The sequence below is a fragment of the Pseudomonas sp. DW-iso17 genome (genome assembly GCF_058725345.1).
Genome location: NZ_JBZXEA010000010.1, coordinates 1 through 57,671, shown reverse-complemented (window position 1 = coordinate 57,671; position 57,671 = coordinate 1). Strand labels below are relative to the sequence as shown.

Genomic DNA, 57,671 nt, shown 5'->3' with positions numbered 1-57,671 from the left:
TCTGGTCGCTGAACCTGACCTCCTCCAGCGCCGCGCCGCTGACCGCCTTGATCGCCTCTTACTCCAGCCCCGAAGGCTTGTTCTGGGCCAAGCTGTCCGCCGTCTCGACCCTCGCCTGCGCGCCGATCCTGATCTTTGGCTGGATCAGCCAGAAGCAGTTGGTACGCGGTTTGTCCTTTGGCGCCGTCAAATAATAATTCCCAGCGGAGGGCCCATCATGGCCAACCTGAAAATCAAGAATCTGCAAAAAGGCTTTGAAGGTTTTTCCATCATCAAGGGCATCGACCTGGAAGTGAACGACAAGGAATTCGTGGTGTTCGTCGGCCCGTCGGGCTGTGGCAAGTCCACCTTACTGCGCCTGATCGCCGGCCTGGAAGAAGTCAGCGACGGCACCATCGAACTCGATGGCCGCGACATTACCGAAGTCACCCCGGCCAAGCGCGACCTGGCCATGGTGTTCCAGACCTATGCGCTGTACCCGCACATGAGCGTGCGCAAGAACATGTCGTTTGCCCTGGACCTGGCGGGTGTCGACAAGCAGTTGGTGGAGAGCAAAGTCGGCGAAGCGGCGCGCATCCTTGAGCTGGGGCCTTTGCTGGAGCGCAAGCCCAAGCAACTTTCGGGTGGCCAGCGCCAGCGCGTGGCGATTGGCCGAGCGATTGTGCGCAACCCGAAGATCTTCCTGTTCGACGAACCGCTGTCCAACCTCGACGCCGCCCTGCGCGTGCAGATGCGCCTGGAGCTGGCGCGCCTGCATAAAGAACTGCAAGCGACCATGATCTACGTGACCCACGACCAGGTCGAAGCCATGACCCTGGCCGACAAGGTGGTGGTGCTCAACAGCGGGCGCATCGAACAGGTCGGTTCGCCGCTGGAGCTGTACCACCAGCCGGCCAACCTGTTTGTGGCAGGCTTTCTCGGCACGCCGAAGATGGGCTTCCTCAAGGGCCAGGTCACCCGCGTCGACAGCCAAGGCTGCGAGGTGCAACTGGACGCCGGCACTCTGATCAGCCTGCCGTTGAGCGGCGCCACCCTGAGCGTGGGCAGCGCGGTGACCCTGGGCATTCGTCCCGAGCACCTGGAAATGGCCACACCCGGGCAAACCACCCTGACCGTCACCGCCGACGTCGGCGAGCGCCTGGGCAGCGACACCTTCTGCCACGTCATCACCCGCAACGGCGAACCGCTGACCATGCGTATCCGTGGCGACATGGCCAGCCAGTACGGCGAGACGCTGCAGCTGCACCTGGACCCGGCGCACTGCCATCTGTTCGACACCGATGGCGTCGCCGTGGCCCGCCCACTGCGCGCTGCCGCCTGATTTCGCGAGTATTTCCAGATGAAATTGAATAAAGTCAACCTGACCCAACTGGCGCCCCAAGTGCAGTTGCCTGCCTATGCGATTGCCGACACCCGCCAGGGCATCGCGCACATTGGCGTCGGCGGTTTCCACCGTGCGCACCAGGCGTTTTACACCGATGCCCTGATGAACACTGGCGAAGGCCTGGACTGGGGCATCTGCGGCGTGGGCCTGCGCAGTGAAGACCGCAAGGCCCGCGACGACCTGGCCGGCCAGGATTACCTGTTCACCCTGTATGAACTGGGCGACACCGACGACACGCAAGTGCGCGTGATCGGCTCGATCAGCGACATGCTGCTGGCCGAAGACGACGCCCAAGCGCTGATCGATAAGCTCGCCAGCCCACAGATCCGCATCGTCTCGCTGACCATCACCGAAGGCGGCTACTGCATCGATGACAGCAACGGCGAGTTCATGGCCCACCTGCCGCAGATCCAGCATGACCTGGCGCACCCGAGAGCGCCGAAAACCGTGTTCGGCTTTATCTGCGCCGCGCTGACCCAGCGCCGCGCCGCTGGCACCCCGGCCTTCACGGTGATGTCCTGCGATAACCTGCCTCACAACGGCGCCGTCACCCGCAAGGCCTTGCTGGCCTTCGCCGCCCTGCACGACGCGGGCCTGCATGACTGGATCAAGGCCAACGTGAGCTTCCCGAACGCCATGGTTGACCGCATCACGCCCATGACCAGCACCGCCCACCGCCTGCAACTGCATGACCAGCACGGGATCGACGATGCCTGGCCGGTGGTGTGCGAGCCGTTTGTGCAGTGGGTGCTGGAAGACAAATTTGTCAACGGCCGCCCGGCCTGGGAAAAGGTCGGCGTGCAGTTCACCGATGACGTCACGCCTTACGAAGAAATGAAGATCGGCCTGCTCAACGGCAGCCACCTGGCCCTCACGTACCTGGGGTTCCTCAAGGGCTACCGATTCGTTCACGAGACCATGAACGACCCTGTGTTCGTGGCGTATATGCGCGCCTACATGGACCTGGACGTCACGCCGAACCTGGCGCCGGTACCTGGTATCGACCTGACCGAATACAAACAGACCCTGGTGGATCGCTTTTCCAACCAGGCGATTGCCGACCAGTTGGAGCGCGTATGCTCCGATGGTTCATCGAAGTTTCCCAAGTTCACCGTGCCGACCATCAACCGCCTGATTGCCGACGGCCGCGAGACGGACCGTGCCGCCCTTGTGGTGGCGGCCTGGGCGCTGTACTTGAAAGGTGTGGATGAAAACGGCGCGCGCTACAGTATCCCGGACCCGCGGGCAGCGTTCTGCCAGGACCTGGTGAGCGATGACGCGCTGATCAGCCAGCGGTTGCTGGGGGTGGAAGAGATTTTTGGCACGGCTATTCCCAAGTCGGCGGCGTTTGTGGCAGCGTTCGAGCGGTGTTATGCAAGCCTGCGCGACAAAGGCGTCACCACCACACTACAAAACCTGCTGAACAAACCGGATTAAACAGGTGGGAGCTGGCTTGCCTGCGATAGCGGTGGTCCAGTAAACCCTGTGATGACTGCCGGACCGCTATCGCAGGCAAGCCAGCTCCCACATCGACCGTATTTTCAACCCAATAATAATGCTGAGCACTCCATCATGACCCAGCAAAACCTGTTCCTCGGAATCGACTGCGGCACCCAAGGCACCAAGGCCATCGTCCTCGACGCCTCCAGCGGCAAGGTGCTGGGCCTGGGCGCCGCCGCGCACACCTTGATCAGCGGCGCCAACGGCCGGCGTGAACAACACACCCAGGAATGGCTGGACGCCTTCACCGAAGCCACCCACCGCGCCCTGCAACAAGCCGGGGTGGACGGCCAGGACATCCTCGGCATCGGCGTATCCGGCCAGCAACATGGCCTGGTGCTGCTGGACGAACAAGGTGAAGTGCTGCGCCCGGCCAAGTTGTGGTGCGACACCGAAACCGCGCCGGAAAACGACCGGCTGCTGCAGCATCTGGGTGGCGAACGCGGGTCCCTGGAGCGCCTGGGCGTGGCCATCGCCCCGGGCTACACCGTGTCCAAGCTGCTCTGGACCCGAGAACAGCACCCCGACGTCTTCGCACGCATTGCCCATATCCTGCTGCCCCACGACTACCTCAACTACTGGCTCACCGGCCGCGCCTGCGCCGAGTACGGCGACGCCTCGGGCACCGGTTACTTTGACGTGCGCAGCCGCACCTGGGATGTGGCGCTGCTCAGGCACATCGACCCCAGCGGCCGCCTGGAGGCAGCGCTCCCGCCGTTGATCGAAGCCGACCAAGCGGTGGGCACGATCCTGCCGGCCATTGCCGAGCGCCTGGGCATCAACCCCAACGCGGTGGTGTCCAGTGGTGGCGGCGACAATATGATGGGCGCCATTGGCACCGGCAATATCGCCCCCGGCGTGATCACCATGAGCCTGGGTTCATCGGGCACCGTGTATGCCTTTGCCGACCAGCCTAACGTCAGCCCCCAGGCCTCGGTGGCGACCTTCTGCTCCTCTAGCGGCGGCTGGCTGCCGCTGATCTGCACCATGAACCTGACCAACGCCACCGGGGTGATTCGCGAGCTGTTCGACCTGGACCTCGATGCCTTCAACGCGCTGGTCGAACAGGCATCCATCGGGGCCGATGGGGTGAGCATGCTGCCGTTCCTCAACGGCGAACGCGTGCCCGCCCTGCCCCACGCCACCGGCAGCCTGCAGGGCCTGACCATGACCAACCTGACCCGTGCCAACCTGTGCCGCGCGGTGGTCGAAGGCACCACCTTCGGCCTGCGTTATGGCCTCGACCTGCTGCGCCAGACCGGCCTGCAAAGCCAGAGCATCCGTCTGATCGGCGGCGGCTCGAAAAGCCCGCTGTGGCGGCAGATGGTCGCCGATATCATGCACACCGAAGTGGTGTGTACCGAACAGAGCGAGGCGGCCGCCCTGGGCGCGGCGATCCAGGCGGCGTGGTGCCAGAGCGGCGAACCGCTGGCCCGCCTGTGCGACAAATGCGTGAGCATTGACCCGGCCAGCCGCACCTTACCCGTGGCTGCCCATGTCAGCGCTTATCAACAGGCGTATGAGCGTTATCAACAGCACGTGGCAACCCTTTGAGAGCGAGCAACTATGTATCTGGTGTGTGGTGAAGCGCTGTTTGATTTCTTCAGCGAGGAGGATGCCAGCGGGCAGGCCGCCAAGCTCAACTACAAGGCGATTGCCGGTGGCTCGCCGTTCAACGTCGCGGTGGGTTTGCGCCGCCTGGGGATCGAGTCGGGGCTCTTCGCCGGCCTGTCCACCGATTACCTTGGACGGCGCTTGCAGCAGGTCCTGAATGACGAAGGTATCAGCGAACGCTTTCTGGTGGCGTTCGACGCGCCGACCACCCTGGCGATGGTGGCCGTGGGCGCCAATGGCTCGCCGCAGTACAGCTTTCGCGGCGAAGGCTGCGCCGACCGGCAATTGCAACTGACGCACCTGCCGCCCCTGGGCGATGAAATTCGCGGGCTGCATGTGGGCTCGTTTTCGCTGGTGGTGCAACCGATTGGAGACACCCTGCTCAACCTGGTCAAGCGTGAAAGCGGCAAGCGTCTGATCAGCCTCGACCCCAACGTGCGCCTTAACCCGCAGCCCGATATCCACCTGTGGCGCGCCCGCGTCGCAGAGCTGGTGCAACACGCCGACCTGATCAAGGTCAGCGACGAAGACCTGCACCTGCTCTACCCCGACCAGACACCGGAAAGCGTGCTGCAAGGCTGGCTGCAACACCGCTGCCAACTGGTGTTCCTCACCCGTGGTGGCGACGGTGCGTCGGTGTTCAGCCGCCAGCATGGCAGCTGGTCGCAGCCTGCGGTCAAGGTGGTGATGGCCGATACGGTGGGCGCTGGTGATACCTTCCAGGCGGCGTTGATTGCGTGGCTGACGGAACAGCAGTTGGATTCGGTTGACGGGCTGCAACGACTGAGCCGCGAGCAGATCGACGCCATGCTGGGCTTCGCGATCCGGGCTGCCGCCCTGACCTGCGGCAAGACCGGCCCAGACCTGCCCTATCGTCAACAACTGGCTTGAGCTGAGCGGGCAAAAACTCAAAGTGCCATCACGCAGGCCACGTATTCCGTGGCCTGCGCGCCATGCATAAAAAATTGCGCTACTGGAAAACTGTGCTAAACCCAAAAACAGGAGCAGTTATTACAACAAACCCAGGACACACCCATGCAAAAGCCCAGTGGTCTCTCGACCCGGGCCGTTTTAGCTGTCGGCCTCATCTCATTGCAGTACATGAACCCTCAACCCTCCCACGCCGCCTGCGTTCTCACCCCGGGAACCGGCAACGATACCTATACGTGTAACAACGGCAGCAGTGCCGGCCTGACCGATCTTTCCGGGGATAACAGCCTGACGCTCTCCACAGGCGGCGCCATCAATGGCGATGTGACCTTTGGCCCTGGAATAGATACGGTGGAAATCCGCGACGGCCGGGTCACCGGGATCGTGCAGCAAGGCGACGGTGTTGATCGTGTCGTCATGATGGGTGGGCGAATAGGCGGCCTGTTCCAGGGCGACGGCCGCGACGTGCTTGAAATGTATGACGGCATAATCGACGAGGCTTTTGAAGACGGCGATGTGGCCTACCAGCGCGGTGGCAAAATTGGCCGGGTCAATATGAAGTTGGACAAGAACTTCTATGAAATGACCGGGGGGAAATCCGGGAGAACCTGGTCACCGGTTTCGACACCGACACCATCATCATTTCCGGCGGCACCATCGGCGGCAATATCAGCACCAGCGGCGGCGATGACAGCATCACCGTCAGCGGCGGCGTGATTAATGGTGAGATCCGTGCCAGCGTCGGCAACGATACGTTCAAATGGCTGGGTGAAGGCAGGATCAACTCCCGGGTATTGATGGGTGATGGCGACGACACGGTCCTGCTGCAAGGCTTGAATGAAAGCAAACTGAACCACACGCCCTTTATCGATGGCGGCCTGGGCAACGATCAGCTGATCTTCGACGCGACAACATCCAGCACCGCGGCCCGCTACATCGGCTTGGAGCGCGTCAGCCTCACCAAAAACTCGCGCCTGGACCTGGCCGGGGATTTTTTCCTCGGTGACAGTGGCAGCAATACCGGCATGTTCAACATCGACGGCAGCAGTACCCTGGCCGTGGCGCAAGGCGGCATCCGCCCCTACACCGCCGGGCAACTGGCGACGCTCAATAACGCCGGCACTGTCGACATGACCACCGACAACAGCGCTACCAGCGTGTTGACGGTGCATGGTAACTACGTGGGCAACAACGGCCAGCTGCACCTGCAAACCGTACTCGGCGACGAAAACTCTGCCACCGACAAGCTGGTAGTGTCCGACGGCAACATCAGCGGTCACACCCAACTGAGTGTCAGCAACCTCGGCGGTATCGGCGGGCTGACCCAGAACAACGGCATCGAAGTGGTCCAGGCACTCAACGGCGCCGTCAGCAGCAACGATGCGTTTGCCTTGAAGGGCTCGGTCTCCGCCGGGGCGTATGAATACCTGCTGTTCAAGGGCGGCACCCTTGCCAATACGAAAAACAGCTGGTTCCTTCGCTCCTCAGTGGTGGCCGTGCAACCGCCGGCGGCCCCACCCGTACCGCCGACACCGGCCGTGGTGGTGCCGGTGCCGCCGATCCCCGCCACTCCCCCTGTAGTGGACTCGGATGAACCTTCCGTGGAACCGCCCACTGCGCAACCGCAACCCCCAATCGAGCCTGCCGCACCACCGCCCAGCCAAGTCGCTGCAGCCACGTCGCCGCAATCAGCGGCGAGTAACCCTGTACTTCCCACCGCCGTGGCGGGTGCCGCGCCGATTCCACTGTATCGCCTGGAAGTTCCGGTCTACTCCGTAGACATCCCCGCTGCGCAACTGATGACGTTGCAGGCGCTGGGCACCTTCCATGAACGCCAGGGCGAGCAAAGCCTGCTGACCGAGACCGGTGCAGTGCCGGCAGGTTGGGGCCGCGCCTATGGCAGTGATTTCAACAAAAGCTGGTCGGGCACCGTGGCGCCGAGTTTTGACGGCACGGTCAAGGGCTATCAGGTTGGCCATGACCTTTACGCCGCCGAAACCAGCTGCGGGCAGACGCAACGCCTTGGCCTCTTTATCGGCCAGAGCCGCCTGCGCGGCGACGTGAAGGGCTTTGCAATGGGCTGGCAGAACCATCGCTCCGGGCGGGTCAAACTCGACGGCGACAACTTCGGCGCCTACTGGACACTCACCGATCCGACCGGCTGGTACGTCGACCTGGTGGCCATGGGTACCCGCCTGGATGGCGACAACAAGTCCGACCGAGGGGTGAAGATGGATACCAAGGGCCACGCCCTGGCGTTATCCGCCGAGGCCGGCTACCCGTTCAGGCTGTCCGAGCATTGGGAGATGGAACCTCAGGCCCAGGTCATCGGCCAGAAGATCGATCTGGATAACCAGCAAGACGGCATTTCCAAGGTCTCATTCGACTCCCAGGAGTATTGGACCGGCCGCATCGGCGCACGGCTCAAGGGTCGCTATCTGATCAGCAACACACCCGTGGAGCCGTACCTACGGGCGAATGTCTGGCACACCTTCGGCGGTAGCGACACGGTGACGTTCGACGGGGTGGACCGGATCAAGAGCGATCACAAGTCCTCCACGGCTGATATGGGCATCGGTGTTGTGGCTCAATTGTCATCCACGGTCAGTGTTTATATGGAGGGTAACTATGGCACCCAACTGGACGACAACAACTTTGAGGGTGTCAGTGGCAATTTCGGCGTAAGAGCGCGCTGGTAAACAGGAAGGACGTCAACATTGGGCCTGGCAACTACCAGGCCCACGGGGTCAACTTATACTCAAGCATCCGCTAGTGATAACCGCGAGCACCGGCTCGTTGCAGTACCGGTGCGTGGCTTTGCTTGAGGTCTTCACGCAACCCGGTGATCAGGTTGCAAATCGCTCGGCTGCTGTCGAGCTTGTCAGGGTGGATACCTTTGACTTCCAAATCCACCCGATCCCGGTCGCGATCGTCGTAGACCCTGATCGTCAACGAGGCATCTTCGGCTTTGGTGCATTCGCACCGTTTAGGCAGGAAACTTCCTTCAATAATGCTGCGAAGCTCTAGTTCTGAAAGCATGGCTAACCTCTCCTTTTTTGAGACTGCCAACGGTTATATGTATCCGACAGGCACTTGCCTGCCACGTCTTGCCAACCCTGGAAGACGCTTTCAATCAGTAAGCCTACTCGGCAAAAACCGGGGTGGTTGTAACCTTTCCTCATAAGCAAACCGCTTGCTCATATTAAAGAAAACGGCTTGTTTGGCATCCTCGTCGAACTACATCGATTAAACGTTTAACCCGCAGCGTGGGGACCGGCGTTTAGGTGGGAATCCTTTTTTCGGCAACCTATCGCAGCCCACCAACCCATCACCGTTCAGCCGAAGAAGGTTTGCGATCGACATACGAACCATATACGATTCGTATATCAATTAAACACAGTGAACCTTATGGGCATCGTCAAGATCACCGATCAGCTGCACGAACAACTGCGCCTGGCCAGCGCCGCCATGGACCGCTCCATCAACGCCCAAGCCGAGTTCTGGATCAAGATCGGCCTGCTCGCCGAACTCAACCCGCACCTGCCCTACAACGAGCTGATCAACAAGCTGTTGCTGGACAAACCCGACCTGATCCGGGGGCGCAGTTGATGATCAAGACTCCCGCACAGTTGGCCGTGATGCGTGAAGCCGGGCGTCTGTTGGCGCAAGTCTTCGACATGCTCGACGGCTTCGTCGCCGCCGGCCGCTCTACCCTGGAGCTGGACAGCGCCGTCGAAGCCTTCATCCGCAATGACCTCAAGGCCCGCCCTGCCAGCCTGGGGCAGTACGACTACCCCTTCTGCATCAACACCTCGATCAACGAAGTGGTGTGCCACGGCATGCCCAGCGCCAAGCAAATACTCAAGGACGGCGACATCATCAACATCGACATCACCCTGGAAAAAGGCGGCTTCATTGCCGACGCCAGCAAGATGTACATGATCGGCAACGTGACGCCCAAGGCCAGGCGCCTGGTGGACATGACCTTCGAGGCGATGTGGGCCGGCATCCGCCAGGTCAAGCCCGGCGCGCGCCTGGGCGATATCGGCCATGCCATCCAGAGCCACGCGCAAGCCAACGGCTACAGCGTGGTGCGCGAATACTGCGGCCACGGCATCGGCCGGCAAATGCACGAAGAACCGCAAATTCTGCACTTCGGCCGGCCTGGCACCGGCCTGGAACTGCGCGAAGGTATGGTGTTTACCATCGAACCGATGCTTAACCAGGGCAGCGCCAAAACCCGCAGCCTGAAAGACGGCTGGACGGTGGTCACCAAGGACAACAGCCTCTCGGCGCAATGGGAACATACCGTGGCGGTGACGGCGGACGGGTTTGAGGTGTTGACCTTACAAGCCACTGCTTGAGTGGCAGCACGCTCTACCACACCTGACCCCGGCGCTTGAGCTCCAGGCGCCGCACGAACTCCTCCAGCACCAGGCCATACAGGTCGTCCTGCAAGTAGGCATCTTCGATCCCAGCATCCAGGTTGGGGTTGTCGTTGACCTCGATCACCACAACCCTGTCGCCGGACTGTTTGAGGTCCACGCCATAAAGCCCATCACCGATCAGGTTGGCGGTTTTCACCGCCAGCTCCACCACCGCCTTGGGTGCCTCATGGACTGCCAGAGTGCGGCATTCGCCATTGATAGCCTGACCGATGGCCTTGTGGTTGTAGATCTGCCAATGGCCCTTGGACATGAAGTACTGGCAGGCAAAAATCGGCTTGCGATTGAGCACGCCGATGCGCCAGTCGTAGTCGGTGTAGAGGAATTCCTGGGCCAACAACAGCACCGAGTGCTCGAACAACTCAGCCGTGGCCTTGAGCAACGCCGCCTGGCTTTCCACCTTGATCACCCCACGGGAGAAACAGCCGTCGGGGATCTTCAACACCAGCGGGAAGCCCAGGCGTTCGCCGATGCGTTCAAAGTCTTGCGGTCGTTCCTTGTAGAGAATCTCGGTGGCCGGCATGCCCAATTGGCGGCTGTTGAGCAGATCGGTGAGGTATACCTTGTTGGTACAGCGCAGGATCGATGCCGGGTCGTCCATCACCACCAATCCTTCGCTTTCGGCTTTCTTGGCAAAGCGATAGGTATGGTTGTCGAGGCTGGTGGTTTCGCGGATCAACAAGGCGTCATATTCGGCCACACGGTCGTAATCCTTGCGTTCGATCAAGTCCACATCAATGCCCAGGCTCTTGCCGACCCGCACGAAATTTTCCAGTGCGCGAGGATTGGAGGGCGGTAATTGTTCGTGAGGATCGTGCAGGATCGCCAAGTCATAACGGGCCAGACGACGCAAGCGTGGCTGACGCCAGATCTTGCGGCTGAAGTTATCGAGGGCGTGGGCGAATTGATCTTCCTGATCGTCGCGCAACTTGTGCAATACACCACACTTGACCCCGCCGATATGCCAGCCGTTATGGTGACGAAACTCAACTAACAAGATCGGACTGGGAAAGGTTTCAAACAACTGCCGAGCCAATTCCTGCAAGAGCTCTATATCCGTTCGACCGAAATAAAGTGTCAGAGTAAAGCCTTCGGTACTGCGATAGAGTTGATGGTTCAGGGCTTTTTCCAGGGTTTTATCCAAGTCATCCAGGGCCAACCCATACAGGGCTTTTTTGGTCAGCTCGCTGATGGTGCGTACCGAGGGAATCACCTTGTGCCCGCGTGCCTCGGCCAGCAAGGAGCAATAGTACCCGTGCCCCAGGTACTTGTAGCTGCGGCACAGGTTGATCACCTGGACACGCTTGCCCGTGTCGCTATCCCGCGTGTGCTCCAAGTACTCCTGGGCGGTGACGATGTGTTCACAGGGAAAGTAAGAGGCCCAATCTTCCTTGCGTTCGACAATAATGACAACGTGGCTCGAACTTTGAGCCGCAGCAGAAAAATAACCGTTGGATGTTATTGTCGCCGCAACGGTTTGCTCGGATACTTGACGCCAATGACTTTGTACCGCCGACATAATAATTGATCCGTTTTAGAGAACTTGACCTTTTCTATTAAGCACGATCATTTAGAGAAGTCCCGTTTCATTACGCAACTTTTACGGCGGTCTTATGGCTCTTTTCTTTCGCGTTGCAACCCTTGACGATATGTCCGACTTGGTGGCGTTGGAGCAGCAATGTTTCAGCAGCGACCGGCTGTCACCGCGCAGTGTGCGCTGGATGATAAGCCGGGCCAACGGCCAATTGTGGGTGGCACAACAGCACGGCCAACTGCTTGGCTACGCGCTGGTGCTATTTCGGCGCGGCACCCGGTTTGCGCGCTTGTATTCCCTGGCCATTGCCGAACACGCCCGCGGCCTTGGCCTGGGCAAACAGTTGCTGGCGCATATCGAAACCCGCGCGCTGGAGAAAGGTTGCGCGTACCTGCGCCTGGAAGTGCGCACCGACAACCCCGGCGCCCTCGCCCTGTATGAGCGCAACGGCTATCGACGCTTTGCCGTAGTCGACGATTACTACCAAGACCACAGTGACGCCCTGCGCCTGGAAAAAACCCTGCCCCCTGTGGGAGCGAGCTTGCTCGCGAAGAATGCCCAGGCACAGCGTTAAACCAGGCTACCCACTTTCTCGTTGAGATTATTTACGCGCAAGCCCACGCCGACATCAGCCTTGGCTTCCAACTCACGCACCAGCGGCAATACACGTTTGCCGAAATACTGCACTTCTTCCTGGAAGTGCAGAAAGCCTGCCAGCACCAAGTCCACACCCACGGCCTTGAGTGCCACGATGCGCTCGGCGATCTGCTGCGGCGTGCCGATCAGGTTGGTCTTGAAGCCATCGTTGTATTGCACCAGGTCCTCAAAGCTGGACTTGGCCCAGTTCCCCTCGCCCTCCGGCGACGCCTTGCCCGCTTGCCTGGCTGCGTCACCAAAGGCGTTGACCGCCTCCGGGTCGGCTTGGTCGATGATCTGCGCCAGCACCGCCCGAGCCTCCTCTTCCGTGTCGCGGGCGATCACAAAGGCGTTCACGCCCACCTTCACCGAATGGTGGTTGGCAGCGGCCTTGGCACGAATATCATCGACCTGGGCCTTGACGCCTTCAGGCGTGTTGCCATTGGTGAAATACCAATCCGACACCCGCGCCGCCATGTCCCGAGCCGCCCGCGAACTGCCGCCCTGGAAGATCTCCGGCTGGCCCAGGGGCTTGGGCTTGAGGGTGTATTGGTTGAAACGATAGAAATCGCCCTTGAAGGTGAAATCGTCCTGGGTCCAGATGCCTTTGAGGGCGCGGATAAACTCTTCGGAACGCCGATAGCGCTCATCATGCTCCAACCAATGCTCGCCAATGGCCTGGAACTCGCCCTTGAACCAACCACTGACGATATTCACCGCGATACGGCCATTGGTCAGTTGGTCGATGGTCGCCAATTGCTTGGCCGCCAACGCCGGTTGCCACGGCCCGGGCAGGATCGCCGCGATGACCTTGAGGGTGGTAGTCGCCGCGAGTAACGCATGGCTGAACGCCACGGACTCATGCTGGTTCTCGGCACCGTAACCTGCGGTGAAGCGAATCTGGGTCAAGCCATACTCAAAACCCGCCGCCTCCGCCAGTTGCGCCAGCTTGCGGTTGTACTCGATGCCCCAGTGGGTGCGTTGTTCAATCTTGCTGACGACCAACCCACCGCTGACGTTGGGGACCCAATAGGCAAATTTCACGGCTTGCTGACTCATCGGACGGTACCTCGCACAGGGGATGTACCAGTGCTTAGGCAGCAAGCGTGCCAGGGGCAGGCAAATGCCCGTAGCCTGGGGGTTGCGGAAAAAAAGGGGGATTGAAGCGATGGCTTGCCAGTGTCTGGGATCGCAGCAGTTTGTGGATCTGCTGTTGCTGGAGCAACAGTTGCGACCAGCACCAAGCGTACCCACGATGCGAAGCGAGTAGCTCTTGATCTTGATCTGCTTTTGATCTTGATCTTAGGCGCCCCGTTAAACCACGCTGGCCGGAATCGACAGGGATGGATATGTACTCGGTATAACGGTGTCGACTGTGAGGCCGCCTTCGCAGGCAAGCCAGCTCCCACATTTGGAACGTGGGGTGTCAGGCCACGTGCTCAGAACGCCAACTTGTACCCCACCGCCATCAACATCACCGCCAGGCACGGCCGCAGTACCCCGTCGGGAATCCTGCCGGTCATATGGCTGCCCATGTAGATCCCCGGCAGCGACCCCATCAGCAAAAAGCCCAGCAGATGCCAGTCCATGTTCCCCATGCTGGCATGGCCCAGGCCCGCCACCAATGTCAGGGGCACGGCATGGGCGATCTCGGTGCCAACCAGGCGCCGCGTGGCCAGGAACGGGTACAGGATAAACAGCGCCACCGTGCCCAGAGCGCCGGCGCCGATCGAGGTCAAGGCCACCATGGTGCCAAGGATCGCACCTGTCACAACAGTGAGCGCATTCAGATTGCGCGGGCGCAGATGGTAGGAATCGCCAGCATGACGCTGGGCAAACGCCAACAGGCTTTTCTTGAACAGGATCGCCAGGGCCGTCAGCAGCAATACCACGCCAAGGGCCTGCTTGATCACCGCGTTCATCGCACTGGGGTCGGTGTGCAAGCTGGCCAGGAACCATAACGTCAGCAACACTGCCGGCACGCTGCCCAGGGTGAGCCAGCCAGTGATGGTCCAGTCGATGTTCTTGTTCTTGCTGTGCACCAGCACGCCACCGGACTTGGTAATGGCAGCGTACAGCAGGTCGGTGCCCACCGCGGTGGCCGGGTTGATGCCAAACCACAGCAGGATCGGGGTCATCAGCGAACCGCCGCCCACCCCCGTCATGCCCACGATAAACCCCACGATCAAGCCGGCAACCACGAAACCAATATTACCTACATCCATTCCAGCTACCCGCGGCCTTATAAATTTCTGGCCGCAGGATAGCGATTTTTCTTATAACCACTTATACCGATGCGATCTGAGTTTATGCCTTTTTGGAAACTCCAATTTTTTTGCACAAAACTGCATCCAATGGTCGGGCCTGGGCCGTAGTCATCAACGTAACCCTGCTGTTCTACCCAATGGAGAAACACCATGAACGCTAAAACACTGCTGTGCCTGTCCAGCTTGCTCCTCGCCGCACCGTCGGCGTTTGCCCAGGCGGGCCTGCCGGACAGCATCAAGGTGCCCGATGGCCACAAGGTAGCGATGCACACCACCGGGGTCGGCGAAATCACCTATGAATGCCGCGACAAGGCCAACGCTGCCGGCCAGACCGAGTGGACCTTCGTCGGCCCTAAAGCCGTGTTGAACGACCGTAATGGCCAGCAGGTCGGCACCTACTTCGGCCCACCCGCCACGTGGCAGGCCAAGGACGGCTCGACCATCACCGGCACGCAATTGGCCGTGGCGCCGTCGAGCCCCGGCAACCTGCCCTATCAACTGGTCAAGGCCAATCCAGCCGAGGGCAAAGGTGCAATGAGTGGCGTGGTGTATATCCAGCGGGTTGCGCTCAAAGGCGGGGTCGCTCCGGCTGCGCCCTGCACCACGGCGAACAAAGGCGCCAAGGAAATGGTGAAATACCAGGCGGACTACCTCTTCTGGGCCGCCAACTGAGCAAACTCAGCTACGCTGGCCAGGTAGGCGCGAGCAACCTCGCGCCTACCACGCGTAGACGTCTCCTCAGTGGCAGGAATTCTGGTTTGGCTGAACTCATCTTTGATTATCAAGTGTGCCTGTTAGCCTGCGCCCGCGGCGATCATCGCGCCCTGCACCAGCTCTATGAGCAGGACAGCAGCCGCTTGCTCGGTGTGGCGCTGCGCATTACCCGCAACAAGGCACTGGCCGAGGACATCGTGCATGACGCCTTTATCAAGATCTGGCACGGCGCACACAGTTTCGACCCCCTGCGAGGCTCCGCACGGGGTTGGGTGTTCAGCGTGACCCGCCACCTGGCCCTGGACGTGGTACGCAGCGCCGGGCGTGACGTGCCATTGGACGATCAGTACGAGCCGCTGGCAGAGCCGGCCCAGTCCATCGAGTTTGCCGCACGCTCCGGGCAGATCCACCAGTGCCTGGAACGGCTCGACCCGACGCGTCGCACCTGCATTCTGCACGCGTATGTGGACGGTTACTCCCACAGCGAAATCGCGCAAAAACTCAGTACCCCGCTGGGCACGGTCAAAGCCTGGATCAAACGCAGCCTCGCCGCCTTGCGCGAGTGCATGGCATGAACGACAGCCTGGATGAACTGGCCAGTGAATACGTGCTGGGGACCCTGCCCGCCGAACAGCGCGCTGAGGTACAACAACGCCTGGCCCATGATGCGGCACTGCGCGCAGCGGTGGATGCCTGGGAGCAGCGTCTGTTGCCTCTGGTGGCGCTGGCGCAACCGGTGCCGCCTTCGGCACAGCTGTGGCGGCGCATTGAACGCCGCATCAAAATCGCCGAAACGGGCGTGGCGTGGTGGAACCTGCTGGCGTTCTGGCGCGGGCTTTCTGCCGTCGGCCTGATGGCAAGCGTGGTGCTGGCGGCTTTATTACTGACGCGCCCGCCCATGACCGCACCCAGCTTCGTGGTGGTGCTGATGGCGCCACAAAGCCAGGCACCGGGCTGGGTGGTGCAGGCCAGTGATAATCGGCAGATCCAGTTGATCCCATTGGGGGTGATGGAGATTCCCGCAGACAAAGCCCTGGAGTTCTGGACCAAGGCCGATGGCTGGCAGGGTCCCGTATCCCTGGGTCTGGTCAAGCCTGGGCAGACCTTGTCGGTGCCCCTGGACAAGCTACCGCCGCTGGCACCGAACCAGTTGTTTGAACTGACGCTGGAAGGGCCCAATGGCTCGCCCACCGGCAAACCCACCGGGCCGATTCACGGGATCGGCCGAGCAGTCAAAGTACTTTGATCACGAAAGGTTAGGCAGCCACACACGAAACCGCGCCCCACCCAGGGGCGACGCCAAGGCCGTCAAGGTGCCGCCCTGGGCCTCCAGGGCGCGCCGGCTGATCGCCAGGCCCAGGCCAAAGCCGCCGGTTGCGCGGTCGCGGCTGCGGTCGAGGCGGTAGAACGGCTCGAAGATGCGCTCGCGCTGGTCAGCCGGTATGCCGATGCCATCGTCGTCCACCCAGATTTCACAGCCTTTGGGGCATACGCGCACGCCCACCTGGATGCGCTTGTCGCAGTAGCGCGTCGCATTGCGCAGCAGGTTCTGCAAGGCTCGGGCAGTCAGACGCGGGTCGAGGCTGAAGCGCTCAACGGCACAATCAAGCGCCACATCGATGACGATCTCGGGGTTTTCCAACTCATCGTCGACGCTGCCCAACACGCTGTCGATAAACTCGTCGAGCGCTACCTCTACCCGCTCGGGCAATTGCGCCGGGTTTTGCAGGCGGCTGTAAGACAGCAATTCCAGCACCAATTCATCCAACTCCCGAATATGCGCCACCAGGCTTTGCAGACGCTCGCGGCTGGCCAGGGGCAAGTCTTCGGAAAGCGCCAGGGCCAGCCCGAAATCCAGGCGGGTAAGCGGCGTGCGCAGTTCATGGGAGACAGCATTGAGCAAGTCGCGCTGCTGGTTCAAGAGATGCTCGATATCGTCGGCCATGGTGTCGAACACCGCCGCCAGGCCGCCGATGCTGGAGCTGGGTGCAAGCCCCGTACGGGCCTCCAAGTGGCCCTTACCCAATAGCGCGGCGGTACTTTTCAGACGTTCCAGGTCACGCCAGTGCGGACGTAGCCACACCAGCAGGCACGCCAACAAGGCGGCGCCGACCAGCACGTTCATCGACCAGTACAGCAGGTTCATGTCCAACGGGTCTGGCGGTACGGTCAGCTTGACCGCGAACTGCTGGTTGATCGGCGAACTGATTTCCTCCATCCAGCCCCACTCGCCCAGGCGGATCACCGGTTTGCCTTGCTCCAGTAACTGTTCTTCCTCAGGGGTGTAGCGGGCGTCCTGGCGCAGCAACAGTTGCACTTTCAACGGTGCAAAATCGCGGCTCAACTGGTCGGTCACCTGGGACCAGCGCTCCACCGGTGCGCGCTGGTACTGCTTGACCATGAGTTTTTGCAGGCCGCGGGACTGTTCGATGTTGTAGTTCATGTAGCGGTGTTCGAACAGCTGGATCACCAGCTTGGGAATCAGGTAAATCGCCGCACTGTAGGTGACGATGGTGATCAGGTAGAGGCGCAGCAGTACGCGAAACATGGTTCAGCATTCCCACTCGGAACGGCTGAACAGATACCCCTTGCCCCACACCGTCTTGATCTTGCGCGCCTCGCCCGCATGGTCGTCGAACTTGCGCCGCAGCTTGGAGATGGCCACGTCCACCGAACGGTCGGTACCGTTGAACTCGATACCGCGCAGGCGTTGCAGGATCTGATCGCGGCTGAGCACTTCGCCGGCATGCCGGGCCAGCACCACCAACAGGTTGTATTCTCCGCTGGACAGCTCCACCGCCTGTTCGCGCCAGGTCACGGTGCGCTCGGACAAGTCGATGCACAGGTTGCCCATGACGATCTGGTCGCTGGCCACCTGGGGTTCGGACAGGCTGCTGCGCCGCAGCAATGTGCGCACCCGGGCCAGCAATACGCGCGGCTCGCAGGGTTTGGTCACGTAGTCGTCGGCGCCCATCTCAAGGCCCAGAACCTGGTCGTGGCTGTCATCGCGGGCGGTCAGCATCAGGATCGGCAGGCCCGCAGAATCGGCGCGCAGCAAGCGGCACACCTGCAGGCCGTCGAGGCCCGGCAGCATCAGGTCGAGGATCACCAGGTCCGGCGGGTTGAGGCGTGCACGTTCGCGTACATGATCGCCACGGCTGAGCACGCTGACGTGGTAGCCATTGCGTTCCAGGTAACTGGCAATCAGCTCGGAGAGTGCGGCGTCGTCTTCCACCAGGAGGATGTTGGGCATGGTGTTTCCAAATAATGCTGTTTGTTGGTGTGTTGCAGGATTGTGCAAGGATATACGCCCCCGACGCCACGTGCGCCGTACCTTACACTTCTTCACAGACCCGCTACACAGCTTCACAGCACCACGGCGCAGGTGCCTCTAGGATGCGCCAGTCAATATTGGGATAAGAGCATGTCGAAGAATCTATTTGCGCCGTTTTGCCTGTTGGCCCTCACACTGGCGCTGAGCGCGTGTGGTCAGTCGGCAGACGAGGCGCCACAAATGCCCCTGGCCAAAGTGCGGATCGAAACCCTGCAGGCCAAGCCCCTCTCTATTACCAGCGAACTGAGCGGGCGCATCGCCGCACCGCGTATCGCCGAAGTACGCGCCCGGGTCGCCGGGGTGGTCATGCAGCGGGTGTTTAACGAAGGCCACGACGTCAAGCAAGGCGACGTATTGTTCCGTATTGACCCGGCGCCGTTCAAGGCCGACCTGGACAGTGCCCTGGCCAACCTGAGCAAGGCCGAGGCCAATGCGCTCCAGGCGCGCCTGCAAGAGCAGCGCTACAGCCAATTGGTCGAAGGCAACGCCATCAGCGGCCAGGAGTACGACAACGCCCGCGCCGCCCTGCGCCAGACCAACGCCGAAGTGGCCGCCAACAAGGCCGCCGTCGAGCGTGCCCGGCTGAACCTGGGCTATGCCACCGTGACCGCACCGATTTCCGGGCGCATTGGTCGCGCCCTGGTGACCGAAGGCGCGCTGGTCGGCCAGAACGAAGCCACGCCGCTGGCGATTATCCAGCAACTGGACCCGATCCACGCCGACCTCACCCAGTCCACCCGTGAGCTGAACGATCTGCGCCGCGCCTTTCGTGCCGGCAGCTTGAAGCAGGTCGGCCAGGACCAGGCCAAGGCCACCTTGATCCAGGACGACGGTAGCCTGTACCCCTTGCCGGGTAAATTGCTCTTCGCCGATATCAGCGTCGATCCGGGCACCGGGCAGATCATCCTGCGCAGCGAGTTCCCCAACCCGGACCTCGACCTGTTGCCCGGCAGCTTTGTGCGGGTGCGCGTGGAACAGGCCGTCGACAAGCAAGGCCTCAGCGTGCCGCAACGCGCCATCACCCGTGACAGCGCCGGTATCCCGATGGTGCTGCTGCTGGACGCCGAGCAGACCGTCAGCCAGCAGCCGGTGGAGTTGGGTGCAGTGGCCGACAATCGCTGGATCGTCACCAGTGGCCTCAAACCCGGCGACCGCATCATCGTCGAGGGCGTGCAACACGCACGCCCCGGTGAAAAAGTTGAAGTGGACGACAGCCCGCTCGTAAAGGAATAACCCGTCATGCCGCAGTTCTTTATTGACCGCCCGATCTTCGCCTGGGTGGTGGCCCTGTTTATCCTGCTGGCGGGCTTCCTGGCGATCCCGCAATTGCCGGTGGCGCAGTACCCCAACGTCGCGCCACCCAAGGTGGAAATCTACGCGGTGTACCCCGGCGCCTCGGCCCAGACCCTGGATGAGAGCGTGGTCAGCCTGATCGAGCAAGAGCTCAACGGCGCCGATCACCTGCTGTATTTCGAATCCCAGAGCAGCCTGGGCTCGGCGACCATTACCGCCACGTTCCAGCCGGGCACCGACCCGGAAATGGCCCAGGTGGATGTGCAGAACCGCCTCAAGGTGGTCGAGCCGCGCCTGCCCCAGGCCGTGACTCAGCAAGGCTTGCAAGTGGAAAAAGTCTCCGCTGGCTTCCTGCTGCTGGTCACATTGACCTCCAATGACGGCAAGCTCGATGACGTCGCGCTCAGTGATTACCTGGCGCGCAACGTGATGAACGAGCTCAAGCGCCTGGACGGGGTCGGCAAGGCCCAGTTGTATGGCGCCGAGCGAGCGATGCGTATCTGGATCGACCCGCAGAAGCTGATCGGTTTCAACCTCACGCCGGCCGACGTCAACGCCGCGATCAGCGCCCAGAACGCCCAGGTCTCAGCGGGCAGCATCGGTGACTTGCCGGGCACCCACACCCAGGAGATCACCGCGGCGGTGCTGGTCAAGGGGCAACTGTCCACCCCGGCGGAGTTTGCCGACATCGTGCTCAAGGCCAGCCCCGACGGCTCCACCGTGCGCATCGGCGATGTGGCACGGGTGGAAGTCGGCAGCCAGGAATACCAGTTCTCCACGCGTCTGAACGGCAAGCCGTCTACCGCCGTCAGCGTGCAACTGTCGCCCGGGGCTAATGCCTTGAGCACCGCAACGCTGGTGCGGGCGAAAATGGACGAGTTGTCACGCTACTTCCCTGCCAATGTGGAATACAAGATTCCCTACGACACCTCGCCCTTTGTCAAAGTCTCGATCACCAAGGTGGTCTACACCTTGCTGGAGGCGATGGCGCTGGTGTTCGCGGTGATGTTTCTGTTCCTGCAGAACGTGCGCTACACCTTGATTCCCACGCTGGTAGTGCCAATTGCGCTGATGGGCACCTTCGCCACCATGTTGCTGCTGGGCTTCTCGATCAACGTATTGACGATGTTCGGCATGGTGCTGGCCATCGGTATCCTGGTGGACGATGCCATCGTGGTGGTGGAAAACGTCGAGCGCATCATGGCCACCGAGGGCCTGTCGCCCAAGGAAGCGACGAAGAAAGCCATGGGCCAGATCACCGGAGCCATCATCGGTATCACCCTGGTGCTGGTGGCGGTGTTTCTGCCGATGGCCTTCATGCCGGGTTCGGTGGGCGTGATCTACCAGCAGTTCTCGCTGTCGATGGCCACCTCGATTCTGTTCTCGGCGTTCCTGGCCCTGACCTTGACCCCGGCGCTGTGCGCCACGCTGCTCAAGCCGATTGCCAAGGGCGAACACCATGCCAAGGTTGGTTTCTTCGGCTGGTTCAACCAGCGCTTTGAGCACCTCACCAACCGTTATGAAGGTTGGGTGGCCTATGCCCTCAAGCGCAGCGGCCGCTATTTGCTGATCTACCTGGTCTTGCTGGTGGGCATGGGGCTGTTGTTCAGCCGCCTGCCCTCCTCGTTCCTGCCGGTGGAAGACCAGGGCTACACCATCACTGATATACAGTTGCCACCGGGCGCCAGCAAAAACCGTACGGTGCAGGTGGCCGAGCAGATCGAGGCGCATAACGCCGGCGAGCCTGGGGTGGGTGATACCACCATGATCATGGGCTTCAGTTTCTCCGGTTCCGGGCAGAACGCGGCGCTGGCGTTTACCACGCTCAAGGATTGGTCAGAGCGTGGCAGTGATGACTCCGCTTCCTCGATTGCCGATCGCGCCAACATGGCCTTCAGCGAACTCAAGGACGCGATTGCCTACGCGGTTCTGCCGCCGCCGGTAGACGGCCTGGGCACTTCCAGCGGTTTTGAGTTCCGTTTGCAGGACCGTGGTGGCGTTGGCCATGCGGGGTTGATGGCTGCGCGTACTGAACTGCTGGACGCTGCAGCGAAAAGCCCGATCCTGGCCAACGTGCGTGAAAGCGCCCTGGCCGAAGCACCGCAAGTGCAGCTGGAAGTGGACCGCAAGCAGGCCAACGCCTTGGGCGTTTCGTTTGCCGACGTGGGCAACGTGCTGTCCTCCGCGATTGGTTCGGCGTATATCAACGACTTCCCCAACCAGGGCCGCATGCAGCGCGTGGTGGTACAGGCCGAAGGCGACCAGCGCAGCCAGGTGGCCGACCTGATGAAGATCCACGTGCGCAACAACGCTGGGAAAATGGTGCCGCTGTCAGCCTTTGTCGAAGCCAAGTGGACCCAGGGCCCAACGCAGTTGACCCGTTACAACGGCTACCCGGCCATCGCCATCAGCGGCGAAGCGGCGCCGGGGCACAGCACGGGCGAGGCCATGAACGAAATCCAGCGCCTGGTCAGCCAGTTGCCTGCCGGGCTGGGCCAAGAATGGACGGGCTTGTCGTTGCAGGAGCGCTTGTCCGGCTCCCAGGCACCGTTGCTGTTGGGCCTGTCGCTGCTGATCGTGTTCCTGTGCCTGGCCGCGCTGTATGAAAGCTGGTCGATCCCCACCTCGGTGTTGCTGGTGGTGCCGCTTGGGGTGCTGGGCGCGGTGTTAGCCGTGTCGCTACGCGGGATGCCTAACGATGTGTTCTTCAAGGTCGGCCTGATCACCATCATCGGCCTGTCGGCGAAGAACGCGATCCTGATCATCGAGTTCGCCAAGGACCTGTATGACCAGGGCGAGGATTTGATCGACGCCACCTTGAAGGCGGCGCGGTTGCGCCTGCGACCGATCATCATGACCTCGATGGCGTTTATCCTCGGCGTGGTGCCATTGGCAATTGCCACCGGGGCCAGTTCGGCCAGCCAGCAGGCGATTGGTACCGGTGTGATTGGCGGGATGATCACAGCGACATTGGCGGTGGTGTTTGTGCCGGTGTTCTTCGTGGTGGTGATGAAGCTGGTGCGCAAGCGCCATAAAGCAAACTGATCAACGCCGCAGCCAAATGTGGGAGCTGGCTTGCCAACTCCCACAGGGTTATTGATTGCATTCATGATCAGGTACACCCGAATAAGCTATGGTGCTCACACATAGTTCTTTGTGAGCCACCATGCCCTTCCTCGCCCGCACCCACCCTCGCCTCTCATCTGCCGCTGTACTGGGCCTTGCCGTGGGCATTCTGGTACCGGCTGACACCCTCGCCAGCAAAGTGCTGATCGGCTGGAACATCGGCGTCTGGACCTATCTCCTTTTGATGCTATGGCTGACCATTCGCGCCAAGGCCGAGGACGTCAAGCGCATCGCCGAAATCGAAGACGAGAACGCCGGCCTGGTGCTGTTCATGGTATGTATCGCCGCCATCGCCAGCTTGGCGACCATTACCTTCGAACTTGTCGGCAGCAAGGACCTGGCCACCTCCGAGCGCCTGCTGCACTACGGTTTCACCGGGCTGACGGTGATCGGCTCCTGGCTATTGATCGGGGTGATTTTCAGCGTGCACTACGCCAGGCTCTATTACACTTGGCCAGGCAAGGAGCCCGCCTTGCGTTTTGCCGAAGGCTTGCTCACGCCCAACTACTGGGATTTCCTGTACTTTTCCTTCACCATCGGCGTAGCGGTACAAACCTCGGATGTGGGCGTCGCCACCCGTGGCCTGCGCAAGGTGGTGCTGGGGCAATCGTTGATCGGGTTTGTATTCAATACCGCGATCCTAGGTTTCTCGATCAACATCGCCGCCGGCTTGTTTGGCTAGACTGCACAAATCTTCTAGACGCCCTCCCCGTTGTCGGCGCCAATTGCACATTATATTCAGCCTCGGTGTTGTATGCGCGCGCACAATTGGATCGACCTGAAGCAGGACGCCGACACCGGCATCGAGACCCTGCGCGCGCATTTCGAGGGCCATGCCTACGACCCCCATTGGCATGACAGCTATCTGGTGGGCGTCACCGAACAAGGCGTACAGCAATTCAACTGCCGGCGCACGCGGCATGACAGCGTGCCGGGCCAGGTGTTTCTGCTGGAGCCTGGTGAGATCCACGATGGCCATGCGCCTACTGTCGATGGCTTCACTTACCGCATGCTCTACCTCGACCCACATTGGCTGGAACGGGAAATCTGCAGCGTATTCGAGGAAGCGCCCGCTCACCATCAGTTGAGCTTCGCCCGCACCCTGACCAACGACCCACGCCTGGCCCAGGCCACCAGCCAGGCATTTCACAGCTTGCACCACGGCGAACTGCGGATCGTACGGCAAAGTGCTCTGGACCAATTGCTGGAACGCCTGACCGGCCAGCTCTACTGGCGCATGCGCTACCGCGACGATCCCCGTTTACCGCGGGTGGCCCACAAGGCACGGGACTACCTGCACGCCCACCTGCATCAGGATATAGGCATGGACGAGTTGGCCCTGGCGTGCGGTGTCGATCGCTTTCGCCTCAGCCGCGCCTTCAAGAGCGCCTTCGGCCTGGCGCCCCACGCTTACCTGGTGCAACTTCGGCTCACACGTGCCCGGCGTTTATTGGCCAAGGGCGAGCAGCCGGCAGCGGTGGCGATGGCCCTGGGCTTCGCCGATCAAAGCCATCTGGGCCGCTGGTTTGTGCGCGCCTACGGCCTGACACCCGCCGCCTACCGAAAGCGCTGCTCAAATCTTCCAGACAGTTAACCGCCAGGCTTGTGAAGATCGACTCCATCGATTGGTCCATCGGAGTCACCCACCATGCTGTCCACGTTCGTGCCGTTCATGCTGTTCGCCTTCGTCGCGTGCATTACCCCTGGCCCGACCAATATCCTGGTTCTGAGCAACAGTGCACGTTACGGTTTCAAGGCGACACTGCCAATTATTCTGGGTGCCTGCGCGGGAGCGGCGGGGATTGTGCTGCTGGTGGGCTGCGGGGTGGGTCAGTCTCTGGTGCAACTGCCCAGGGTGCAAACCGTGATGCAGTGGGTCGGTGTGGCTTGGCTGAGTTACCTGGCGTGGCGGATTTTCAGCGCACCGCCGCATGTCATGGAGGAGCAAACAACCCATAAGCGACTTGGCCTGCTTGGAGCCGCGAGCTTGCAACTGATCAATCCCAAGTCCTGGATGATGGCACTTGCAGTAGTTAGCGTGTTTGTCGGCGACGGTACGGAGCAACAAAAACAAGTGCTGTACTTGTCTCTGATATTTTTCCTGATTTCACTGCCGTGTTTGAGTACTTGGGCATTGTTGGGTGTGGCATCAGGCCGGGCGCTGGCTTCTGCCCGAGTGATAGTAGGTTTCAATAGATGCATGGGAATAGTGCTGCTGGGATCGACCTGGCTAGGCGCCCTCACCTGAACCCGTTCTTTTCTCCGAGAACACTTAGTAAAAAAAGAACTAAAAATAGTATTTTATACAACCTAAAAATCAATTGCATGACAGTCAGCCCCATTGATTCGCGCCACGTTGGCGCACCTACTAAAGCGCGAAACAAACGGTGCTCATTCATGAATTGCGCGCTTCGTATACTGTCAGTTATGACAGTTTACAGCGCGAGTCTTCTGCGATCTCATAACTAAGCCACCGCTTGCGGAGCACCTAGTGCTTTCGCCTAACTGATCACTCATGGAGACACAATCATGTCAGCACACAGTGCAACGTTAACACCCCACCAACAACGGGCCTTGTTTCCAAAATCAAACAGCGCTGAAGGAAGTTTTACAGTTTCCGTAGACTCGAACGCCATCAACGTCCAGACGAAGGAGATCGTGCACGACACCACAAAGCATATTTACGGTATTACTGGCCGGAACGCCGAAGCCGTTAACGATACCGTGAGAGAAATTTATATACAGTTCGCGGACACTACTGCGGCCGGGACGGTTTTTCATCTGGAGGACAGTGAGTTCACTAACACCAGAGTGTGGTTCAGCGTCGATACAGGCCTCAACAAATACGCCGTGCGCGTCATTACAGGCACCCTCGTCATTCAAGAGCTTTCATCTCAAGGAATTCATATTTCACTTGCTTGCACTGGCAGCACCGAAAGAACCCCTTCGGGAAAATCACACGCTATGGTCATCAATGCGGATCTTCACACCGGAACATGGTGAACAAAACGTCAAAAAAAAGCCCGTATCCTGCGATACGGGCTTTTGACAATACGTAAGTTACCAAGTGTAGCGAACCCCCACATTCGCCCCCCAAGGTTGCTCAACTCGACCACCGCTGCTGTGCTCGAGGTCGGCATGCAGTTGCAGGTTCTGCGAGAGTTTTACCGCCATACCGGCGCCAAACTCAGCGCGAGAGCCGGACAAGTCGTTGTTGAATACATTGTTATTCACCGAGACTTTGTTGTTATTGGCAAACTCATGCACCATCGCCGCTCGCAGATAAGGTTGTACAACACTCCCTGTATCGAGCTGGATGTCACGCCCAACGGTTGCGCCAGCCTTGGCCATGATTGAGCGCGTACGTTCGCCCTTGGCTTCCAGGCCGTTATCCAGGTTGTAATTGGCGCCCTGGATCACCACGGTGGACATTTGTGCGTAAGGCTCGATAAAGAACCCGTCATCCAACTTGATGTTACGGCCGAACTCAGCAGATAAACCGCCACCGGTGTTGTTGTACTTGCCCTTGGACGAGGTACCGTCACTCAGGCCGACCTTGGACTCATTCTGGAACCGGTTGACCTTGGCCACCGCATCGAAATAAAGGCCACTTTCCTCGTCCAGCCAAGTCGCGTAAGCACCCAGATAGTAACTTTTCACGTTACCGGAGGTGCCGCGCTTGAGGTTCAGGTCAGAGGTGCTATGGCCGGCCATTACACCCACCAGCCACTGGCTGTCGGCCAAGGGTGTGTCTGCACCGAGCGTAAAGCCCCGCTGGTTCTGGCTGTAGCCAATCCCGGTGCTGTCGGACACTTCGTACTTGTTGCCATAACCGCGTATCCACACGCCAGCCTGTCCAGGCTCGAAACGCAGCTCGCCCATACGCGAACGCAGGGATGTCGCCTCGCCGTACCACACGGTCGGTGCGGTGTTGAACAGCGCCAATACCGAGCGGGTACCTGGGCTGATCACACGGTTGTTCGGGTCGAGGAACCAGTCGGTGCCTTCCTTTTTCAGGCCATAGGAATAAGCGCCGACATCAACTACATCACCCACCAGGGAGAAGTGTGCGTCACCGCCGCCAGTGTGTACGACGCGGATATCTTCCGGCTTGGTCGGCTCCGCACCACTGGCCGCGAGCAACAGCTTGTGATCGCCTTTGGCCTCGCCCTCGACGTTCAAGAAGTCCGTAACGCCACGAGCGAAATCGGTGCCCATGACGAAAGTGCCGTTGCCGTCAAGGCTGTCAACGTCCAACTGGTAGAACGCATCAGTCTCACCGAATTTCACCGTGCCGCCGGCCAGGCTCAGGGCGCCGACCTGGCTGTCGCCGGTCAACTCCCAATAAGACTGATCGCCTATGGCAAGGCTTGTGACATTCTGCATCTGACCCGTCAGCCCGGCACGATTTTGCAAGCTTAGATGCGCGGTGCTGCCGTCCTCGACAATAACGTCGCCACGCAAATCGCTGTTATCGACATTCATAGATGCCATGGCACCGCCGTTCACTTCCAGCAATGTGCCGTTACCGCCTGTCAGGGTCGAGCCGTTGCGCACGTCGATCTCAACGGTCGGAACCCTGCCTGGTCGCCCCTCGACGAGAATAGCGGAGCCTGTACGGCCTTCTACATGTGAGTTGTCCAGTACCAGCTTGCCAACCTCAGCGTTTTTCAACTGGTTGGTCACGACGACACCATTCTTGCCACCGATCAGTGTGCTTTGACTCGCAGTAACTAATGCGCCACTGTCCAATCGAACACCAAAACTGTCTGCACCGGTACCTTCCACCCAGGTGTTTTGCTTGAAATGCAGTTCGCTGTTGCCTTGGGCCGTGGCCCCCCCGGCAACGCCGACGATGTTGCTATTGAATACCTCGGCAATCCCTCCTTGAGGGGAGCCGACACTTTGAAATACTTGCAATCCGAAGTTGGTATGACTGATCAACGTGCTGTCGGTAATCGTCGCAGTGCTGTCATCCAGGCGCAGGGCTGCCCACGTTGGGTTCCGGGATTCCACATGGGCGCCAGTGAGGCTGACGGTTGAACCCTGGGTAGCGCGAATATCATCTACGCGGCTGCCTGGATTTATAATCAAAGCCGAATCATTGACGATGATACGTTGCGCTCTGGCACCGTTAAGCGTCAATTCGGCTTTCCAATCCAGCTGCCAATCATTGGCTGATTCACTCGAATCAATTGTCTTGCCTTCGCCGATTAAATGGCCAGCTTGAGCTGTGCCTGAAACAGCCACCAACATAAACAAGGTTATCGTTGGAACTTTCATCATCGCGCTCAAAGGCTTGAGCTCAAAGTTGGGCAATACGTGCATGGTTGATCACTCTCTGGGGTAGAGCCTTGGAAAACGGCTTGGCTCGTTCCCTCGGAATGGAGCCTTACCTGTACGGCGCAAAGAGTAAGGATCTCCCCCCCCCAACACTGTAGGATTTATCTTATATGGCGAGCAGAATCGGCATCGCTGAGACGCAGAAAACTAAAAGGCGCAATTAAGCGCTGCTGATTTTTCCTTACCTGATAGCAAAAAAAATCCGATGCCAATACAGGCATCGGATTGATTCTTGCGGCCCAAGGTCAAGCACGAGGGCTAACGCTTTGATTGAGTCACTTCACGTCCACTGCGGCTCAGTGTCAGGGGGTTGGCGGTACCGTGCCATCGCAGTAGGTGTGGGCATTCGACATGCCAACGCGCGTATCCGACGGTATTCCACGCCCGGTTACGCCATTACTCAAAACCGTAGAGTAAGTCGCGACGCAGTTGCCCGTTGGCGCCTGATCCAGATAACCCTTGTAGTCGATTTCGAATGTGATTCCGTTGTCTTTGTCGACCTGGGTAATGGCCGGATGTGTAAGCGTTAATGGAAACGGTCCTGGTGGCCGACCTGCGAGTGTATTGGTAAGGGTCAATTCCAACGTCAGCGGCACACCTAACGCCATCCTGGTATCTCCCGGTACGTAGACTTCACCATACAGAACAGGGGGTGGTCCTGGCGATCGGGTTTTCAGCGAGGCGCAGTTCCAACGATTCCCAGAGTTGCGGCCTACATACTCTGGCATCGCTAACATTGTCGTCACTGCATCCTGTACATCGACCTCAGTGGGCGGGGAAAGATTCTCATTGGTGGTGTCCGGGTCGATAACCAGATAGCTGATGGTCTTGAGGTCATTACCATGACGGGCAACCACGTCCCAGTCGATCTCGAAAGAAAAAGTATCACCACCTTCCTCCGTAGTGATAGGGAATGGCCCAACTCGCTCACCCTCCCACAGGAAGATGATCGACAACCCCGGATGAGGGGCCACTGCGACTGTCCATAACACAATATCCACGCGCACGGGTTGGTCGGCATGCTCTGGCAGTAAAACATCCGGCGTTGTCGAACCGGCCCCAAATACGTGGGCTTCATTAAGGTTGATATTAGGTGTGCCAGGCTCTCCTGGGTTGATTGCACCACCGACTGACAAATCGAGCCGGATGGTGGTGTCCAAGGAAGGAAACAACGTGCCGTTTCGCGAAATCCGGTACCGGACAGGCACCAATTGCGGCCCGACCGTAAGCTGTGTGTAGGCAGCCTTGAACTGTGCCTGCATTCCATCGAATACTTGCGGAAACGTATCGAAAACTGGGCCCAGGCCGCTCCAGGGCTGCGTACCTATTTGCACTTCGAGTCGATCAAGCAATGGAGCATGATGGTTATAGGTTCTGACCCATATTTCAGGATCCAGCAGATAATCAGCGATGTTGATCAAGTCATCTGTGCTGCCGCCCTCGGGTGCGGGGGCCAGTGGCAAAAATGGCGCCCGTTGTTCGGGGTCATCGATTAGCCTTACTTCACGTTCTTCGATGAATGAGGGGCGACTGACGTTACCCGCCCTGTCGGTAATCGTGTAAAAGGCCCGATACCTCCCACTCAGATCAATCAGAGCACGAGGCAGGAAAAAAGTATTACCGGTCTGCAGCATCGGGATCCCGCCGGGCGGGCTCACGATGTCCTGGTCGCGGGGAAACATCACCGTGCTCCAGTAAACGGTAATGAAGTCACCCGCCTCCCACTGACCCGGCGGCTGAACAAATGTGTTGTCCGGAACACCGAACTGTACCCCGCCGTTCATCGTCAAATAGGCATCGTCAATAACCGCACCGTCAGGAAGGTTGGCGGGGAATAAGAGGGCAGTGGGTTGATCACGAAAGCCGATATCAGCGTAGGGGGGAATGGTATCGACCGTAAATCGGCCAGGATCGGAAATATCCCCCGCCCCGCCTGGGAAGCCGCCAAAGTCTCGGTACTGAATGCTTCTGAGTTGATAAAAGCCGTGGCGAAACCCGCCAATCGGTGCAGGAATCGAAATGTCAAATTTGACAGGTATTGGAATAGGGGTCGCGCTCAACTGAATCGGCCCTGCTATACGACTCCAAACAGGTGGAAGTGCCTGAAGGTCCTGTAGCTCAACTTCGAACCAGTCATCGAAATCAGACAAATCACCTGTCGTACATTCAGCCGTGATGCCGACGGTCGCAAGATTGGCCGGGATCGTACCGGTTGCATTGTCCAGTGCCTCCGCAATCGTGACGGCTGCCGGGTTAGCTAAAGATGCCGAGGGCATTTTCGGATTGCTGCTCATTTGAAGTTCTCCACTATCGCTTGATATAGGTTCCTTACACACATATTTGTCCGCCAGGTTCACTTCAGCTGCCGGGCGAATGACCACGACCCGATTTCCGGCAACAGCTTTTCCTGCCGCCTGAGCTGCGGCACAACCAAAACACTCAGCACTTGCATTCAAACCCGTTCGCAGCGGCCAACGTTGTTAATGTCAGCGCTCACGCCCCCTGACGAAACCGCCCGTCAGGGTTCCGGGACATTGCCGTCAATCCAGCAATAACGGGGTGGCGGTGCGGAGGGAACGACGCGATCAAATCGCGCGAACCTGGAAAAAGACCGGCCAATGATGACCCCGCCCCTGGACACCATGTAGCTGGCTTCCCCCCCCGCAGTGACTCGGAGTGGCCGAATCAAACGCTCGACATCTCTGATCCAGAACGAGTGGCCGCTGGCATCAGCGACGCCGTCCCAGACATGGGTCTGGATTTCAACGATATCGGGAAGCGGGTCTACATCAGGAGCCTGGCGATACCCCTGAAACCGCATCGTGACGAGATCCCCATCTTGAATAGCTGGAAACGGTGGCGAACCCTGATTGATGCGGATTTCAACGCCCACCCAGATCGGCGGTATACAGGCACACGTCATCCATTTGTTCGGATTGTTTATTGGGTCCGATTCCGTCTGTGGAAACAGCGGCCTGAGGAAAGTCGGGGCGGGAATGGCAACACTCAGGCCGGCTCGCGCCACCTCTGAAAATTGCGGATTGAGGTTACCGGCCCGATCTCTCAGACGGTAAAAGCAAAAGATAAACAAGGCGCCCGGGAAACTTCGAAAAATCGTATCGGGGACGTCGACGAATATTTGGCCCGTAGCACTGACCTGCGGTGGTGAAATGAAGCTGGGCGCCCCCGTAGGCAGAGCGTCCATTGCCGAGAAGTACAAAAGGATTTCGTCACCCTCCTCTCGCCCTCGATAATTACCCGGTATTTCCATCGGAACCAATGGGTTGAGGTCCAGATAATCAAGGGTAATCGGATCGACAGGGAAAATTGCGGGCGCGAGTGTCCCACCGACACCTGGGGCGTCGCGATCGATTCGAAGCGCCGTGAGCTGCGAAGTATCAAAGCTTGGGTTAGACGGCGAATCGACATGTATGCGAAATGACAGGTCTACTCTTGCGCTGTTCAGCAGAAATGCCTGAGGAATCGACGCAGGATAGGGAAAGTCAGCAGCCGTAAGTGGACCATCCAATCTCAACGGCGGAAACACATCAACGGGTGCAGCGCTATGGTCATCCCATACAAATACGACGAAGTGGGTATCGCCGACACCCGGCAGAAACGACCAGGGCATGGGAAGCTCCACGTCCAGATCTCTGAAATAGTACTGCGCAGGCACCAGTCCATCGGCGAGGGCATGCACCACGGTAGGCCCGTCCAGAGCAAGAGTGCCGCCTGAACCAGAAACTGCGGTACTCCCTGGACTGTGCTTTTTTTGCCCACTCATGCTGCCACCCCTGGAATGACCGTTTAACTGTTTATGGCTTGTGCAGCGCCGTTCACTTGGGGCCAATTGAACACGCCATATATCGGTTTGGATACTGTCAGAATTAACAGGTAGGCTGACCACTCATCAGTTTTGCGGATGTGGCGCATGGTCATACCCCCTCAATAAAACTTGACGTAAGCAGCTCGCTGGTGTTTTCTGAAACCGGTTTCAATCCATTACCCATTCCAATAAGAAAGGCTTTACCGTGACTCCTTTTTCAGCCGCCCAGCGCAGCCGCGTGACCATGCTCGACGTCGCCGAGCGCGCTGGCGTGTCCAAGGCCAGCGTCTCGCGCTTTATCGGCGATGACCGCGCCCTGCTCTCCGATGCCATTGCCCTGCGCATCGAACAGGCCATCGACGAACTCGGTTATCGCCCCAACCAGATGGCCCGCGGCCTCAAACGTGGACGCACGCGCCTGATCGGTATGCTGGTGGCCGATATCCGCAACCCCTATTCCATCGCCGTGATGCACGGCGTCGAAACCGCCTGCCGTCAGCACGGCTACAGCCTGGTGGTGTGCAACACCGACCGCGATGACGAGCAGGAGCGCCAACATCTGGCGGCGCTACGCTCGTACAACATTGAAGGGTTGATCGTGAACACCCTGGGCCATCACCTCGACCAACTGCTCGAACTGCAACGGGAAATGCCCCTGGTGCTGGTGGACCGCAAGGTCGAACCACTGCACAGCGACCTGGTCGGCCTGGATAACCCGGCGGCGGTGCGCATGGCGGTGGAACACCTGGAGCAACAGGGTTACCGCGACGTGCTGCTGGTAAGCGAGACCACCGATGGCACCAGTTCACGTTTGGAGCGTCTGGAGAGTTTCAACACCGAGATTGCCAAGCGCCCGGCGTTGAAAGGTGCCGTGGTTGAACTGGACGGTGAACTGGAAAACCGTCTGCAAGCCTTTCTCGCCAAACCCGGCCCCAAGGCATTGTTTTGCGCCAACGGCGTGGCAGCACTGGCCTGCACCCGTGCACTCAAGGCCCTGGGTTGCGAGCTGTTCGGCGACGTGGGCTTGATCGCCCTGGATGACCTGGACTGGTACCCGCTGGTAGGTAGCGGCATCACCGCCCTCGCCCAACCGACGCAAGCAATTGGCGCCAGCGCCTTTGACTGTTTGCTCAAGCGCCTGCGCGGCGATACCGCCCCCACGCGCACCCTGGATTTTTTACCGGAGCTGATTATCCGTGGCTCGACACACTCCCCTGTGAGAGCGGGCTTGCTCGCGAACGCGATAGATCAGCCACTCTTGCGCTGACTGACACACCGCCTTCGCGAGCAAGCCCGCTCCCACATTTTGTTTTGCGTATAAAAATGAAACCGGTTTCAGAGGTAAACAACAATGCATAAATACCCCGTCTCCATCAGCCTTTCCAGCTACGGCGCCGACCTGGTTCGCCAGCAGGGCCAATTGAGTTTTGTCGCGCTGCTGAGCGCCGCTGGTGCCCAGCGCATTGAATGGCGCGAAGAATTGCTCACCACCGAGCAACCGGCCGAGCTGGCCCTGGCCGCTGCAGAACAAGGCCTGGAATCAGTATTTTCCTCGCCCTTGGAGCTGTGGGTCGCCGGCCGTGCCCAGCCCAATGCCGAGCTGGCCGCCACGCTGGACCGCGCCCAGGCCTTTGGCTCGGGCTGGCTGAAGGTCTCGCTCGGTTACTTCACCGACACAAACGACCTGGAAAGCCTGCACGCCCTGCTCAACCGCCACCCGGTCAAGCTGCTGGTGGAAAACGACCAGACCCTGCACGGTGGGCGCATTGAACCGATGCAACGGTTTTTCACTGAAGTCGAACGTCTCGGCCTGCCGGTGAAAATGACCTTCGACATCGGCAACTGGCAGTGGCAAGACCAATCCGCGCTCACCGCCGCGCGGTTGCTGGGTCGGCATGTGGATTACCTGCACTGCAAGGCCGTGGCCCGTCGCGCCGATGGCAGGCTCGTCGCCTTGCCGCCGGGCGCCACCGACGTGCATCTGTGGGAACAACTGCTCAAACACATGACTCAAGGTATTACCCGCGCGGTGGAATTTCCGTTGCAGGGCGATGACCTGATCGAGGTCACCGCACAACAGGTTGCGACCCTGGCCCGCCTTGGCCAACCCCATGTGGAGAACGCCCATGTCTGAGATCGATATCCTCTCGTTTGGCGAAACCATGGCGATGTTTGTCGCCGAACAGACCGGCGACCTGGCCCAGGTCGGGCAGTTTCACAAACGCATTGCCGGCGCCGACAGCAACGTCGCCATCGGCCTGTCGCGCCTGGGGTTCAACGTGGCCTGGCTGAGCCGCGTGGGCAACGATTCCCTCGGACGTTTTGTGGTCGATACCCTGACCAAAGAGGGGCTCGATTGCCGCCATGTGGCCGTCGACCCGCTGCACCCTACCGGCTTTCAACTCAAATCCCGGGAAGAGGCCGGCGCAGATCCTCAAGTGGAGTACTTTCGCAGAGGCTCGGCGGCCAGCCACTTGTCCATCGAGGCCATCCACCCAACGCTGCTGCAAGCCCGCCATCTACACGCCACCGGCATTCCACCAGCACTGTCCGATGCCACTCGCGCACTGTCGTTCGAGCTGATGGCGCAAATGCGCAAGGCCGGGCGCAGTGTGTCGTTCGACCCGAACCTGCGCCCGTCCCTGTGGGCCAGCCAGGCGCAGATGATCCGCGAGATCAATGCGCTTGCCGCTTTGGCCGACTGGGTCCTGCCGGGCCTGGGCGAAGGTCGCCTGCTCACTGGTTTCGACGACCCGCAAGACATCGCCGCGTTCTATCTCGACCAGGGCGCCGAAGCCGTGGCGATCAAACTCGGCTCGGAGGGCGCCTATTACCGCACTCATATGGACCAGGGTTTTGTCGCCGCCGTACCGGTAGCCAAGGTGGTGGATACCGTGGGTGCCGGCGATGGCTTTGCCGTGGGCATGATCAGCGCCCTGCTGGAAAACTCAAGCTTCCCCGAGGCGGTCCAGCGCGCTAACTGGATCGGCAGCCGCGCTGTGCAGAGCCGTGGCGACATGGAGGGTTTGCCGACCCGCGCCGAATTACCCACTCGATCCGTTGCGTGACCCATTACCTGTTGCCACAACTACAACAAGCTCAGGAGCAACCCCATGGAAACCGTGAAACTCGCCACCCGTCGCTGGTGGTACATCATGCCTATCGTGTTTATCACCTACAGCCTGGCCTATCTGGACCGCGCCAACTACGGCTTCGCCGCCGCCTCCGGGATGGCCGAGGACCTGATGATCACGCCGGGCATGTCCTCCCTGCTCGGCGCGCTGTTTTTCCTCGGCTACTTTTTCTTCCAGGTGCCGGGGGCGATCTATGCGCAAAAGCGCAGCGTCAAGAAACTGATCTTCGTCAGCCTGATTCTGTGGGGCGGCCTGGCGACGCTGACCGGCGTGGTGTCCAACGCCTACATGCTGATCGTCATCCGCTTCATGCTCGGGGTGGTCGAGGCGGCCGTGATGCCGGCCATGCTGGTGTACCTGTGCCACTGGTTCACCCGTGCCGAACGCTCGCGGGCCAACACTTTCCTGATCCTTGGCAACCCGGTGACCATGCTGTGGATGTCGGTGGTGTCGGGCTACCTGGTGCAGCATTTCAGCTGGCGCTGGATGTTCATCATCGAGGGCCTGCCGGCGGTGTTGTGGGCGTTTATCTGGTGGAAGTTGGCCGATGAGCGTCCCAAGGATGCCAAGTGGCTGAGCGATGCCGAAAAGCACAGCCTGGAAACCGCCCTCGCCGCCGAGCAGGTGGGGATCAAGGCCGTGAAGAACTACGCCGAGGCGTTCCGTTCGCCCAAGGTGATCATTCTCGCCCTGCAGTTTTTTTGCTGGAGCATTGGCGTGTATGGCTTCGTGTTGTGGCTGCCATCGATCCTCAAGGCCGGCTTGCAGATGGACATGGTCGAAGCCGGCTGGCTCTCGGCCCTGCCCTATCTGGCGGCGGTGATTGGCATGCTCGTGGTGTCCTGGGGTTCGGACAAGCTGCAGAAACGTAAGCGTTTTGTCTGGCCGCCGCTATTGATTGCGTCGATTGCCTTCTACGCGTCCTACGTGCTGGGCGCCGAACACTTCTGGTGGTCCTACACCCTGCTGGTGATCGCCGGGGCCTGCATGTATGCACCCTACGGCCCGTTTTTCGCCATCGTCCCGGAAATCCTGCCGGCCAACGTCGCCGGTGGCGCCATGGCACTGATCAACAGCATGGGCGCCTTGGGCTCGTTCGGTGGCTCGTATCTGGTGGGTTACCTCAACAGCAGCACCGGCTCGCCCGGCGCTTCGTACCTGCTGATGAGCGGCGCGCTGCTGCTTTCGGTGGTGCTGACGATTTTCCTCAAGCCCGGCGCCAGTGACCGCTCGCCGGCGCCAACCCTGGAGTTGAAGGTAAAGACCTCATGAAAAAGTCCGTTGTGTTGTACAAGAAACTGTCCGCGCCGCTGATGGCCCGCCTGCATGAGCAGGCCGAGGTCACGCTGATTGATGCACTGGATGAGACCGGCCTGGCCAAACTGCGCGATGCACTGCCCACTGCCCATGGCCTGTTGGGTGCAAGCCTGCGCCTGGACGCCCGATTGCTCGACCTGGCACCCAAGCTGGAAGCAGTAGCCAGCGTCTCGGTGGGCGTCGACAACTACGATATCGATTACCTGACCCAACGCGGCATCCTGCTCAGCAACACCCCGGATGTGCTCACCGAAACCACCGCCGACACCGGCTTTGCGCTGATCCTGGCTACCGCCCGGCGCGTGGTGGAACTGGCCGACATGGTACGCGCCGGGCAATGGAACAAAAACATCGGCCCGGCGCATTTTGGCAGTGATGTACATGGCAAGACCCTCGGCATCATCGGCATGGGCCGCATCGGCGAAGCCCTGGCCCAGCGCGGGCATTTTGGCTTCGGCATGCCGGTGATCTACCACAGCCATTCGCCCAAGCCGGCGGTTGAAGCGCGCTTTGGCGCGCAGTACCGAAGCCTCAAGGACTTGCTCAAAGAGGCTGATTTTGTCTGCCTGACCCTGCCGTTGACCGCTGAGACCGAGAAGTTGATTGGCGCCGAGGAATTCGCGCTGATGGGGCCGGAGACGATTTTTATCAATATCTCCCGAGGCAAGGTGGTGGACGAGGCGGCGCTCGTGCAGGCGTTGCAGCAACGCACTATCCGCGCGGCGGGGTTGGATGTGTTTGAGAAGGAGCCGCTGGATCACGCGTCGCCGTTGTTGCGGTTGAACAATGTGGTAGCCACGCCGCATATCGGCTCGGCCACTCATGAGACGCGGGAGGCGATGGCCAAGTGTGCGGTGGAGAATCTGTTGGCGGCACTGGCTGGCGAAAAGCCGGTAAACCTGGTGAATCCAGGGGCATGGCGGCACTGACACAGCCCAAGATCAAAGGTGGGAGCTGGCTTGCCTGCGATAGCCATAGGTATCTACACAACTCTGAAGCGATCGACGGTAACCACGATGCTAAGCGAGCCGCTCTTGATCTTGATCTGGCTTTTGATCTGAAGCGCCCCGTCAAACCACGCTGGCCGAACGCAGGCTTGAAGTCGTGGGCAACCCGGCAGGACGCCGGGTTAGCCGCCCCGCGCCATGGATGGCGCGTGGCGGCGGCCCACGACTTCAAGCCTGCGTTCGGGCACACCGAGCCTAGGCGAGGTGCCGAGTGGTGGGGCGAAGGCCTTTTGGTTACTTTTGGGCCTTTCCAAAAGTGACCCGCTGTAAGAGCGGAACCATAGGTAGCCGTTACCGCAGGAACGGATATGTACGCGGTCAGATCCAACATCCTGGTCGGCTGTAAGGCCGCCATCGCAGGCAAGCCAGCTCCCACATTTGGATTGCGGCGCGTCAGTTAGATCAGCGTCGGCTGTCAGTCCGTCACGGGAGCAAGCGCCCTCGCCACAGGTCAGCACCGGCCCAAGTTGTGTAGATCCCTATGCTGCGATAGCGGTAAGCCAACCCATGATGTGCTGACTGTAAGATTGCTATCGCAGGCAAGCCAGCTCCCACAGGGTTTTGTGGCGGCTGTTAGACGACGAACCTGGCCACCATCCCATTCAAATCCACCGCCAACCTCGACAGCTCATGGCTGGCCGCGCTGGTCTGGTTGGCGCCCGCCGCCGACTGGGTGGCCAAGTCACGGATGTTGACCAGGTTGCGGTCCACCTCGCGGGAGACCTGGGCCTGTTCTTCCGACGCGCTGGCAATCACCAGGTTGCGTTCGTTGATCAGGCTGATAGACGCCGTGATCTGCTCCAGTGAGGCGCCGGCTGCGCGTGCCATTTCCAGGGTGGTCTGGCTGCGCTGGTTGCTCTGTTGCATGGACTGCACCGCCTCACCGGTACCGTTCTGGATGCCGGCGACCATTTTCTCGATTTCCTGGGTCGACTGCGCGGTGCGATGGGCCAGGGCGCGCACTTCATCGGCGACCACCGCAAAGCCACGTCCGGCCTCGCCGGCACGGGCGGCTTCAATCGCCGCGTTGAGCGCCAGCAGGTTGGTTTGCTCGGCAATCGCACGGATCACATCCAGCACCTTACCGATATCCCGGCCCTGAGCGGCCAGGCCTTCAATCATCGCGGAGGTATTCTGTACGTCCTGGGTCATGGTCTGGATCGCGCCGACGGTTTCCATTACCCGATCACGGCCTTCCCGCGCGGCCTGGTTGGACTGCCCGGACGCCTCGGAGGTGGAAACCGCGTTACGCGCCACCTCCTCCACTGCCGCCGTCATCTCATTGACGGCCGTGGCGGCCTGGTCAATTTCATTGTTCTGCTGTTGCAGGCCACGGGAGGCTTCCTCGGTGACCGCGCTCAACTCTTCCGCCGCCGAAGCGAGCTGCGTGGCCGAACCGGCGATGTGCTGGATGGTCTGGCGCAGGCTGGCTTGCATGGTCGACAGCGCACTGAGCAACCGCGCCGGTTCGTCCTTGCCATCGTCCTCGATGGTTTTGCTCAGGTTGCCGGCGGCAATGGTTTCAGCCACTTCCACGGCCTTGCGCAACGGGGTCACGATGCTGCGGGTCAGCAACCAGGCCAGCAGCACGGTGAGCAATGCCGCCACCACGGAGACCGCGACCACTCCAGTGATCGCGCCCTCGTAGCTTTGCCCGGCATCCTCGTCGGCCTGCTTGGCGTCGGCCGCATTGATGGCAATCAGCTTGTTCAGTTGCTCGCCCATCTGGTCAGTGCCGTCCTTGATACGGCTGTTGATCAGGGCGCGCATCTCATCGACCTTGCCCTGTTTGGACAATGCCACCATCTCGGCCTGGGCCTTGAGGTAATTGTCCAGGGTCACGCCAAAGGCCTTGTACAGCGCTGCCTCCTCCGGGCCGGCAGGCAGCGTGGCGTATTTGGCCTGGGCGGTCTTGACCTTGTCAGCCAGCACGCCAATGCGGGTCTCGGCTTCCTGCAGGGCGGCAGGCTCGCGGTTGACCAGCACACGAAACGACAGGATGCGCATGCGCAGCACGTTTTCGGTGATGGTGCCCAGGTGGGTCATGCTGGGCAGTTGGTTGGCGCTCATGTCCTGGGAGGATTGGCGCATTTGCGTCATGCGGTTGACCGCAAACACGCCCAGCAGCACCACCAGAACCGCAATGAAGGCAAAACCGATAAACGCGCGAGGGGCAATATTCAGGTGACGGAGGGACATAGGGCTGCTCTCAGAAGTAGTGTTTGCGTGCATCCTTGCCGCGAAACGATCCGTCAGCGTCAACGCGCTGCCCAGACCTTGGTCACCACTGTTGTCGTTGTAGTGTGGGCCTATGCTTGATATCGGCTGGGCCACGGCTTTAGCGCAGGGTTTTTATAAATATTTTTTTACACTTCAGGCGCCTGGCACTTTCTGGCATCCTGCGCCTCCATTTTCTGACCCGAGCCATCATTTTGTCTGACGCTCAAGCCCCCCGCCCGCGCTATAAATCCGACCTCATGTACGGCCTCGAAGACCGCCCGCACTTCACCGCCGCGATTTTTGCCGCGTTGCAGCATGTGTTGGCAAGTTTTGTCGGCATCATCACGCCCACCCTGATCGTCGGCGGCGTACTGGGGCTGGAAAGCGAAGTGCCGTACCTGGTGAGCATGGCGCTGTTTGTATCGGGGCTTGGCACCTTTGTGCAGGCGCGCACTTTCGGGCCGGTGGGTTCGGGGCTGTTGTGCCTGCAAGGCACCAGTTTTTCTTTTATCAGTGTGATTTTGAGCGCCGGGTTCATGGTCAAGGCCCGGGGCGGCGGCACCGATGAAATCCTCTCGACGATCTTTGGCATCTGCTTTTTCGCGGCGTTTATCGAAGTGGTGCTCAGCCAATTCATCGGCAAACTGCGCAAACTGATCACCCCGGTGGTCACCGGCACCATCATTACCTTGATGGGCTTGTCGCTGATCAAGGTGGCGGTCACCGACATGGCCGGCGGCTATGGTGCCAGCGACCTCGGCGCCGCAGGCAACATGGGCCTGGCGGCGTTGGTGCTGCTGACCATCGTGGTACTCAACCGCTTCAACAACCCGTTCCTGCGCCTGGGTTCGATCGTGATCGGTTTGACCCTGGGCTTTGTAGTAGCGTGGCTGCTGGGCCGCGTCGACATGGCCGCCCTGCCCCAAGTACCGCTGATCAGCGTGCCCGTGCCGTTCAAATATGGTTTCTCGTTCGACTGGGTGGCGTTTATCCCGGTGGCGGTGATCTTCCTGATTTCGCCCCTGGAAGCCGCCGGTGACCTGACCGCCAACTCGATGATTTCCCAGCAACCGGTCAAGGGCCCGCTGTACATCAAGCGCATCAAGTCCGGCCTGCTGGCCGACGGCCTCAACTCGGCGATGGCCGCCACGTTCAACAGCCTGCCGATGGTGACCTTTGCCCAGAACAACGGCGTGATCCAATTGACCGGCGTGGCCAGCCGCTACGTGGCGTACTTCATTGCTGGCCTGCTGGTGCTGCTGGGGCTGTTTCCGATGATCGGCGCGGTACTGCAACTGATGCCCAAGCCCGTATTGGGTGGCGCGACTCTGATCATGTTCGGCACCGTGGCCGTGGCCGGCATCAAGATCCTCGCTGAAGCGGGCCTGCATCGACGTAATGTGCTGATCGTGGCGATTTCCCTAGGCATGGGCCTGGGCGTCGCCGCCGTGCCGGAAGTGCTGCGCGAGCTGCCCAAGGCGCTGCACAACATCTTCGAATCGCCGATCACCGTGGGCGCATTCTGTGCAATCCTGCTGAACATTTTCCTGCCCGAAGAGTTCATAGAGCTGGAAGAAGATGAATTCGAGCCGGAGTCCTCTACCCTCAAGGTCATGCAGGACCCGGACGTTACCCAAAAGTAGGAGCATTTCTTTATGCGCAAGCTCATGGTTGTATCGCTGTTGCTGCTGACCTTGAGCGCCTGCGCACTGTTCCCCAACCGCGACCCGGTGAACATCAATGTGGTGGGCATCGAGCCGCTGCAAAGCCAGGACCTGGAAGTGCGCTTTGCGGTGAAGCTGCGGGTGCAAAACCCCAATGAAGCGGCAATCGACTACAACGGCGTGGCGCTGGATCTGGAGGTCAATGGCCGGCCACTCGCTTCTGGCGTCAGCGATCAGGCTGGGAGCATCCCACGCTTTTCTGAAACCGTACTGATGGTGCCGGTCAGCGTTTCGGCGTTTTCGGTGTTGCGCCAGACCCTGGGCCTTAGCCAGACCCAAAGCCTGAACAACCTGCCCTACGTGCTGCGCGGCAAATTGGCGGGTGGCCTGTTTGGCACCATGCGTTTTGTGGAGCGTGGCACCCTGGACTTACCGAACACTGCCACCTGGTAAGTGGCTGAAAACCACATGTGGGAGCTGACTTGCCTGCTCCCACAGGTTGATTGCGTTCAGTCAGTGATATAGCGAACGCCTGGCTTGGCGCGCTCGTCGACCACCAATTCAAAAATATCCGGCCTGGCGTAATGCCCCACTACGTCGTAGTCGTAGCGGGCCCGCACCAACTGATCAGTATCGATCTGCGCCGTCAACAAACCCGCTTCGCCCACCAACGGCCCCGCCAGAATATCGCCCATGGGTCCAACGATCACGCTGCCGCCGGCAATCAACGGACGGTCCACCGGCCAGTTGGCAACCTCCACACCCAAGGCTTCAGGCGATGCCTGCACCTGGCAGGCGCTGACCACAAAGCAACGCCCTTCATGGGCAATATGGCGCATGCTCACCTGCCACATGTCGCGCTCGTCCACGGTGGGTGCACACCACACCTGGACGCCCTTGGCGTACATCGCGGTGCGCAGCAACGGCATCATGTTTTCCCAGCACACCGCGCCGCCGATACGCCCAACCGCGGTGTCAATCACCGGCAGGGTCGAGCCGTCGCCCTTGCCCCAGATCAGCCGCTCGGTGCCGGTCGGCATCAGCTTGCGATGCTTGGCCACCAGGCCGCCCGAGGGTTCGAAATACAACACGCTGCAATACAGCGTACTGCCACTGCGTTCAATCACGCCCAGCACCAGGCTGGCACCGGTACGCGCCGACATCCCGGCCAGCGCCTCGGTTTCTGGCCCCGGCACGTCAATGGCATTGGCAAAATACCGTGCAAAGGCTTCCCGGCCCTCGGGCAGGCGATAACCCAATTGCGTGCCAAAGCTTTCGCCCTTGGGATAGCCGCCCAGCAACGCCTCGGGCATGACCACCAAGTGCGCGCCACTGCGCTGGATTTGATCCTCATAGGCCAGGATCTGCGCCAGGGTGTCAGCCTTGCCGCCAGGCAAGGCGCCGATTTGCAGGGCTGCGACAGTCGATACGGGCATCAGGCTTACTCCGATAGATAGGGGTTGCCCATTCTCTGGCCAGACTCGATCATGAATAAAGCCCACCTCAGTGCTAAATGATATGAGCCAAATGAATATCGCCCAGGTTGACCTCAACCTGCTCAAAACCTTCGAAGCCCTGCACGACGAGTCCAGTGCCAGCCGTGCGGCGCTGCGACTGGGTGTGACGCAGTCGGCGATCAGCGCGGGCCTACGGCGCTTGCGTGAGCTGTACGGCGACCCTTTGTTCGTGCGCACCGGACGCGGCCTGGCGCCCACATTGCGAGCCAATCAGTTGAAACCGGTGATCAGTGAGGCATTGGATCGCTGCCGCCAGAGCCTGGCGATGATCAGCCCGCAAAACTCGCACTACGAGGGCCGCTCGGTGGTGCTGGGGCTGTCGGATGACTTCGAGATTGCTTATGGCCGAAGCCTGATGGAGGCCATCGCACTGCGCCTGCCCAAACTACGGGTGATCTTTCGCCAGACCTACAGCCAGATCGTCGCCGCCGCCCTGCTCGACCGCACGCTGGACCTGGCCATTACCGCCGGCGGTTTTACCGAGCGCAGGCTGAGCCGACAGGTGCTGGGGGAAGGTGACTATCGTTGCCTGGTAGACCCCCATAGCCTGGCGCCGGGCCAGGAGGCTATCGACCTGCAGGGGTTTGTCACACGGGAACATGTATTGGTGTCGTCAGGCGGGTTTATCGGCATTACCGATGAAGGTTTGGCCGCCCACGGGCTGCGCCGCCACGTGTGCGCGTCCACCAGCCACTTTGCCGCGCTGCCGTATCTGCTCCAAGGCAGCACCGCCGTGGCAACCATTCCCGGGCATGCAGCCCACGCCATTGCGCAAATGACCGGCCTGCGCGTGCTGCCCTGCCCGCTGGCGCTACCGCATTACCCGGTGGAGTTGGGCTGGCGCACCCAGGCTCAGTTGGACCCGCTGTTGCTCAAGGTACGCGAAGCGATTGTGGCGTGCTTTACTTCGCCGCCGCCATCAGCTTGTTGACTTCACTGCGCACCATGTTGGAAAACTCCGGCGGCGACATGCCGTCGAGTTCGGCACGCACCCATTCGGCCCACTTGCCCTTGCGCTTGGCGCGCTCACCGAACAAGCGCGCGGCTTCGCCCTTGGCCTTGCCCAGGTTGGTTTGCCACAGGTCGTAGAGGCGCGACTTTTCATCTTCCAGCTCGGCGCGTTCGGCGAGGGTCTTGTTGGCGAGATTGAAGCTCATGTTGAATTACCTGCTGCACAAATAGGTGACATCTTACACTGTAGGCCCAAAGTTCCCGATCCGGATTTTGCCTCGGATGAGCGCATGGGGAAAAAAACTGCAACTTTTGCCTCCCCCCGATACTCCATTGTTCACTGCCACATCCACCTGCAAGGAGTCACTCAATGGCCCGCAAAACCGCCGCCCAAGCTGTCGAAGATCAAATCAAGGACCAAGCGTTCAGCGAACTGAGCGCGTTGATCGAAGAGTCGGACAAACTGCTCAAAAGCAGCGCATCCCTGGTGGGCGAGGAAGGTGAAACCCTGCGCGAGCAGGTTGCCATCAAACTCAAGCAAGCCCTGGAATCGGTGTCCAATGTGCGTGAACGCAGCAAGCCGGTCGTGGATGCCACCGAGACTTACATCGGCGGCCACCCATGGCAGACCGTGGCCATTTCCGCAGGCTTTGGCCTGGTGGTCGGCCTGTTGCTGGGTCGCCGTTACTGATCCATTCAGGCTGCGCCCCCCGCGCAGCCTGTTTCACCCCGCCGCCAGCGCCCTCAACTCGCGCAACGCCTGCGCGTCCAGTTCGATCCCGGTTTCCTGCGACTTCGCCCGCGTACGATGGCGTCGGTCCCCCGGCAATCGACGCAACCCCGCCGCATGCATCTGCCGCACCAGCTCCTGGCTGCGTTGGGCGAAGCTTTGCCCAGCGGTTTTACTCGGGTCGATCACGATCAGAAGCTGGCCTGTCCACGGCGTGCGCGCGCCTGGGTGGTCCGTCCAATCGAATTCAAAAGAGAAGTTGCCGCCCGTCAACGCTGCCGCCAGCAACTCCACCATCATCGACAGTGCCGAACCCTTGTGCCCGCCAAATGGCAACAGTGCGCCGCCTTCCAGAATGGCTTTAGGGTCCTGGGTCGGCTGCCCGAGGCTATCGACGCCCATGCCCGGTGGCAACCGCTCGCCTTTGCGCGCGGCGATTTGCACGTCGCCATGGGCGATGGCGCTGGTGGCCAGGTCAAACACAATCGGCGCACCGTCGGCCCGGGGCGCCGCAAACGCGATGGGGTTGGTGCCGAACAACGGACGATCCGCGCCGTGGGGCACCACGCAGGTCATGCTGTTGACCACGCTGAGTGCCACCAGCCCCTCCTCGGCAAACGGCTCGACGTCCGGCCACAGCGCAGCAAAGTGATGGGAGTTATGGATTGCCAGCAACGCGATGCCGGCGCTGCGTGCCTTCTCCACCAGCAACGGGCGCGCCGCCGCCAGGGCCGGCTGGGCAAAACCATTGCCCGCATCGACGCGCACAAAGCCTGAGGCCACATCGGTCACGCTGGGGACGGCGGTGCCGTTGACCCATCCACTGGCCAGCGTCGAAAGGTAACCGGGGATGCGAAAAATACCGTGACTGTGGGCACCGTCACGCTCGGCACTTGCGCAGTTGTGCGCAAGAATCGCAGCAACCTGCGCCGATGTGCCGTGCCGAACGAACACCTGATGAAGTAACTCCTCCAGTTCAGCGAAGCGGATCGAGGCACAAGCGGTGGCAACTGTCGGGGACTGCGCAGACATTTGAAGCTCCGTTTTTATGATTGGAAGGGGCAACGAATGGGACATCCAGACCCTCGATTAAACACCACGCACGCTCTGCGTTGTCAACGTGCGCAGCGCTGAATATTTACCGCCTTGCACCACGGACGCCTGCCTACCCTGTGCTTTTCCTGGCACGCCGGAGACAGGCTGTGGTTCGCTTAACGCCCCCGTATTTCTTCCCTGAGTTTCTCAAACCCCAAGGCAAAGCCTCGCCCACCGCTCGTGAACGTACGCTGGGGCTCACCGCCAAAGACCTTGATTGGCTGTACAACCTTTACCTGGCTACCGACGAGTCTCGGCAGGACACAAGCCGGCATGATCACCCCATGCGTGTTGAAAAGGTCCTGATCAACATTTCCGGCAAGCCCCCCATTCCCCTTGCCGGCGCGTTCGCGATCAGCCCGACACCCGACGCCGCCAAGGCATTGCTCTACACCCCGGATAACGGCATACAGGTCTATGACAGCCACGCTGCCCTGCTGAGCGAATTGATCGAGCAATTGGAAGACCCACTGCAGAGCGCCCCTTTGCTGAGCTACCTGTCGATGGACCAACGCAATGCGCTGGGCGCTGACACGCCCATGGTGTTGACCACTCAGCTCATCGAAGGTGAAGTCATGACGGAGCAGGCACGCATGCTCCAGGCCTGCCAGCTGGATAACGTCAAGGCCATGCTCGACCACCTGCAAAAAACCCCGACCTTGCCTGACATGCTCGACACGCTGCTGAGCGTCATGGCCCGCCCCCATTTCAAACACCTGGATCAACGGGACACACGGGTCAATGTCTTAACCCGCGAAGCTGAGCAAGCAACGCCACGCTGGGTCAACTCGCAGACCTTGAGCGAAGCGCTGCTGCAATTTTATGTGCGTCACAGGTGGCCCAAAGGGCAGATACGCGAATACTCGAACCCAAAACATGACACCACTGGTTTCACTGCCTCCGAACGGGAAGAAGATCACCGGCGTTGGGAGGCCTTGATCGAACAAAGCTCCAGTACTTTCTCGAAGCTGTTGGAAAGCCTGTTGCAGACCTACTGGAATGAAGATATCGACAGCGGCACCTCGCGCGTGGATTTTTTTGCTCAAGGCGTGGCGCAGAAGTTTCGCCTCGATGTGTTGCTCAAGCGCCAGGGCGAGATTATTACCGCCGAGGAAAGCCACGCACTTCAGGCCCTGTTCCTCAGCGACCAAAGCGCCCGCAGCGCCCATGCCGAAAACCTCAGCGTGGAAAAGGTGCGCCTTTATGCCCCTCATCAACATTACGTTGAACCAGCGAGCACCTTGATGATCACCGAGCACCACGCGTACCTCTACACCCAATCGCGCGGGTTACAGGTGCTGGAAAACCTCGACGACCTCAAAGACCGGTTACTGAGCATGCTCAAGGCCGAAGGCTACGAGGACGAATGGCTCAACTTCCTCTCATTGGATGAGCGCGACACGCTGCTCGGCCTGGACCCGATCACCATCGCGGCAAGGCCGATACCCGGCAATGTGTTCGTGACCTTGGTACAAGACATTGCGCGCAAGCAAACGGACAACCTTAACCACGCCCTGGAAATCTACCGGCGCAGCGATGGCCAAGTGGACCTCACAGCCCTGCTCGACAGTGCCCTGGACGTACGTGCCTTGCTGGACAATCAACTGGCCACACTAGAGACCAACGGGCGCTGGACCTTGCATCCGGTCACCCGTGGTAATGGCCGCCCTACGACCGTCAAGGCCGAGCGCGCCCGGCTGCAGCTTCAGAACCTGCGGGCGATTGAGCGTGCGCTGGCGATGGAGCGCGCGCTGGCGATGGAGCGCGCGCACCACCCGACCTTACGTAGCATCGTCGCTGACACGCTCAACGCTGAACTGCAACTGCAGCAACAGTCAGTCAAAGCCGAAGAGGTGTTTATCAATACCTACGCCACGCGTGCCCAGGAGCGTGAAGAGCGTGCGCCAGTGCAGTCATTGAGCATGCTTGAGCACTTCATTGAACGCCTGGCCCAAGAGGCGCCTGCGGTGCCCTTCTCGTCCAGGACGAAGTTCTATACGCGGGGCGAAGGCAATGTCTTCGTGCAATTGCCAAGCATGACGCTCAAGACGTTCAACACCGTCATCGAGCGCGTCCTGCTGCTGTTTTCCAAGCACGCCATGCGCCAGCAACCCCATGAGTTTCTGGTCAAGACTCACGCCAAACACGCCCACTCGATGCTGGTGGGGTTACGCAGCGAAGCCGAGCTGAGGTCGCTGGATAAAACCCTGGCGCCCACAAGCCAGGCCATTCTCGACACGCTACTTCAGCCCGACAGTCTGTCGCGCTTGACACGCCATGGCCTTAACGGATTTTTGCCGGATGCCTATGGGTTGACGTTGGACTTGAACGCCGTCGATACGCCACAACCGCTGGCCAATACGTTCGTGATTACTGAGCGCGGCGGTATCGACCCGCAGCGCTCGGGCCAGGCGCTGCTCTGGACCCCGCGCCTGGGCTACGAAGTCTTTGCCTCGATCAACGCCCTGCGCGATGAAATCACCCAGCGCCTGGCGCACCCGATCAACAGCTTGAGCCTGCTGGAAAATCTGCCGTTCAGCTTGCGCGAGCCCCATCAGGCATTTCGCCAGGGCCCGCTGCAACGTATTGATCAGGACCTGTTGAATGACCGAGTAGACAGCTACAACGACGCGATCATGGAAGGCGTGGATCACCTGCAATCCATGGGCCTGCGCGCCCGTGCCTTGCAGGATCGGTTGGACGCCGTCATCGAACAGCCTCCGCCCACCAACCTTGGCAGGGCAATCACACTGGCCGATGCCATGGTCAACCAGCAGGCACTGCCGGTGTGGCTGGGTATGGCGCCGGCCCAGGACCAAATCCACCAGGCTGAGCTTCTGGAGCAGTACTGCAACAACGCCGACGAGGAACATGACTACCTGCATGACATCCAACCCCTGCGTGCTTATGCCTTCACCACGCTGATGACGCTGCTTGAGGCGCGCTTTCCCGGCCAGGCGCTCAACCCCGATCACATCCTGATCCCCACCGATGCAGTGCTCGATGTGAATGTCGACAACCTGACCGACTTTGCGTTGCGGCACTGGCCAAATCTGACGGTTCAACACATCCGCCCACGTTCACGCACGGCAAAGCCATTACCGCAAGCCCTGGACGCAAGTGCCGTGATACAAATGGTGCGACAGCTGGATCTCAAAAGCGCTTATCAGCAACAGGTGCGAAGCCACCTTGAGGCGCAAACCGATGATGCACGCCAACGCAGGCGTCTGTTTTGCCGTCAGTTGCCGTGGCAAGCGCTGCAACACGCCGACGAGCAACGGTTGCAGGAGCGGCTTTCCACCCGAGCCTTGAGCCTGGTCCAGCAGATTTTCGATATGCCGGACACCGTGGCCCGAGCGTCACTCAGCGGGACCACGGCGATGATTCGACCGCTGGAACTGATCGCCACCGAAGGCGCCAGTACCGCCAAGGTGCTGGGTGTGTACCTGATCGGCCCGCAGTTTCCTGGCGAGGGTCCATGGGTGCTCTACGCGCCGTACAGCGAACAGCATGTGTTCAAGGAATACGCGGATGAAACGGCCTTGCTGGATGAGATACAAAGGCCCGGCATCCTGCAGGACTGGGTGCTTATGCACCTGGAAGATCCGCACCAGGCCACTTACCGCCATTTGCTGAAAAACAACCAGCATAGCCCGTCCGATATCCGCCTGGCCGCTTCGGCAGTGACGGGCAATGTGCTGCATTACCTGTTCAGCGAGAACACATTGATGTTGCTCAAGGTACTGGGCAGCCAATTCGAAGAAGGCACCAAGACCTTGTGGGATCATGCGACCCGCTTGTTCGGCACGCAAATCCCGACGGCGGTGCAGTTCATGGCCGGCAAACTCGCCTACCCGCTGGTGGTATGGCGTAGCTACACCTTGTTCAAGCGCTCGGCCGAAGCCTTGCAGCTACACCAGTGGCAGGCTGCATTCAAGGATTTCGTCAGGGGCGTGGCGCAAATGGCCGCCCTGCGCAGTGCGCTGGACGGCACCGCCCTTGCCCCACCCACTGAAAAGGAGCGCTCGCTGGCCGAGCTGACAGATGAGTCACCGCCCGCAGCCACCACCCTCGCCACCTGGCATGTCACCTGCCCTTCGCGCACCCGGCTGCAACCGTTCGAGGCACAGGACGTGGCGTTGCAAGACCTGAAAAAGAGCACGCTCAGCCAGGTGTATGAAGACCAGAAAAACGCGAAATACTACGTGCCGCTGGCCGGCAAGGTGTATAGCGTCAAGAAAGCCGCACAACATTGGCGCCTCGCCAACGACGAGCAGGTGGGGCCGTACATCGGCCGTAATGCGCAGGGCATATGGGTACTGAAGCTGGACGGCCAGGAGCCGCGCTTCGGCAGGGCCCAGTCGTACCTCAAGACGTGGCGCAATGAGGTACGGGACATCAACATTGAAGCGGTCGGTATCCGCGATATTGGCGCGTTGACCTATTGGAAAGCCCAGGCCATCACTGAAGCGTTGAACTTTGCGACTTATTACGCGCTGAACTGCCGCCGCAACGTTGCGCAATTTGCTGTACAACGCGACCCTGACAGCCGGGTTGGGCGATTTTTAGGGGAAATGTTTGGTGTCGTCACACTGACCCCGGACCAGGTCTTGAGAGTCACAAAAATAATCGACGAGATCATCGATGAACTCACCGACCCCAGCTTGACCGGTCCGAACTCCATGCGTTTTGTCGCGGGCACCAGCCGACAGGACCCGGCGTCGGATTATGCATTCATGATTCCCGCTGACACAGAACGCAAGCTGTATCTTCTGAGCCGATTCTTCGACCCTAATCTGGACGTCTACCAGAACCGTCTGCTGGAGAATGTAGCGTTCAACATATCGACGCACGCCAGGGCCAGCACGCTGATTCACGAATTATCGCACTTGAAGCTCGACACCGTGGACATTGCCTACCTGGACAGCATGCGACCCTTCCCAGACTTGATCAATATCGAAAGGCCCGGCGCCGAAGTGCTTAAAACCACCCTGGAGGATCTGCGCAGCACCGCGTTATCGACGATGACGCCTGCAACGATGCTGTTCAAGACTCAAGACACCCTCACCGAACTGTGGGAAGACTTCAAACCAGGTTCTGCAATTGAAAAGAAAATTTTCAAGGCCACCGGCGCCAAGACCTTGCAGGACGCGAGGATCATTTTCATGTCAGTCCCTGATAAACGGATTGACACCATTCTGGCCAACGCCGACTCGGTGACGTACCTGATCACCCATCTTGGCCGCCAGGTGGAGCCGGGCGCCTGAACGGCCCCCGGCGAGTGCATCAGTCTTTCTGGTCACGCAGCACGTTACCGGAAGCGCCATCGATGCGCGCCTCATACACGATGCCATCGGACTTGCGACCTTTGACTTCCCAATAGCCATTGTCATCCGCTTCAGCGGCGTAGACCTCAATGTAGCCGGCCTTGGTTTTCGCCACCTCGATGGCTTTCTCAATGGTGATCCAGCCTGCACCCGGCTTGTCGGCCATGGCGGCGCCAGCGCTCAACAGCGCGGAAGTAGCACACAGGGCGATCAAGGTTTTCTTCAACATTTTCGTACTCCATAGTGGACGACAGGTTAATTCCTGAATTTTTAGGCGCACACAAACAAGAATAAGTTCCAATTGATGTGCAATCGCCATGATGCAGTTCTCGCCGTCCACCTTGGGAGGTTAGAATGTGGGAAATCAGGATGAGTTAATGAGCGAAAAGCCCCTTTCAGAAACCGAATATGACGCCATCACCGACGCCGCCGCGCATTGGTGCATGCGCCTGCATGCTGCAGATTGCACGGCGGGCGAACGTCAGGCTTTTACCCAGTGGCACGATGCCCATCCGCTGCACGCCTTCGAATATGCAGCCATGCTCGAGATCTGGGACGTGGCCGACCACCTGCCCCGCGACAAGCCTGAGGCGGTGGTGGTCCCAATCAAGAAGCCAGCCAGCCGCTTGCGCACCTACGCGGTGGCCGCAGCGGTGTGCCTGGCGGCATTGCCGCTTGCCGCCTTCACCGGCTGGGAAGCGGGCTGGTTGCCCAGCTCCTATGAACGGTTCGAAGCAGCCAATGGCTTGAAAAAAGTCACCCTGGGCGATGGCAGCCAAGTGGAGTTGAACCTGGGCACCGAGTTGGTCTACAGCCATTACAAGGACCAGCGCCGTGTCACCCTGAAAAAGGGCGAAGCGTTCTTCAACGTCACGCACGACAGCCACCACCCGTTTATCGTGCGGGCCGGCGAAGGCCAGGTGCGAGTGACCGGCACGCAATTCAATGTCTGGGAATATGAAAATCAGGTGCGGGTGATGTTACTGGAGGGCTCGGTGCAGATCTCCAGCGACGGCGAGCATGCCAGTGTGCCGCTTAGCCCAGGCATGCAAGCCAGTTTCCATCAGGGTGACGCGACCCCGCAGGTCGCCGCTATCAATCCCGATGACACCGCGCTGGCATGGCGCCAGGGCAAGCTGGTGCTCGACAACCTGACCCTCACGGACGCCTTGCCCCTGATCAACCGCTACCTGAAAAAGCCGGTGATGCTCGCAGACGCCAGTACCGGCGCGATTCGCGTCGGCGGTATCTACAACATCAATGAGGTCAACAACCTCGTGCCCTCCCTGCCCAAGGTGTTGCCGGTGTACCTGACCCAAAACCAGGACGGCAACCCCGTGCTCAACTCCATTCCGCGTAAAGCCCCCAAGGGCTGAGCCCGCTCGCACGAAGCGGGACGTTTGGGCCGCAGGTGTCCATTTTTGAAACACCTCCCTCACCTGCATCGCCCGCCGTATGCGGATTCATGGTTCTGTCACAGGCAGTGTTACATGGCTGAGACAGCGTGAGATGAGCATGGGCCTATCTCACGCCTTTGAGACTGTTTCAACCCTGAAACAGGGTTGCCATCACTTTGCCTCGACTTTCTCCCAACCCCTTGAATAACCACATCTAATAAAAAGCGGCACGCCTTCTGCTCTTTCCCTGACAACGCTGTTTAGGGTCAGCGTTAAGAATAAGGACTGCCGCCGTGAACACACTCACACACGCCTCGTCGATAAACGTACTGCTGATCAGTTGCGTGCTCAGTGCAGGTGTCAGCCTGACGAGCCAGGCGGGTGACGGTGTGATCGTGACCGGGCGTACGGTGCAGGGCCACATGTACGGGCGCACCTCGCTGCCCGACCCCTACCCCAACACCGCCAATGCCAACCCCAGCAAAGAGATCAACAACGCTTTGACCGGCGAACTCAGCGACAGGGATATCGGCGGCATCAGCAGTGGCTCCAGCCTCGCCCGCTCCCTGCAGCCCAACGGCAGCCTGTCGGGCCTGGGCGCCACCCAAAACAGCATGTCGACACTCGGCGCTGGCGCAGCGGCAGGCCATGGTGCGGGCAGCGGCAGCAGCATGGGCGGGCAGATCAGCGACTCGATCCAGCGTGGCATGGCGCCGCTCAACAACCTCGGCAGCATGATGGGGGGCAAGTGATGAAGCGCGCCCTGTTGGTGCTTGCCCTGCTGGGCAGCGCCTCGGCCATGGCCGACAACACCGCCGTGATCAACCACAGCGGCCAGCAATACGACGGCGTGCTGTCGATCAACCAGGCCGCCGGCACGGGGCAACAAATGTCCAACAGCCGCGCCATCGCGCTCGGTGGCCAGGCCACCAACGTCGACATCCAGCGTGTCGACGGCAAGGTCGACCCGTCCCTGAACGCCAAGGCCGCGATCCAGGGCAACTCATTCAGCAGTGGCAACGGCGTACTGGGCATCAACCAGTCTGCCGGGGCTAATAACCAATCCATCAACGCTGTGCGGATCAGCCTCAACCCTGGCCCGCAGAGCATCGATGACAGCGTCCTGTTGCAACAGAACACGACGACGCTGGCAACCGACTCAGGGCTCACCCCCACCACTGGCAGCCGCCAGGTCGTGACCAGCGACCAGGCCTTCACCGGCAGCCGAGGAGTGACACAGGTGAACCAGAGTGCCGGGGTGGGAAACCGAGTGGCTAACACCCTGGGCATCACTATCAAGTAACCGCTTGGTAGACGTTCGTTAGACCGTACCAACACTTAACCAACTAATTAGAAGCAAGGAGAAACACCATGAAACCTCAAATGGCTCTGAAACCAATGGTTTTCGCTCTCGCCGCACTCATGGCTGCTGCTGCTCAAGCGGGTGGCTGGCATCCAACCCCACAACCCACCGGTACTGTGGCCGCTGTGGTCACTGACGTACAGAAAAGCGAACACAACAAATTCGACGACACCAACACCGAGAACAACGCATCAGCCGACAACTCGGTAAATAGCAACAGCGGTAATGTCGGGGTCAACGCACAATCAGGTTCCGGCAACCAGGCTGACAACGCCGGCGCCATTTCCAGTGCCAAAGGCGACTTCGCCACCGTGTTTGCCGTGATCGATGTCGACCAAGGCAGCTCGCATAACAACTTCGTCAACAAAGGCACGCAAAACAACGCCTCCCTGGACGGTTCCATCACCGGCAACTCCGGCAACGTGGGTTACAACGGCCAGGCCGGCCAGGGTAACCAGGGTAAAAACAACCTGGCCATCACCACCGCTGACGGCAAGAACATCGCAGCAGCGTCCAACACCGAGCAGAACTCGCTCAACAACAGCTACCTGAACACGGCCGCCAGCAGCCATGGTTATGGCAAGCCTCAGTACGTGTCCAACAACGCAAGCCTCGACAACTCGGTTAACCGCAACTCCGGCAACGTAGGTGTCAACCTGCAATCGGGTGCGGGCAACCAAGGCAGCAACAGCCTGTCGATCGGCCAAGGTTGCAGCGTCTGCGCCAGCGGCGTGCGCTTCTGATCCAACGGGGCCTTGGCGACAAGGCCCTTTTTTATTCCAGTGTCCAACAGGTCATTCGATCATGCGTATCGCGACCCTCACCCTCCTGATGTTACTCACCGGCACGACCTGGGCAGGCACCATGGCGATTTCCGCCATGCCCGGCGGTGCGGTGATTTTCAAGAAGGTCGAGAGCATTCGCGAGCGCCGGTTCGCCAACCTAGTGGAACAGAAAACCGACTTCAGCTGCGGTGCCGCAGCACTCGCCACCATCCTGCGCCAGGCCTATTGGCTGGACGTCGACGAAGCACACATCATCAAAGGCATGCTGGTCACCGCCGACCAGGACCTGGTGCGAACCCAGGGCTTTTCCATGCTGGACATGAAGCGCTACCTCGAGAGCATCGGCATGCGTGCCCGGGGCTACAAGATCGCGCCTGAGACCCTGCTGACCGTGAAAATCCCCGTGGTGGTGCTGCTGGAAATTCGCGGCTACAAGCACTTCGTGGTGTTGCAACGGGCCGACAAGGACTGGGTGTACATCGGCGACCCCGTATTGGGCCACAAGCGCTATTCCCGTGACGATTTCGTCAAAGGCTGGAATGGCATTGTCTTCGCCGTACTGGGTGAGGGTTACGACAAGGCCAACGTCTTGCTCGACCCGCCCCTGCCGCTGACCGCCAAGAGCCAGATGAATGAGTTCAGGCCTGTGGGCGATGCCGAGCTGATGGATTTCGGTTTTATCCAGAGCGACTTCTTCTAGAAGCGCAATAAGGGGCAGGACGCCCCAGGAGCAGCAGATGAACACTTCCCGTTGGCTGACGGTCTTGTGTCTGGCCGCCTCAATGCCTGCTTATGCGTCCTCGGGGTTCAAGCCCATCGAACTCAAGGACGCCGAAATGGCCGAGCTGCGCGGCCGTTATGTGATGCCGGGACGCATCATCAGCTTTGGCATTGTCATGAGCAGCACCTGGACCAATGCCGAAGGTAGCAACATCACCGGCACGGCCAACATGCAGATCGACAAGACCACCATTACGCCACAGTTCTACGTGCAAACCACCGGTTCGACCGGTACCGGCACGCGCCCCAACACGGGCACCGGCAATGTGGTCGGGGGTGCCGGCCTCGGCAGCGGCCAGGGCGTGACCCAAAGTGTACGCACCGCCGGCGATGGCAACGCCGCCTACAACAATGTGGGCATCAACGTCGAAAATGGGGTTAGCCCCGCCAATAACCTGCAGTCCGGCCAGGTGCTGGTGGCGGGCGGTACAGTGACCGGGGACAGCGCCGCGGGCCGTGTCAGCGTATCGGCCAACAGTGGCGGCGTGCAGATGGCCATCCAGGCCAATCACAACCAGGGCAACAGCCTGCAACAGATCGGCGCGGGGAACGTGCTGCAGGGCACAGTATTGACCGGCGATAGCAACCTTGTCAGAAACATCACCCAGATCAACGTGGTGATGAACAATAACGGGCTGAACAACGCCGCGTTGAACTGCAACCTGGATCAACTCAAAGGCCTACGCACGCTCGGTTATTGAACTACGCTGACCCTCGACACTTACGCATTAGAAAAGGACGGCTTATTTCATGCATCGATCGTTATCGCTACGTGCGGTGGTTTGTTTGAGTACGCTCTTGCCCGCATCCGTGCTGTATGCCGCGCCAGACGCTGACATCGAAACCCTGAAGAAGGAACTGCTGGAACTCAAGCAACGCTACGACGTGCAGCAAAAAGCCTTGGCCGTGCTGGAGCAACGTGTGCGCCAGGTCGAGGACCAACCGGCAACGCCCGCCCCCAGGCGCCTGGCCAAATCACCGGCCGACTTCAAGAACGGCGCTAACACTGTCGCGGCTAGCGGTACGGGCGCAGCCGCGGCATCCGGTGGCGCTGGCGGGGGTGGCAGCTCCTACGGCCAGGCCCTCAAGGACGACTCGGCCCCTGCGCAAAGTGTGAGCAACCTGTACAACGAGGCCAGCGGCTTTTTCGGCAATGGCAAGTTCAGCGTGGAAACGGGCATCACCTATGCCCGTTATGACGCGCGCCAGTTGACGCTCAATGGTTTCCTGGCGCTGGACTCTATTTTCCTGGGCAACATCAACCTGGACCGGATCAAGTCCGACAGCTGGACCCTGGACCTTACCGGGCGCTACAACGTCGACAACCGCTGGCAGTTCGACCTGAACGTGCCGGTGGTGTACCGCGAGTCCACCTACCAGTCGGGCGGCGCCGGCAACGACGCCACCGCCACCTCCGAAGGTTCCGTGACCCGTGACCCGACCATCGGCGATGTCAACTTTGGCGTGGCGTACAAGTTCCTCGACGAAACCCCGACCTTGCCCGATGCGGTGGTGTCGGTGCGCGTCAAGGCCCCGACGGGCAAAGAGCCCTTCGGCATCAAACTGGTCAAGCAACCTAACAACGATAACCTCTACGTGCCCGAAAGCCTGCCCACGGGTAACGGGGTCTGGTCGGTCACGCCGGGCATCTCCCTGGTCAAAACCTTCGACCCGGCCGTGCTGTTCGGTTCGTTGTCGTACACCCACAACTTTGAAGATTCTTTCGATGACATCAGCAGCGAAGTCAATCAGAAGGTAGGAGGCAAGGTACGCCTGGGCGACAGCTTCCAATTCGGGGTCGGCGTCGCCTTTGCCTTGAACGAGAAGATGAGCATGTCGTTCTCGGTTTCCGACCTGGTGCAGCGCAAGAGCAAGCTCAAGCCCGATGGCGGCGACTGGCAATCAGTGGTGTCCAGCGATGCCAACGCCGGCTATTTCAACGTGGGCATGACGATTGCCGCCTCGGATAACCTGACCATCGTGCCGAACCTGGCGATTGGGATGACCGATGATGCGCCGGACTTTACGTTCAGCCTGAAATTCCCGTATTACTTCTGATTGGTTTGCCTGCGGGCGGTGTGTCAGTTACTGCATCTGTGACTGCACTCCCGCTTTCGCAGGCAAGCCAGCTCCCACATTGGCCCTGTATTGCCCACAGAATCAGCGCCTGACACAAATCCCCTGTGGGAGCGGGCTTGCCCGCGAAGGCGGAGTGTCAGTCACTGCATCTGTGACTGCACTACCGCTTTCGCAGGCAAGCCAGCTCCCACATTGGCCCTGTATTGCCCACAGAATCAGCGCCTGGCACAGATCACCTGTGGGAGCGGGCTTGCCCGCGAAGGCGGAGTGTCAGTCACTGAATCTCTAACTGAACCACCGCTATCGCAGGCAAGCCAGCTCCCACATTGGCCCTGTATTGCCCACAGAATCAGCGCCTG

At 60.1% G+C, this 57,671-nt stretch carries 47 protein-coding genes and 2 pseudogenes (1 of these 49 running past the window's edge); 35 read left to right on the top strand and 14 right to left on the bottom strand.

Annotated elements, in window-relative coordinates; translation table 11 throughout:
• The 6 genes and pseudogenes from AC4PS6_RS07680 to AC4PS6_RS07655 all read left to right on the top strand — a co-directional run.
• On the top strand, positions 1–194 hold the 3' end of the coding sequence (locus tag AC4PS6_RS07680; protein WP_005788583.1) for a carbohydrate ABC transporter permease. Its footprint begins 637 nt before the window's first position; 194 of the gene's 831 nt are visible here — the last part of the coding sequence; its start codon lies beyond the left edge, outside the window; it ends in the stop codon at positions 192–194.
• 23 nt (positions 195–217) lie between these two features.
• On the top strand, positions 218–1,321 hold the full coding sequence (locus AC4PS6_RS07675) for an ABC transporter ATP-binding protein (RefSeq protein WP_058410658.1): 1,104 nt from the start codon (positions 218–220) through the stop codon (positions 1,319–1,321).
• Positions 1,322–1,339: 18 nt separating this feature from the next.
• Positions 1,340–2,821, top strand: coding sequence for a mannitol dehydrogenase family protein (locus AC4PS6_RS07670; protein WP_336827348.1), 1,482 nt, complete (start codon positions 1,340–1,342; stop codon positions 2,819–2,821).
• A gap of 135 nt (positions 2,822–2,956) precedes the next feature.
• Positions 2,957–4,438 carry a xylulokinase gene (xylB, locus tag AC4PS6_RS07665; protein WP_336827349.1) on the top strand — a complete coding sequence of 494 codons (1,482 nt, stop codon included), beginning with the start codon at positions 2,957–2,959 and terminating at the stop codon, positions 4,436–4,438.
• A gap of 12 nt (positions 4,439–4,450) precedes the next feature.
• Entirely contained in the window at positions 4,451–5,389 is a 939-nt protein-coding gene (locus AC4PS6_RS07660; RefSeq protein ID WP_020301116.1) for a carbohydrate kinase family protein, read from the top strand.
• Between the two features lie 144 nt (positions 5,390–5,533).
• A pseudogene (locus AC4PS6_RS07655) lies at positions 5,534–8,127 on the top strand (autotransporter family protein).
• Positions 8,128–8,197: 70 nt separating this feature from the next.
• On the opposite strand, the gene AC4PS6_RS07650 reads toward AC4PS6_RS07655, so the two are convergent.
• A complete protein-coding gene (locus AC4PS6_RS07650) occupies positions 8,198–8,467 on the bottom strand; it encodes a DUF1652 domain-containing protein (RefSeq protein ID WP_014718706.1) in 270 nt (89 codons plus the stop codon).
• A 369-nt stretch (positions 8,468–8,836) separates the two neighbouring features.
• Between AC4PS6_RS07650 and AC4PS6_RS07645 the strand changes: the two genes are divergently transcribed.
• Positions 8,837–9,037 carry a ParD-like family protein gene (locus tag AC4PS6_RS07645; RefSeq protein WP_003190946.1) on the top strand — a complete coding sequence of 67 codons (201 nt, stop codon included), beginning with the start codon at positions 8,837–8,839 and terminating at the stop codon, positions 9,035–9,037.
• The gene (gene map / locus AC4PS6_RS07640; RefSeq protein ID WP_032901630.1) at positions 9,037–9,792 is read left to right on the top strand and encodes a type I methionyl aminopeptidase; all 756 of its coding nucleotides are present in this window, start codon (positions 9,037–9,039) and stop codon (positions 9,790–9,792) included. The genes AC4PS6_RS07645 and map overlap by 1 nt, the downstream gene beginning before the upstream one ends.
• A gap of 13 nt (positions 9,793–9,805) precedes the next feature.
• Here map and AC4PS6_RS07635 read toward each other — a convergent pair whose 3' ends face one another.
• A complete protein-coding gene (locus tag AC4PS6_RS07635; RefSeq protein ID WP_020301113.1) occupies positions 9,806–11,392 on the bottom strand; it encodes a RimK family alpha-L-glutamate ligase in 1,587 nt (528 codons plus the stop codon).
• A 94-nt stretch (positions 11,393–11,486) separates the two neighbouring features.
• Between AC4PS6_RS07635 and AC4PS6_RS07630 the strand changes: the two are divergent.
• Positions 11,487–11,930, top strand: a pseudogene (locus tag AC4PS6_RS07630) (GNAT family N-acetyltransferase); the annotation flags it as partial.
• A 47-nt stretch (positions 11,931–11,977) separates the two neighbouring features.
• On the opposite strand, the gene sfnG reads toward AC4PS6_RS07630, so the two are convergent.
• The gene (sfnG, locus tag AC4PS6_RS07625; RefSeq protein ID WP_020301111.1) at positions 11,978–13,102 is read right to left on the bottom strand and encodes a dimethylsulfone monooxygenase SfnG; all 1,125 of its coding nucleotides are present in this window, start codon (positions 13,100–13,102) and stop codon (positions 11,978–11,980) included.
• Positions 13,103–13,482: 380 nt separating this feature from the next.
• Entirely contained in the window at positions 13,483–14,268 is a 786-nt protein-coding gene (locus AC4PS6_RS07620; protein ID WP_014718709.1) for a sulfite exporter TauE/SafE family protein, read from the bottom strand.
• Between the two features lie 192 nt (positions 14,269–14,460).
• Here AC4PS6_RS07620 and AC4PS6_RS07615 point away from each other — a divergent pair, with 192 nt between their 5' ends.
• The 3 genes from AC4PS6_RS07615 to AC4PS6_RS07605 all read left to right on the top strand — a co-directional run bounded on the left by AC4PS6_RS07615 (position 14,461) and on the right by AC4PS6_RS07605 (position 16,270).
• Positions 14,461–14,982, top strand: a complete 522-nt coding sequence (locus AC4PS6_RS07615; RefSeq protein WP_014718710.1) for a DUF3455 domain-containing protein — start codon at positions 14,461–14,463, stop codon at positions 14,980–14,982.
• An 86-nt stretch (positions 14,983–15,068) separates the two neighbouring features.
• A complete protein-coding gene (locus AC4PS6_RS07610; protein ID WP_014718711.1) occupies positions 15,069–15,599 on the top strand; it encodes a sigma-70 family RNA polymerase sigma factor in 531 nt (176 codons plus the stop codon).
• Positions 15,596–16,270 carry an anti-sigma factor gene (locus AC4PS6_RS07605; protein ID WP_014718712.1) on the top strand — a complete coding sequence of 225 codons (675 nt, stop codon included), beginning with the start codon at positions 15,596–15,598 and terminating at the stop codon, positions 16,268–16,270. Before AC4PS6_RS07610 ends, AC4PS6_RS07605 begins: the two co-directional genes overlap by 4 nt.
• On the opposite strand, the gene AC4PS6_RS07600 is transcribed toward AC4PS6_RS07605, so the two are convergent.
• The gene (locus AC4PS6_RS07600; protein WP_019816856.1) at positions 16,271–17,572 is read right to left on the bottom strand and encodes an ATP-binding protein; all 1,302 of its coding nucleotides are present in this window, start codon (positions 17,570–17,572) and stop codon (positions 16,271–16,273) included.
• A gap of 3 nt (positions 17,573–17,575) precedes the next feature.
• Positions 17,576–18,277 (bottom strand): response regulator, encoded by a 702-nt coding sequence (locus AC4PS6_RS07595; protein WP_003190934.1) that lies wholly within the window; start codon positions 18,275–18,277, stop codon positions 17,576–17,578.
• Between the two features lie 171 nt (positions 18,278–18,448).
• On the opposite strand from AC4PS6_RS07595, the gene AC4PS6_RS07590 reads away from it, so the two are divergent.
• The 6 genes from AC4PS6_RS07590 to AC4PS6_RS07565 all read left to right on the top strand — a co-directional run bounded on the left by AC4PS6_RS07590 (position 18,449) and on the right by AC4PS6_RS07565 (position 25,780).
• Positions 18,449–19,591 (top strand): efflux RND transporter periplasmic adaptor subunit, encoded by a 1,143-nt coding sequence (locus AC4PS6_RS07590; protein ID WP_492180767.1) that lies wholly within the window; start codon positions 18,449–18,451, stop codon positions 19,589–19,591.
• Positions 19,592–19,597: 6 nt separating this feature from the next.
• Positions 19,598–22,696, top strand: a complete 3,099-nt coding sequence (locus AC4PS6_RS07585; RefSeq protein ID WP_038450367.1) for a multidrug efflux RND transporter permease subunit — start codon at positions 19,598–19,600, stop codon at positions 22,694–22,696.
• Between the two features lie 121 nt (positions 22,697–22,817).
• Positions 22,818–23,459 (top strand): DUF1345 domain-containing protein, encoded by a 642-nt coding sequence (locus AC4PS6_RS07580; protein ID WP_020301109.1) that lies wholly within the window; start codon positions 22,818–22,820, stop codon positions 23,457–23,459.
• A 72-nt stretch (positions 23,460–23,531) separates the two neighbouring features.
• Entirely contained in the window at positions 23,532–24,371 is an 840-nt protein-coding gene (locus tag AC4PS6_RS07575; RefSeq protein WP_020301108.1) for an AraC family transcriptional regulator, read from the top strand.
• Positions 24,372–24,425: 54 nt separating this feature from the next.
• Positions 24,426–25,025 carry a LysE family translocator gene (locus AC4PS6_RS07570; RefSeq protein WP_020301107.1) on the top strand — a complete coding sequence of 200 codons (600 nt, stop codon included), beginning with the start codon at positions 24,426–24,428 and terminating at the stop codon, positions 25,023–25,025.
• A 281-nt stretch (positions 25,026–25,306) separates the two neighbouring features.
• Positions 25,307–25,780, top strand: a complete 474-nt coding sequence (locus AC4PS6_RS07565) for a hypothetical protein (protein WP_020301106.1) — start codon at positions 25,307–25,309, stop codon at positions 25,778–25,780.
• Positions 25,781–25,837: 57 nt separating this feature from the next.
• Here the strand turns inward: AC4PS6_RS07565 and AC4PS6_RS07560 are convergent, their stop codons facing one another.
• The 3 genes from AC4PS6_RS07560 to AC4PS6_RS07550 all read right to left on the bottom strand — a co-directional run bounded on the left by AC4PS6_RS07560 (position 25,838) and on the right by AC4PS6_RS07550 (position 31,904).
• Complete coding sequence (locus AC4PS6_RS07560) at positions 25,838–28,105, bottom strand: autotransporter outer membrane beta-barrel domain-containing protein (RefSeq protein ID WP_032901644.1); 2,268 nt, start codon at positions 28,103–28,105, stop codon at positions 25,838–25,840.
• A 317-nt stretch (positions 28,106–28,422) separates the two neighbouring features.
• Positions 28,423–30,414 (bottom strand): hypothetical protein, encoded by a 1,992-nt coding sequence (locus AC4PS6_RS07555; protein WP_032901645.1) that lies wholly within the window; start codon positions 30,412–30,414, stop codon positions 28,423–28,425.
• 224 nt (positions 30,415–30,638) lie between these two features.
• Positions 30,639–31,904 (bottom strand): hypothetical protein, encoded by a 1,266-nt coding sequence (locus AC4PS6_RS07550; RefSeq protein ID WP_020301103.1) that lies wholly within the window; start codon positions 31,902–31,904, stop codon positions 30,639–30,641.
• A gap of 247 nt (positions 31,905–32,151) precedes the next feature.
• Here AC4PS6_RS07550 and AC4PS6_RS07545 point away from each other — a divergent pair, with 247 nt between their 5' ends.
• The 5 genes from AC4PS6_RS07545 (at position 32,152) to AC4PS6_RS07525 (ending at position 37,326) form a co-directional block, all read left to right on the top strand.
• Positions 32,152–33,213, top strand: coding sequence for a LacI family DNA-binding transcriptional regulator (locus tag AC4PS6_RS07545; RefSeq protein ID WP_336827353.1), 1,062 nt, complete (start codon positions 32,152–32,154; stop codon positions 33,211–33,213).
• A gap of 84 nt (positions 33,214–33,297) precedes the next feature.
• Positions 33,298–34,080: a sugar phosphate isomerase/epimerase family protein gene (locus AC4PS6_RS07540; RefSeq protein ID WP_072434070.1), complete on the top strand. Its 783-nt coding sequence runs from the start codon at positions 33,298–33,300 to the stop codon at positions 34,078–34,080.
• A complete protein-coding gene (locus tag AC4PS6_RS07535) occupies positions 34,073–35,014 on the top strand; it encodes a sugar kinase (protein ID WP_014718724.1) in 942 nt (313 codons plus the stop codon). Before AC4PS6_RS07540 ends, AC4PS6_RS07535 begins: the two co-directional genes overlap by 8 nt.
• A gap of 45 nt (positions 35,015–35,059) precedes the next feature.
• Positions 35,060–36,352 (top strand): MFS transporter, encoded by a 1,293-nt coding sequence (locus AC4PS6_RS07530; RefSeq protein WP_014718725.1) that lies wholly within the window; start codon positions 35,060–35,062, stop codon positions 36,350–36,352.
• The gene (locus AC4PS6_RS07525) at positions 36,349–37,326 is read left to right on the top strand and encodes a bifunctional glyoxylate/hydroxypyruvate reductase B (protein ID WP_020301100.1); all 978 of its coding nucleotides are present in this window, start codon (positions 36,349–36,351) and stop codon (positions 37,324–37,326) included. Before AC4PS6_RS07530 ends, AC4PS6_RS07525 begins: the two co-directional genes overlap by 4 nt.
• Before the next feature lie 651 nt (positions 37,327–37,977).
• Here AC4PS6_RS07525 and AC4PS6_RS07520 read toward each other — a convergent pair.
• Positions 37,978–39,603, bottom strand: a complete 1,626-nt coding sequence (locus AC4PS6_RS07520; RefSeq protein WP_032901651.1) for a methyl-accepting chemotaxis protein — start codon at positions 39,601–39,603, stop codon at positions 37,978–37,980.
• A gap of 233 nt (positions 39,604–39,836) precedes the next feature.
• Between AC4PS6_RS07520 and AC4PS6_RS07515 the strand changes: the two genes are divergently transcribed.
• Positions 39,837–41,267, top strand: a complete 1,431-nt coding sequence (locus tag AC4PS6_RS07515; RefSeq protein WP_032901653.1) for a nucleobase:cation symporter-2 family protein — start codon at positions 39,837–39,839, stop codon at positions 41,265–41,267.
• 12 nt (positions 41,268–41,279) lie between these two features.
• Complete coding sequence (locus AC4PS6_RS07510) at positions 41,280–41,741, top strand: LEA/WHy family protein (RefSeq protein WP_014718730.1); 462 nt, start codon at positions 41,280–41,282, stop codon at positions 41,739–41,741.
• Positions 41,742–41,797: 56 nt separating this feature from the next.
• On the opposite strand, the gene AC4PS6_RS07505 is transcribed toward AC4PS6_RS07510, so the two are convergent.
• Positions 41,798–42,724, bottom strand: a complete 927-nt coding sequence (locus tag AC4PS6_RS07505; RefSeq protein ID WP_019817808.1) for a carbon-nitrogen hydrolase family protein — start codon at positions 42,722–42,724, stop codon at positions 41,798–41,800.
• 91 nt (positions 42,725–42,815) lie between these two features.
• Between AC4PS6_RS07505 and AC4PS6_RS07500 the strand changes: the two genes are divergently transcribed.
• Positions 42,816–43,736: a LysR family transcriptional regulator gene (locus AC4PS6_RS07500; protein ID WP_020301094.1), complete on the top strand. Its 921-nt coding sequence runs from the start codon at positions 42,816–42,818 to the stop codon at positions 43,734–43,736.
• Here AC4PS6_RS07500 and AC4PS6_RS07495 read toward each other — a convergent pair.
• Positions 43,708–43,962 (bottom strand): hypothetical protein, encoded by a 255-nt coding sequence (locus tag AC4PS6_RS07495; RefSeq protein WP_003190904.1) that lies wholly within the window; start codon positions 43,960–43,962, stop codon positions 43,708–43,710. The genes AC4PS6_RS07500 and AC4PS6_RS07495 overlap by 29 nt on opposite strands.
• 164 nt (positions 43,963–44,126) lie before the next feature.
• Between AC4PS6_RS07495 and AC4PS6_RS07490 the strand changes: the two genes are divergently transcribed.
• Entirely contained in the window at positions 44,127–44,447 is a 321-nt protein-coding gene (locus AC4PS6_RS07490; protein WP_336827354.1) for an ElaB/YgaM/YqjD family protein, read from the top strand.
• 33 nt (positions 44,448–44,480) lie between these two features.
• On the opposite strand, the gene AC4PS6_RS07485 is transcribed toward AC4PS6_RS07490, so the two are convergent.
• Positions 44,481–45,518: an Ldh family oxidoreductase gene (locus AC4PS6_RS07485; protein WP_020301093.1), complete on the bottom strand. Its 1,038-nt coding sequence runs from the start codon at positions 45,516–45,518 to the stop codon at positions 44,481–44,483.
• Positions 45,519–45,688: 170 nt separating this feature from the next.
• Between AC4PS6_RS07485 and AC4PS6_RS07480 the strand changes: the two genes are divergently transcribed.
• Positions 45,689–50,848: a dermonecrotic toxin domain-containing protein gene (locus tag AC4PS6_RS07480; RefSeq protein WP_336827355.1), complete on the top strand. Its 5,160-nt coding sequence runs from the start codon at positions 45,689–45,691 to the stop codon at positions 50,846–50,848.
• 19 nt (positions 50,849–50,867) lie between these two features.
• On the opposite strand, the gene AC4PS6_RS07475 is transcribed toward AC4PS6_RS07480, so the two are convergent.
• On the bottom strand, positions 50,868–51,137 hold the full coding sequence (locus AC4PS6_RS07475; RefSeq protein ID WP_014718736.1) for a PepSY domain-containing protein: 270 nt from the start codon (positions 51,135–51,137) through the stop codon (positions 50,868–50,870).
• A 148-nt stretch (positions 51,138–51,285) separates the two neighbouring features.
• Between AC4PS6_RS07475 and AC4PS6_RS07470 the strand changes: the two genes are divergently transcribed.
• The 7 genes from AC4PS6_RS07470 to fapF all read left to right on the top strand — a co-directional run bounded on the left by AC4PS6_RS07470 (position 51,286) and on the right by fapF (position 57,291).
• Complete coding sequence (locus AC4PS6_RS07470; protein WP_014718737.1) at positions 51,286–52,284, top strand: FecR family protein; 999 nt, start codon at positions 51,286–51,288, stop codon at positions 52,282–52,284.
• A 314-nt stretch (positions 52,285–52,598) separates the two neighbouring features.
• Positions 52,599–53,057: a fibril amyloid chaperone protein FapA gene (gene fapA, locus AC4PS6_RS07465; protein ID WP_019817803.1), complete on the top strand. Its 459-nt coding sequence runs from the start codon at positions 52,599–52,601 to the stop codon at positions 53,055–53,057.
• On the top strand, positions 53,057–53,608 hold the full coding sequence (fapB, locus tag AC4PS6_RS07460) for a fibril amyloid subunit FapB (RefSeq protein WP_020301092.1): 552 nt from the start codon (positions 53,057–53,059) through the stop codon (positions 53,606–53,608). The genes fapA and fapB overlap by 1 nt, the downstream gene beginning before the upstream one ends.
• Positions 53,609–53,676: 68 nt before the next feature.
• Positions 53,677–54,411: an amyloid-like fimbrin subunit FapC gene (gene fapC / locus AC4PS6_RS07455; RefSeq protein WP_003190893.1), complete on the top strand. Its 735-nt coding sequence runs from the start codon at positions 53,677–53,679 to the stop codon at positions 54,409–54,411.
• A 61-nt stretch (positions 54,412–54,472) separates the two neighbouring features.
• On the top strand, positions 54,473–55,153 hold the full coding sequence (gene fapD / locus AC4PS6_RS07450; protein WP_020301091.1) for a fibril amyloid maturation endopeptidase FapD: 681 nt from the start codon (positions 54,473–54,475) through the stop codon (positions 55,151–55,153).
• Positions 55,154–55,190: 37 nt separating this feature from the next.
• Entirely contained in the window at positions 55,191–55,934 is a 744-nt protein-coding gene (fapE, locus tag AC4PS6_RS07445) for a fibril amyloid subunit FapE (protein WP_032901657.1), read from the top strand.
• A 49-nt stretch (positions 55,935–55,983) separates the two neighbouring features.
• Complete coding sequence (gene fapF, locus AC4PS6_RS07440; protein WP_014718742.1) at positions 55,984–57,291, top strand: fibril amyloid transporter FapF; 1,308 nt, start codon at positions 55,984–55,986, stop codon at positions 57,289–57,291.
• Positions 57,292–57,671: the final 380 nt, after the last annotated feature.

Coding starts and splice junctions, on each gene's coding strand:
- fapC (WP_003190893.1), top strand. CDS start 53,677: ATGAAACCTCAAATGGCTCTGAAACCAATGGTTTTCGCTCTCGCCGCA.
- AC4PS6_RS07590 (WP_492180767.1), top strand. CDS start 18,449: ATGTCGAAGAATCTATTTGCGCCGTTTTGCCTGTTGGCCCTCACACTG.
- AC4PS6_RS07595 (WP_003190934.1), bottom strand. CDS start 18,277: ATGCCCAACATCCTCCTGGTGGAAGACGACGCCGCACTCTCCGAGCTG.
- AC4PS6_RS07520 (WP_032901651.1), bottom strand. CDS start 39,603: ATGTCCCTCCGTCACCTGAATATTGCCCCTCGCGCGTTTATCGGTTTT.
- AC4PS6_RS07605 (WP_014718712.1), top strand. CDS start 15,596: ATGAACGACAGCCTGGATGAACTGGCCAGTGAATACGTGCTGGGGACC.
- fapD (WP_020301091.1), top strand. CDS start 54,473: ATGCGTATCGCGACCCTCACCCTCCTGATGTTACTCACCGGCACGACC.
- AC4PS6_RS07500 (WP_020301094.1), top strand. CDS start 42,816: ATGAATATCGCCCAGGTTGACCTCAACCTGCTCAAAACCTTCGAAGCC.
- AC4PS6_RS07475 (WP_014718736.1), bottom strand. CDS start 51,137: ATGTTGAAGAAAACCTTGATCGCCCTGTGTGCTACTTCCGCGCTGTTG.
- sfnG (WP_020301111.1), bottom strand. CDS start 13,102: ATGAGTCAGCAAGCCGTGAAATTTGCCTATTGGGTCCCCAACGTCAGC.
- AC4PS6_RS07620 (WP_014718709.1), bottom strand. CDS start 14,268: ATGGATGTAGGTAATATTGGTTTCGTGGTTGCCGGCTTGATCGTGGGG.
- AC4PS6_RS07510 (WP_014718730.1), top strand. CDS start 41,280: ATGCGCAAGCTCATGGTTGTATCGCTGTTGCTGCTGACCTTGAGCGCC.
- AC4PS6_RS07615 (WP_014718710.1), top strand. CDS start 14,461: ATGAACGCTAAAACACTGCTGTGCCTGTCCAGCTTGCTCCTCGCCGCA.
- AC4PS6_RS07675 (WP_058410658.1), top strand. CDS start 218: ATGGCCAACCTGAAAATCAAGAATCTGCAAAAAGGCTTTGAAGGTTTT.
- fapF (WP_014718742.1), top strand. CDS start 55,984: ATGCATCGATCGTTATCGCTACGTGCGGTGGTTTGTTTGAGTACGCTC.
- AC4PS6_RS07495 (WP_003190904.1), bottom strand. CDS start 43,962: ATGAGCTTCAATCTCGCCAACAAGACCCTCGCCGAACGCGCCGAGCTG.
- AC4PS6_RS07660 (WP_020301116.1), top strand. CDS start 4,451: ATGTATCTGGTGTGTGGTGAAGCGCTGTTTGATTTCTTCAGCGAGGAG.
- AC4PS6_RS07485 (WP_020301093.1), bottom strand. CDS start 45,518: ATGTCTGCGCAGTCCCCGACAGTTGCCACCGCTTGTGCCTCGATCCGC.
- AC4PS6_RS07470 (WP_014718737.1), top strand. CDS start 51,286: ATGAGCGAAAAGCCCCTTTCAGAAACCGAATATGACGCCATCACCGAC.
- AC4PS6_RS07635 (WP_020301113.1), bottom strand. CDS start 11,392: ATGTCGGCGGTACAAAGTCATTGGCGTCAAGTATCCGAGCAAACCGTT.
- AC4PS6_RS07565 (WP_020301106.1), top strand. CDS start 25,307: ATGTCAGCACACAGTGCAACGTTAACACCCCACCAACAACGGGCCTTG.
- AC4PS6_RS07550 (WP_020301103.1), bottom strand. CDS start 31,904: ATGAGTGGGCAAAAAAAGCACAGTCCAGGGAGTACCGCAGTTTCTGGT.
- AC4PS6_RS07525 (WP_020301100.1), top strand. CDS start 36,349: ATGAAAAAGTCCGTTGTGTTGTACAAGAAACTGTCCGCGCCGCTGATG.
- fapE (WP_032901657.1), top strand. CDS start 55,191: ATGAACACTTCCCGTTGGCTGACGGTCTTGTGTCTGGCCGCCTCAATG.
- AC4PS6_RS07555 (WP_032901645.1), bottom strand. CDS start 30,414: ATGAGCAGCAATCCGAAAATGCCCTCGGCATCTTTAGCTAACCCGGCA.
- AC4PS6_RS07585 (WP_038450367.1), top strand. CDS start 19,598: ATGCCGCAGTTCTTTATTGACCGCCCGATCTTCGCCTGGGTGGTGGCC.
- fapB (WP_020301092.1), top strand. CDS start 53,057: ATGAAGCGCGCCCTGTTGGTGCTTGCCCTGCTGGGCAGCGCCTCGGCC.
- AC4PS6_RS07645 (WP_003190946.1), top strand. CDS start 8,837: ATGGGCATCGTCAAGATCACCGATCAGCTGCACGAACAACTGCGCCTG.
- map (WP_032901630.1), top strand. CDS start 9,037: ATGATCAAGACTCCCGCACAGTTGGCCGTGATGCGTGAAGCCGGGCGT.
- AC4PS6_RS07670 (WP_336827348.1), top strand. CDS start 1,340: ATGAAATTGAATAAAGTCAACCTGACCCAACTGGCGCCCCAAGTGCAG.
- AC4PS6_RS07535 (WP_014718724.1), top strand. CDS start 34,073: ATGTCTGAGATCGATATCCTCTCGTTTGGCGAAACCATGGCGATGTTT.
- AC4PS6_RS07505 (WP_019817808.1), bottom strand. CDS start 42,724: ATGCCCGTATCGACTGTCGCAGCCCTGCAAATCGGCGCCTTGCCTGGC.
- xylB (WP_336827349.1), top strand. CDS start 2,957: ATGACCCAGCAAAACCTGTTCCTCGGAATCGACTGCGGCACCCAAGGC.
- AC4PS6_RS07540 (WP_072434070.1), top strand. CDS start 33,298: ATGCATAAATACCCCGTCTCCATCAGCCTTTCCAGCTACGGCGCCGAC.
- AC4PS6_RS07530 (WP_014718725.1), top strand. CDS start 35,060: ATGGAAACCGTGAAACTCGCCACCCGTCGCTGGTGGTACATCATGCCT.
- AC4PS6_RS07490 (WP_336827354.1), top strand. CDS start 44,127: ATGGCCCGCAAAACCGCCGCCCAAGCTGTCGAAGATCAAATCAAGGAC.
- AC4PS6_RS07570 (WP_020301107.1), top strand. CDS start 24,426: ATGCTGTCCACGTTCGTGCCGTTCATGCTGTTCGCCTTCGTCGCGTGC.
- AC4PS6_RS07600 (WP_019816856.1), bottom strand. CDS start 17,572: ATGTTTCGCGTACTGCTGCGCCTCTACCTGATCACCATCGTCACCTAC.
- AC4PS6_RS07575 (WP_020301108.1), top strand. CDS start 23,532: ATGCGCGCGCACAATTGGATCGACCTGAAGCAGGACGCCGACACCGGC.
- AC4PS6_RS07560 (WP_032901644.1), bottom strand. CDS start 28,105: ATGCACGTATTGCCCAACTTTGAGCTCAAGCCTTTGAGCGCGATGATG.
- AC4PS6_RS07580 (WP_020301109.1), top strand. CDS start 22,818: ATGCCCTTCCTCGCCCGCACCCACCCTCGCCTCTCATCTGCCGCTGTA.
- AC4PS6_RS07650 (WP_014718706.1), bottom strand. CDS start 8,467: ATGCTTTCAGAACTAGAGCTTCGCAGCATTATTGAAGGAAGTTTCCTG.